Below are 57,671 nucleotides of genomic sequence, written 5' to 3'. Positions count from 1 at the left end.
CTTCTTTACGTAAACGGCCGCCATTACATTCAGGGCAGAGGGTGCGTCCGCGGTAGCGGGATTGTAAAACGCGGTATTGAACTTTGTAGAGGTTTTGTTCCACCATCTTAAAGAACTCATGCAGTCCGTAGAAGTGTTCGTTACCTGTCCACAACAGCTGATATTGTTCATCTGTAAAGTCAGAGATTGGCTTGTGTACCGGGTAGTTAAATTTACGGGCAACCTTGATCAGCGCGTCTTTGTATTCGCCCATCTTTTCACCTCTCCAGGGAGCAATGGCTCCTTCGAAAATACTTAAGCGTTTATCCGGAATCACCAGGTCTGCATCGATTCCCAATACTTGTCCGAAGCCTTCGCAGACAGGGCAGGCGCCGTATGGATTATTGAAGGAGAACAGGTTAGGCACCGGTTCTTCAAACTGAATACCATCCAGTTCAAAGCGGTTGGAGAAATGCTTCATTTCATTGCTGTCCACTTCTACCAGGCAATCGCCCTCACTTTCGTAAAAAGCGGTTTGTACGCTGTCTGCAATCCGGTGCAGGTCATCCTCATCAAATTCTTTTGCCACTACACGATCTACCAGCAGGTAAGCATCTTTGCTAACGGTGGGCTTTTTATCTTCCAGCAGCTCTTCTATACGTAATAGTTTCCCTCCGGTCTTATCCTTCACGTATAAACGGGTAAACCCTTTCTGCATCAGGATCTGAAGTTCTTCCTTAACCTCCCGTTTGGCATGGCGGCGAAAAGTTACCAGGAGCTGTACTTTGGCTCCAGCAGGGAGTTTCTTAATATAATCTACCACATCACTCACCTCATGCTTTTTCACCAGTTGTCCGGATACGGGGGAATATGTTTTACCAATACGGGCAAAGAGCAACCGCAGGTAATCGTAGATCTCTGTCATAGACCCCACAGTAGAACGCGGAGTACGTGTAATCACTTTCTGTTCAATAGCAATAGCGGGGCAGATTCCTTTGATATAATCTACATCTGGTTTATTCATACGCATCAGGAACTGGCGGGCATAAGAGCTGAGGCTCTCTGCGTACCTGCGTTGACCTTCCGCATATAGTGTATCCATTGTTAATGATGACTTACCCGAACCAGACACGCCTGTAACCACTACGAGTTTATTACGGGGGATGCCTACACTTACATTTTTCAGGTTATGTACCCGTGCGCCTTTAATGAATATCTGATCTTTGGTGCTAACTGACTGATCGTCAGTTATTGCTTCCGTTTTCTTCACTTTAGTAGCCATGATCCTACAAATTTCCTCAAAAGTTTAGAATTCTTCCGTTAAATATCGAAAGTAAGATATTCCGGGATAATTATATTCGCTCTGAATATGTTACGCAGCAAAGTGCCTGCCCTGCCGTGGTTGCCATTCTTAACCCTGTAAAAAATCATTAAGAAATAGGTATAAACTCATCTTGTTTTATTGAACTATTCCATTATATTTGCAATACATAGATTTTAACGATTCTCTAACATATCATAAAACTGCCACTTATAGCATAAACTCTACACAATACCTACAGACTGTTAAAAGTCCGTTTTTTTATTTTAAAACCCGCTATTGTAGATGTTTATGCAAGTAATGTACAAACTTAGTGACGAGCAATTAATTACCCTCTTTAAGAAGGGTCATGCCAATGCATTGGAAGAATTAGTGCACAGGCACAAAGACAAGATCTATACCTCCATCTTTTTACTGGTGAAAGATTCTTTTCTGGCAGAAGATATTTTCCAGGATACATTTATAAAAGTAATTGATACAATACGGGCAGAACGTTATACGGAGAAGGGCAAGTTTCTTCCCTGGGCTATACGTATAGCACATAACCTCTGTGTAGACCACTTCCGCAAAATTAAAAGGAATCCGATCATCAAGACAAGTGATGATAAGGATATCTTTAATGTATTGGGCTTCAGCGAAAGCAGTGCAGAAGAAAAGATGATCGCCCGGCAGAGCCATGACCGTGTGCGCAGGATGCTGGATATGCTACCTGAAGAACAGCGGGAGGTGATCATTCTACGTCATTACGCAGATCTTAGTTTCAAAGAAATTGCTGACCTCACACATGTGAGTATCAATACCGCATTAGGTCGTATGAGATATGGCCTGATAAATCTCCGTAAAATGATGACGGAGAAGCAAATTTGTTTGTAATCCGTTTTTTTGCTTGCCATCAGCGGGCGGCCGGTTTAATCTCCGACCGCCCGTTCTTTTGTGTATTATTAATCAGAAATATGCTTCCAGCTTAACACAGTATACTGGGTTCTTTTTTCATTTTCTGATCCTCCGTAAATAAGGGTTTTATTTACCTGAGCAGGTGCAGCGATTTCTTCAAAGCGATCCATCTCTTTAAACAAACCAGAATTAACTGTTTGTGTAGCCTTAATCTCGAAAATTGAAAAGCCCTGTCCCATTTTCATAAGTAAATCCACTTCATGAGCATTACTATCCTGCCAGAAATAATAATCCTGATGAAGATATAAATGATGATTCTTTTTTTGATATTCTGCAAGGATCATATTTTCAAACACATGTCCTTTTAATCTGTTTTCTTCTAACTCATCCGCTGATCTTATTCCCAATAAATAATTTAATAAACCGGTATCATAAAAATATAGTTTAGGGCTTTTTACTAATCGCTTATTAAAATTCTGATGATAAGGCTGCAAAAGAAAAATAATATAACTGCTTTCCAATATAGAAAGCCATGCTTTGGCTGTTATATTGGAAATATCGCATTCATTAGCCAGGGCGCTAATATTCATTAATTGTCCGGCACGGCCAGCACACAAACCTAAAAATGTTCGAAAAAGTTTTAAGTTACTTATATTCAATAGTTCTGTAACATCTTTCTCTATGTAGGTCTGAACATAATTAGCATAAAATATAACAGGATCAATATCCCGATCAAAAATGGCAGGATAAAAACCTTTAATACCTGCATTGGTGTATGAATCGGCCAGCAGACTATTTGTCTTTAATTCCGTAAAGTCCAAAGGAAGTAATTTAAACAACGCCACTCTACCAGCCAGGGTTTGAGTAATACTAGTAAGTAAATGAAAATTTTGTGACCCAGATAGTATATACTGTCCCATCATTTTAGATTCATCAACCCGGCCTTGAATATAGGAGAATAATGTGGGTACCCGCTGAACTTCATCAATTATAACTTTCTGATCATATTGATTTAAAAAACCGACAGGGTCCTCTTCTGCAAATGAGCGTGTGTTCGGATTTTCAAGTGAAACATAACGGTAATCGCTAAAAATTTCTCTTAATAAGGTTGTTTTACCAGACTGCCTGGGGCCAGTAACTGCAAGTACAGGAAATTTTGATTTTTGAGCCCTTATTATTGGTGTTAACTGCCGGGGAATGAATGCACTCATTAGCAATTGATTTATAAGCAAATATACACCAAACTTTCAATTTACATAGCCTACACTATATAATTTACATAACTCCTACTATATAAATTACATAGAGTTCACTTATCATTTTACATAATGGAGCACAATTAAAAGGGCTTTTATCTGGCTCTCTTGGTGCCAGATAAAACCCTTTTAATTGTGTAAAAAAGTTCCTCTTATATTTTCTCGTACACGATTGCTGCTCCCTGCCCTACTCCCACACACATAGTAGCTAAACCATACTTCACACCGGACCTCCGTTTCATTTCATGCATCAGTGTAGCCGTAATACGGGCGCCACTGCATCCCAACGGATGACCAATGGCGATAGCACCTCCGTTCACATTGATATTTTCTATATTCAGCTCCAGATCACGGATACAGGCGAGCGACTGCGCTGCAAAAGCCTCATTCAGCTCTATCAGATCCAGTTGCTGAGCAGTGATTCCCGCTCTGCGCAATGCTTTCCGGGTAGCCGGTACAGGACCTACACCCATTATTGAAGGATCAATACCGGCTACCGCCATCGCATTGATCTTCATGATGGGGGTAAGATTATATTGTTTCAGGGCCTGCTCAGATACGATCAGGACCATAGCAGCTCCGTCATTAATACCGGATGAGTTACCCGCAGTTACGCTCCCGTCTTTTGCAAAAGCAGGTTTTAGTCCTGCCAGTTTCTCGAAGGAAGTTTCTCTTGGAGGCTCATCAATAGAAAAGATTACCTGCCCCTGTTTGTTTGGGGTGACAGCAATAGGGATTATTTCGGCGTCCCATTTGCCGGCATCCAGCGCATGTTTATATTTCACCTGGCTCTGCAGCGCAAAATAATCCTGGTCTTCACGACCGATATTCCACTGGCGGGCCACATTTTCTGCGGTTTCGCCCATAGAATAGGGATGATACATGTCTGTCAGCGCTTTATTGGGGAAACGCCAGCCAATAGTAGAATCATAGATTTCCGTTTTACGGCTGAAGGCACCATCAGCTTTGGGCATCACCAATGGAGCGCGGGTCATGCTTTCCACGCCACCAGCCAGGTATATGTCGCCCTCACCGCACATTACAGCGCGGGCAGCATCCATAATAGCCTGCAGGCCGGAAGCACAGAGGCGATTCACGGTATTGCCGGGTACGGTTACCGGTAGTCCGGCCAATAAAGCGGCCATACGGGCCACATTCCGGTTATCTTCCCCTGCCTGATTGGCATCGCCCGCTATTACATCCTCAATCGCAGCCGGATCCAGGGTGGGATTGCGTTGTATCAGGGCTTTGATCACATGAGCCAGCATATCGTCTGGCCGGATGGTGCTCAGCGCCCCACCGTAACGGCCGATGGGTGTACGTACCGCGTCTACTATATAAGCAGCTTGCATTGTTTTGGGTGATTGCTTTTGGTTATAAAAGGCTGTAAATGTAGGTAAAAAGTCCATCGACTAAAAAATCCTTACCTTTGCTGCTACTTTCGACTGCCGTAAGGCAGACATTATCTCATTTAAAGGTCAATAAAATTGGGCAAAACAAACATCCGGCATCTTAATTTACCGGCATTACAGGAATACTTCGGGTCAATTGAAGAAAAGCCATTCCGCGCAAAGCAAGTATATGAATGGCTTTGGCTGAAACAAGCCAACAGCTTCGACGCGATGACCAATCTCTCCAAAGAACTCCGCAGCAAATTGGAAGAGCATTTCACACTGCCAGCAGTAAAAGTGGATGCAACACAACACAGTGCAGACGGCACCATCAAAAATCGCTTCCGGTTACATGACGGACACCTTGTGGAAGGGGTACTCATCCCCACAGATACCAGGCAAACAGCCTGCGTTTCTTCACAGGTAGGTTGCAGCCTGAGCTGTAAATTCTGTGCTACCGGCTACATGGACCGTAAACGTAACCTCGATTTCGACGAAATTTTCGATGAGGTTGCCCTGCTAAATAAACAGGCACTGGAGTCCAGCGGCAAGAAACTTACCAATATTGTATACATGGGAATGGGCGAGCCACTGCTCAACTACAGGAATGTTCTGCAATCTATTGAACGCATCACTTCTCCCGACGGGCTCGGCATGTCTCCAAAACGTATTACAGTATCCACTGCGGGCGTATCTAAAATGATCCGTCAACTGGGAGACGACCAGGTAAAATTCAATCTGGCCCTTTCATTACATGCAGCCAACGATGTAAAACGCAGTGAAATCATGCCTATCAACGATACCAACAATCTACAGGTATTGATTGAGGCATTGAACTACTTCTATAAATGCACGCAGAACCAGATCTCATTTGAATATATCCTGTTCAAGGACTTCAATGATTCCCTGAAAGATGCGGACGAACTCATAAAAGTTTACCGGCAGGTTCCTGCAGATCTCATTAATATTATTGAATATAATCCCATCTCCAACGCACGCTTCCAGAAACCGGAAGAAGATGTGGCAGATGCCTTTATGGAATATCTCGGCAAACACCGTGTAAATGCACGCCTGCGCCGTAGCCGTGGTAAAGACATTGATGCTGCCTGCGGACAACTGGCAAATAAAGGTTGATCCGTTTCCTGCGAATAATTAAAAATTTATCAGACAGATGAAAAAGAATGCTTCTGCAAAAAAGGGATTTTCCCCTTTTAAAGAAAATAAAAGCAGTTCAAATAAAAAAGCACCTAAGCCAAACAATGGTGCATACAGACCACGCAGAACAAAATCTGCAGATGATGACGCCCGTGGCGAGAAACGTGCAGAAGGCGACAAACCGGAAAGAGGCGAATGGAAACGTCCCGAACGCCCCGAGAGAGAGAAAACAGATCGTAAATTCGGAGAGAAAGCTCCCCGTAGTGAAGGAAATAAGTTCTGGGACAAATCAGAACCAAAGCGTACTGAAAGAAACGAGAGCAGTGAAAGACCTGAGAGAGGAGAAAGAACGGAACGGAAACGTGCTGATAGCGCAAGACCTGAAAGAGGTGACAGAAGAGAGAAAGTAGAACGTAAGTCACGCCCCGAAGGCAGAAATGAAAGACCTGAAAGAGCAGAAAGAAGCAAACGTCCGGATGGCGAACGCGAAGAACGCAAAGCCTTCCGTGAAAAAGGTGAAAGGTCTGAACCAAGAGCACGCATAGCAGGAAAACCAGCAGCGAAGAAAACCGCTAATGGCAGAACTCCGTTCAAGCCACGTGTACAAAATGATGACAGCGCTTTCCATAGTGGCTCCAGCAGCAAAGATACCCGTAGCGAAGAGCGCTCTACTCCAAGTGGTTTTAACCGCAAGAAATTCTTTGATACAGCCAACGAGCGTTTTGCAGATAAACAGGATCGTAAAACTGAAAGAAAGCCGCGTCGTGATGATGATTCCAGCTTTGCCGACAGAAAAGATCGCAGTAGTGATACAAGAAAGCCGCGTCGTGACGATGATTCCAGTTTTGCCGACAGGAAAGATCGCAGTAGTGATACGAGAAAACCACGTCGTGACGATGATTCCAGTTTTGCCGACAGGAAAGACCGCAGTAGTGATACGAGAAAACCACGCAGGGACGGCAATTCCAGCTTTGCTGACAGGAAAGACCGCAATAGCGATACAAGAAAACCACGCAGGGACGGCAATTCCAGCTTTGCTGACAGGAAAGATCGTGATAGCGATACAAGAAAACCACGCAGGGACAATGATTCCAGCAAGGAATTCGGAGCACACCGTACCCGTAAATGGGAAGAAGGTGAATCTACTGTGCCAGGGGAAATGCCGCTGAACAAATACATCGCGCATTCCGGCCTTTGCTCCCGTCGTAAAGCCGTAGATTTTGTGAAAGAAGGGAAAGTAACGGTGAATGGAATAGTGATTACAGAGCCTGCAACTAAAGTGACTGCCAAAGACGAAGTGGCTATCAGCAATAAACGAATCAATATCCAGAAAAACCTGGTATACATCCTGCTGAACAAACCAAAAGGATACATCACCACTACCGACGATCCTGAAGGCCGTAAAACAGTCATGGAACTGATAGAAGATGCTACCACTGAAGAAAGGGTATACCCTGTAGGCCGCCTGGACCGCAATACATCCGGTTTGCTGCTGCTGACCAATGATGGGGAACTGGCACAGAAACTGGCGCATCCCAAACACAACATTCGTAAAATATATCATGTAGGACTGGATAAGCCCCTTACCAAAGCAGACTTCGACCAGATAGTTGAAGGTGTGACATTAGAGGATGGTGTGGCTGCTGTAGATGCTCTGGGTTATGTGGAAACTAACGACAGGAAAGAAGTAGGTATCGAAATCCATAGTGGTAAAAACCGCATTGTACGCCGCATCTTTGAACACCTGGGTTATGAGGTGGAAAAACTGGATCGCGTTACTTATGCCGGCCTGACTAAAAAGAATGTCAATCGTGGTAAATGGCGTTTTCTCTCAGAAAAGGAAGTCATCCTACTGAAACATTTTAAATAACAGCCTATCTACTACAATTATGAGGATTAACGACATCATTATAAAAGAAACACCGGACTTTGTTATACTAAACAAACCAGCCGGCATGTTAACAATACCCGACAGGCATGATAACCAGTTATCATCTCTTCAGGGACTACTGAAGAAACATTACGGTGAGATCTTTACGGTACACCGCCTGGATAAGGATACGAGCGGGATCATCCTTTTTGCCAAAAATGAGGCAGCTCATAAATACTTTTCACAGTTATTCGAGTCCAGAAATGTGAAAAAATTCTATCAGGGACTGGTAAATGGCCAGCTTACCCCCTCCACTGGTACAGTGGAACAGGCTATTATAGAACATCCTGTTCAGAAAGGCAAAATGGCTATCAACAGCAAGGGTAAAGCTGCGGTTACAGATTACGAAGTACTGGAGTCTTTCGGCCTCTACAGTCTGGTTAAACTCCAGATCCATACCGGCCGTACACACCAGATCAGGGTACATATGAAATACCTGGGGCATCCGATAGCTGTGGATGAGCTATATGGAACTGAAACGCCTGTATTTCTTTCTGCAATCAAGAAGACCTATAAACTGGGAAAGAGAACTGAAGAAGAGCGTCCGTTGTTAAAGCGGTTAGGCCTGCATGCATGGCAGTTGCATTTTGCCGATCAAAAAGGAGAGCAACATATCATAGAAGCACCTTTGCCAAAAGATATCCAGGCAGTAGTAACCCAGTTAAGGAAGAATAGTGGAAGAAGCACTGAGTTGACACTCTAATCTGTTTTGAAAATAATAATACTTGAAAGGGCTCCTTATGGAGTCCTTTTGTATTTAATGAAGGTGCTAAGACCAGCGTAAAAGCTATTACTAAGTAAAATAAAGACATTGTCAATCACCTGAAAATAAGTTTCATTGAGAGAAAACCTATTAGGTCAGATTCAACAGTAAAAGAGTGTTGTTCACAACTGGTATAAAAAGAAAAACGGGGAAAAATCCCCGTTTCGTAAAAATCAAAAACCAACCATTAAAAACTCTTATGAATAAAAACCTGTCACCACGTGTGTGCAGGTTTTATACGGTTAAATTTTGTATGCTTTTCCAAGAAGATTGCCCACAGCTTACTTATTAGGCTGAGGTGTTGTTCTCAGGTAAGGCTTGATAATTTTGTGTCCTCTGGGGAAGCGTGCAGGAATATCCTCAGTTTTCACCGCAGCAGTAACGATCACATCTTCACCATCTACCCAGTTTGCCGGTGTAGCTACACTATAGTTAGCTGTCAGCTGCAGGGAATCAATTACACGTAATACCTCATGGAAGTTTCTTCCTGTAGAGGCAGGGTAAGTGATCATCAACTTTACCTTTTTATCTGGTCCAATTATAAACAGCGATCTTACCGTAAATGTTTCAGAAGCATTTGGATGAATCATATCGTACAGATCAGATACTTTTCTGTCCTCATCTGCGATAATAGGGAAATCAACATCCGCATTCTGTGTTTCGTTAATATCCTTGATCCAGCCCTGGTGTCTTTCAAGTCCATCCACACTCAATGCCAGTACCTTTACATTACGTTTTGCAAATTCACCTTTCAGTTGGGCTGTTTTACCCAGTTCTGTAGTACATACCGGTGTATAATCCGCGGGATGTGAAAACAGTACACCCCAGCTATCGCCCAGGTATTCGTAAAAATCTATATCTCCTATTGATGTCTTCGCCTGAAAGTTTGGCGCCGTGTCCCCTAGTCTTAAGCTCATAATTAGATCTTTTTACAGTTTCAAAAGTAGGATATTCCTACAATTATTATAGACTTTACTTTTCTTTTTTATAAAAAAATCCCTGTCTGAGGGGGACAGACAGGGATGGGATATAACAAACAACTCATACTAAACGCATTATGGATTATGCTTAATAATATAAGCGGTCCAATTCTGCTGGGGGTACAGGGTTTTCAAGGATAGGTTAGGGTTAAATGGATGTCATCACGCTTTCTTTTAAGGTTTTATTTACCAGTATTTGTTTGGGAGATCTGTGAGACTGGCTTTCACACAGAGCCCTTTCAGGGTTAAATGATTCCTTCTTCAAGACAGACTATAAGTGTGTTTTTGAGGTTAATGGTGAAATAGGTGTTTCAAACAGTTACAGTATATGGGTCAATGGATTACATCGTTCTTTCTTTCCAGGCATAATAGGCCAGTGTATATTTAAGATCATCAGCCAGATCAGCTTTTACCCGGGCAGCATCTTCCTCAAAATCAAGTTCCAGGTAACCCAGATAGAGATCATAGCTTTTATGCAGCATTTCCATGCAATGGTCAATCTTCTTTACATACTGCCTGGTTTTGGCAGGAATTAAAGGCGTCACCTCTTCAATATAATAGCATTCACCTTTGGTATATTCTATCCAGTTACCGTCTTCACGGCGTCCCGGGCGGGTAAACCGAAAATTCATGTTATCAAACACCACAGCCGAACCCAGTTCTGCTTCAAGGTCTATCATCTCAGGAATCTGGCGCATATTTTCCAGCTGGTGTACAATAGTCATCTGTACCGCATCACTCCTGTCTTTTACATGGCGCAACATGGTATTCAGTACTTCATAGCTGGTTACAAAATCGCAACGGTGCCATCCATCTGCCTTTTGCAGGTGCCCCCAGAATGTTAAATAATTGGAATCATCCAGAATGATCTGTCCTATTGATATAGCCTGAAAGATCTGTGCGGTTGCTGTATTTACCTTATTCATAACTATTAGGTGTTAATAACACTACAAATGTAGTTGGCCATTACGCAGCGAATATGCGTAGCGAATTTTACCTATTTTTATCTTCTAAATAAATACTGTCCATGCCGAAAAATAAGGATGCCGTATCGCGTTATCGCTGGATAGATGAGCGGCTCCGCAATAAACGCTTAAAGAAACCCACCCTGGATGACCTTATCGCATATGTATCCAAAAAAATGGATGCTTCTATTTCTGTACGTACTATCCAAAAAGACATACAGGACATGCGCCATGACCCCGAGCTCAATTATCAGGCACCCATCCTGTACGACCGGAGCACCGGTACATACCGCTATGATGACGATAACTACTCCATCAGTAGTATTCCTATTGATGAAGCAGATCTTCAGGGACTTGAAATAGCTATCAGTATACTGGAACAGTTTCGCAGTCTGCCTGTAATAGAACAGTTTGAGGATACTATCCTTAAAATAGCTGCCAGCTTAAAACAGAACCGTGAGGTGATGGAACATAAAGGGCTGATCAAATTCTCCCGCGCTACGCAGTATAAAGGGGCCTCTCATATCCCGGTGATTGTAGATGCGATCAAGAACCTGGAAGTAATCCGGATTGCCTACCAGAGCTTTGACAGAACGGAACCCAAAGAACACTGGGTAGAACCTTACCATGTACGTGAATATCAGTCCCGCTTCTATCTCATCGGTAAAAGTCAGAAAGCGAAAGGTGGTACCTTACTTACATTTTCACTGGACAGGATCATAGACCTCTGGCCTACAGATAAAAAATTTGACGAGAAGAATTTTGATGATGCGAGTTATTACCAGCATGCAATAGGTATTACAGTCCCACTGGGAGAACCTGAAAAAGTGTTGCTGGCATTCACTCCCCTGCAGGGAAAATATATCAAGTCACAACCCATCCATCCTTCTCAGGCAATAGAATCAGACAATGAAAAAGAATGTCGTGTATCACTCAACGTTGTAATCAATCATGAGTTGCAAATGCTCTTACTGAGTTACGGCGCCCATGTAAAAATATTACAGCCACAGTCGCTGGCAGACAAAATTGCGGCAGCGGCAAAGGCCATGCTTGAACTCTATTAATACCAGTTATATGAAAACATTTGAGGTATCAGGTAACCTTATAGACATATTACAGCAAAGCATCTACCCCGCTACCATACAGGTAACAGACGGACGGATCAGCAGTATTACACCAAATGAAAACGTATACGATCAGTACCTGCTGCCGGGATTCATTGATGCGCATGTACATGTGGAAAGTTCCATGCTCACCCCTTCACAGTTTGCAAGACTGGCGGTTGTACATGGTACCATAGCCACGGTATCAGACCCTCATGAAATAGCCAATGTACTGGGCGTGGAAGGTGTAGAATATATGCTGAAAAACGGAAAGGAAGTGCCATTCAAATTCTGCTTTGGTGCTCCCTCCTGTGTACCTGCTACAACTTTTGAAACAGCAGGAGCAACAGTGAGTGTGACAGATGTGGAAGCCCTGCTGCAAAAGCCCGAAGTGCTTTACCTTACAGAGATGATGAACTTCCCAGGAGTGCTGCATCAACAGCCGGATGTTATGGAAAAAATTGCAGCAGCAAAACGTGCAGGAAAACCGGTAGACGGCCATGCGCCGGGATTACGCGGTAAAGATGCACAACAATATATTGCTGCCGGTATCAGCACAGATCATGAATGTTTTACAGCTGAAGAAGCATTGGACAAATTGCAATATGGTATGCACATCCTGATAAGGGAAGGCAGTGCAGCCAGAAACTTTGATGCCCTCATTCCTCTGCTGCACGATTATCCTGAAATGATCATGTTCTGCAGTGATGATAAACATCCGGATAACCTGGTGGAAGGACATATTAATGTACTGGTGAAACGTGCACTCGCACTGAAAATAGACATGTTCAAAGTGTTGCGTGCCGCCTGTGTAAATCCTGTGTTGCATTATAAAATTCCTGCCGGCCTGCTGCGGGTGGGCGATCCTGCCGATTTTATTATAATTGATGATCTTCATTCCTTCAACATCCTGTCTACTTACATCAATGGAGAACAGGTAGCAGAAAATGGCCAAACACTGATCCCTTCTATCATTGCACCAGTGATCAATAATTTTGACTGTAGACCGGTGACTCCTTCCCACTTCCACATTCCTGCCAGTGGCAACACTGTGACTGTTAAAGTAATAGAAGCACTGGATGGGCAACTGATCACAAATAGTTTATTGAAAACATTACCTGTTAATGATGGTTTGGTTCATAGTAATGTTGAAAAGGATGTACTGAAACTTGCGGTTGTAAACCGCTACCATCCTGCTCCGGTGGCACTTGGGTTTATCAGGAACTTTGGATTTACACAGGGAGCTATTGCGTCTTCTGTAGCGCATGATAGTCATAATATTATTGTGGTAGGTGTTGATGACATAAGTATATCTCTTGCAGTAAATGCGGTGATTGAAGAGAGAGGTGGTGTGAGTGTAGTAAGTAATGGAGAGGTGAGCGTACTGGCGTTGCCGGTAGCAGGACTGATGAGTAACATCGATGGTTATGCCGTTGCTACAAGGTATAGTGAACTGGATGCAGCAGCGAAGGCGCTGGGAAGTCAGCTGGGAGCACCTTTTATGACGCTTTCCTTTATGGCATTACTGGTAATACCACATCTGAAGCTGAGTGACTTAGGGTTGTTTGATGGGGATAGTTTCAGCTTTACAAAAGTGATTTAATGTAGGGGTAACCCCGAAATAATACGTGTAGATGTGCTGATAGAGCGCGAATGCGATTGCTAATGATCATAAATACACTTTGTCTGCCGTGATGTTTAGGTGAAGCATAATAAAGATCTAATCTAAAATCTTATCCCAAAGCTAAATTAAGAAACAAAACAGGCAGACGCAGTGTATTTATGATCATTAGCAATCTATAACTATATCGCCCATAAAGCACCGCCCACACTATCCTTCTCAGCACCTGTAACAGATGCCAGCGCATTAGGTTCCTGCCTCCAGCGTAGCGTTCCAAGAAGCGCCATCATCAATGCATTTCTGAATGTAACGGTTTGTGCTTCAGGTGTGACGATTTCAATATTATATGACTGTAGTTGTTCACGGATGTTTTGCAGCAGAAAACTGTTAAACACCCCCCCACCCGTCAGTAATAACTTTTGTTCCTGTTCAGAACCACTTTGCAGCTGAGAGATAGCTTTTGCAATCTGTGTAGCGATATGATGAGTGTAAGTATTTAGTTTTCCCTGTGTGGAAAGCTGATGTCCCTGAATGAGCGGTAATACAGTACCTGTACCGAATTTGCCTGCCAGTGTTTTAGGGTAATCCTGTCCATAATAAGATAAGCCATTCAGGGATTCTAACAGCGCGCTGTCGGTAACTCCGCCTGCAGCCAGCTTACCATCTTCGTCGAAAGGCTTACCCAGCGTTTCTGCCAGGGCGTCTAATATATAGTTACAGGGACAGATATCGAATGCGATAAAGCGGTTATCTACTATGGAAGAGATGCTTGCGTTTCCGCCGAGGTTGAGGCGGTAGCGGTAATCCGGGAACAGGAGTTGTTCGGCGACAGGCATGAGTGGCGCCCCTTTCCCTCCCAGGGCTACGTCCATAGCACGCAGATCGCTGATTACCGGTAAACCTGTTACGGCGGCAATAGCAGCGCCTTCTCCTAACTGAGCCGTCATTTTCTGTGAAGGCATATGGAACACCGTATGACCGTGAGCAGCAATGAAATGCACCTGATGATCTAACTGATAAGTGGCAATAAAGTCCTTTACGGTATAACCGATATAATGACCGAATTCACTATTCAACAGCAGGTAATCCCTGGCGGAGGCATCTACAGCTCCTGCCAGTTTCTCTTTCCACTCTATAGTATAAGGTTGGCGTTCTGCTGCTTTAATCTCGTATGTCCATTTACCCCTTACCTCTGTCAATGCAGCAAAAACAAGATCTAATCCATTCAGCGAATTACCTGACGTTATCCCTATTACATTATATACCATCCACTAAAATTTGTGCAAAAGTAAATAATGTGGATTGAGTAGATATTTTTTTTCTGCCTTATGGAATCAAAGAATATTCTACATCATACTACCAGATTAAAACAATTCACCATGCAAAAATATCTTTTTCTCTTATTGGCAGGACTTATCAGCCTGACTGCACAGGCACAGCGCAATATTACCGGCATTGTTACGGATGCCAGTAACAAAGCTCCGCTACCAGGAGTTGCTATCAGGGTTCAGGGCAGTCCTAACGGCACTGTAAGCAATGCAAAAGGCGTTTTCCAGCTCAGGATACCAGCAGGAAAGGCGACTCTGGAAGTCACTTATATAGGATATCAAAAGGTCATTGTAGCTGTGAAGGCAAAGGATAGTGTGATAAAGATCCAGCTGAATCCAGACAATTCAGCGTTAAATGAAGTGGTAGTAGTAGGTTATGGGGAGGCTAAAAAAAAGTCAAGGATGGCAAGCAGTGTAACCAGCGTAAAGATTAACAGCGCAGACCAGGGTATGTCATATTATCCATCGCCGGTAGTTCAACAACCTAATACGGAAAGCTACAATGGTATCAATGAAAACAGCTTTCATGGTGTTAAAGATCAGCCACTCAGTACTTTCTCTATCGATGTAGACCGTGCTTCCTATACCAATGTCAGGCGCTTTCTGAATAGCGGGCAATTACCACCTGCTGATGCTGTAAGGGTGGAAGAAATGATCAACTACTTTGATTATCAGTATAAAAATCCTACAGGCAAAGATCCGGTAGCTATTTACACAGATATGTCGATCTGCCCTTGGGAGCCTACCCATCAACTGGTACGTGTTGCCCTGAAGGCAAAAGATGTATCGAAAGAAAACCTGCCACCTTCCAACCTGGTATTTCTGATAGATGTATCCGGCTCTATGGCTGAAGAAAATAAGCTCCCTCTGCTCAAACAGGCCATGAAAGCACTTGTACAGGAACTGCGTCCGTCAGACAGGGTATCCATTGTTGTATATGCAGGTGCAGCCGGCGTGGTATTACCATCCACTTCCGGCGGCGAAAAGAAAAAGATTCTGGATGCATTGGAAAATCTGCAGGCTGGTGGATCTACAGCAGGTGGAGAAGGAATTAAACTAGCCTACAGTACTGCTGCTGAACATCTCCTGGAGCATGGCAATAACAGGGTGATTATTGCGACTGATGGTGATTTTAACGTAGGCCCTTCCAGCGATAACGAACTACTTCATATCATTGAAAAAGAGCGTGAAAAGGGGATCTTTTTATCTGTACTGGGTTTTGGAATGGGCAACTATAAAGACAGTAAACTGGAACTGCTGTCTGATAAGGGCAATGGAAACTATGCTTACATCGATAATTTTGAAGAAGCCCGTCGCACTTTTGTTACAGAATTTGGTGGTACCCTGTTTACCGTGGCAAAAGATGTAAAACTACAGATAGAGTTTAATCCGAAATATGTACAGGCATACCGCCTGGTGGGATATGAAAACCGCATGTTACAGAATGAAGATTTCAACAACGATAAAAAAGACGCAGGTGAGATGGGGGCAGGCCACACCGTTACAGCCCTTTATGAGGTGATTCCTACCGGGAATAAAGAAGGAACGGCCAATTGGGTAGATCCGCTGAAATACCAGCAGCAAACCATCATAGGTGGTAATACTGCGGAAGTATTGACAGTAAAACTCCGGTATAAAGAACCTAAGGAAAACACCAGCCAGTTAATAAGTAAGGTGCTGCCCTGGAAAGACCAGCAGATCACCGCTCTGCCAGATGATTTTCAGATGGCCACTGCTGTAGCTGCCTTCGGCATGTTATTACGTAACTCTGAATATAAAGGAAATGCCACTTATGACCAGGTATTAACACTGGCCAATAAAGCAAAGGGAGAAGATCCTGAAGGATACAGAGCAGAATTCGTACAACTGGTTAAAAAAGCCATGATTATAAAAAATTAGCCGCAAGGCATTGTTAGCCTCTAAACCGTTAGCAATCAGAGCCGTATAAAAATTTCTTTATACGGCCTGATTCTAACCCCCAATCAGTTAACACTACAATGAAAAATGTGTACTTTGCATTTATGTTGATTAATCTAAGTAACACCAATTCGCTGGTAGGAGAATGGCTAAGTGAGATCAGGAGTATGGACATTCAGACAGACAGAATGCGTTTCAGACGTAACATGGAACGTGTAGGAGAAATAGCAGCCTACGAAATCAGCAAAACATTGGAATACGTAGAAAAAGAAGTCCAGACTCCCCTGGGCATTGCAAATTGCCGCGTATTAAAAGAACAACCGGTACTGGCTACTATTTTAAGAGCAGGACTGGCATTACACCAGGGATTACTTCATTATTTTGACAAGGCAGATCATGCCTTTATTTCAGCCTATCGTAAACACAAACATGATGGCTCTTTTGATATCAGCCTGGAATATGTATCCAGTCCTTCCATTGAAGGGCAGGTAGTGATCATATCAGATCCGATGCTGGCTACAGGGGCCTCCCTTGTAAAAACAATCGAATATCTCCAGGGGATCGGAAAACCCAAACATATTCACCTGGTGGTGGCAATTGCCTGTACCGTAGGAATTGAATATGTACAAAGACATGCAGGCAGTAACCTGAGCATCTGGGCAGGAGATATTGATGATGAACTGACAGCCAAAGGCTATATCGTTCCGGGGCTTGGAGATGCAGGTGATCTTGCCTTCGGGAACAAATTGCAGCAATAAAATAACTACCAGTATAAGTAAGACAGGACCATTTTCAACCAGAAAGGGCTAGTTAACCAATAAAAAATTATCATAAAATACTTGTTCATTATTAATTAGTTAGGGCGATCTCAACCTTACAATTATATATTTTTAATTTGCGATATGATGAGTTTTTAATACCTTCACATGGAACCATGAGAAAACCCTATACTTATAAGTATTGTTTTATGAAGAAAGTGTTGCTTTTTTTCACCATCACTCTTTACATGATGAACCCGGCCAGGGCGCAGGATCCGCATTTTTCGCAATTCTTCGCATCTCCCCTTACTTTGAATCCGGCCTTTACAGGTCTTTTTTCCGGTGATTACCGGGTTTCGGGTAACTACCGGTCCCAGTGGAGAAGTATCTCAACACCCTTCACTACAGGTACTGCGGCTATTGATTTCGGCATCCTGAAGAATGCAATTAATTATACTGACATATGGGGCGTTGGCGTAATGGCAATGTATGACAGAACAGGCGGAGGTGCATTGACTTCCACATACCTGAGCTTCAGTACTGCCTACCATAAAGGTCTGGACCCAGAAGGGAACCATACACTGGCAGTCGGTATACAGGCTACTTACGTGCAGAAACGCCTGGACCAAAGTAAATTGGTATTCGAAAACCAGATAGATAACAACGGTTATAACCCTGCTATTCCAAGTGGTGAAACCTTTGTGAATCCATCTATATCATATATAGATCCTAATATTGGGATCCTTTACAACGGATTGATAGGCGAATCTTCCAACATTTATCTTGGTACTTCCTTTTATCATATTACTCAGCCTACTGAAACATTCATGGCGCAGAATAATAACCGTCTCACCACAAGATGGACTGCTCACGGTGGAGGTTCATTCCCTGTAGGTGGTTCCAACCGTCTCCATGTAAGTACGCTGTATATGAAACAGAGCACAGCTTCTGAGTTTACTATCGGTGGTGCTTATGGATTTGATCTGAATGGTGATGAAGATAACCCAACTGTATTCTACCTGGGTAGCTGGTATCGTCTGAAAGATGCGATCAATCCATATGTAGGTATGCAGATCAATGGTTTTACAGTAGGTCTTAGCTACGATATGAACGTTTCTTCATTGAAACCCGCTTCCAACTACCGTGGAGGTATGGAGCTTTCAGTTATTTACATTCATAAGAAGAACGACGGTAACAAATACAGAACTCTCTGTCCGAGGTTCTGATCAGATAATTATACATAAGAAAACCTGCCGGTTGCATCAGCCTGGCAGGTTTTTTATTTCTGCCTTCCACATTTTTTTCTATTGTTCCACTGATTTTTAGTTACTTACAACCGGATTGATAATCAGTAAGGCTTACTAATCACTAAATACAAGCAATTGTTTTCATTCAGAGAAGTACTGGCAGCCGTGCAAGCTTATGGGAAAGCACATCAGTTTATCATGCAGCACAAATTATGGAAATGGATACTGGTGCCGGGTATCCTTTACTGCATCTTATTTATTACTGGGAGTTATTTTGTTTGGGGATATTCGGGAGAGTTCGTAGAATACCTGTTTAACCTGCTTCCTATCAGGGTATGGATTCAGGATCTGGCAAGCAGCTGGATCAGTTTCTTTTTTATCCTGCTGGCATTCTCCATCAGGATGGTGTTCCTCTTATTGTATTTTTCTTACTACAAATACTTGTTCCTGGTATTGGGTTCTCCGTTATTCGCTTATCTCTCAGAGAAGACAGAGGCGCTGCTGGAACGCCGGGAATTCCCTTTCAGCATGCAACAATTCCTGAAAGATATGATGCGGGGCATCCGGTTATCATTACGGAATATGCTGTACCAGACCATCTGTGTGCTGATGCTGATCATCCTGTCTTTCATTCCTGTAGTAGGATGGATCACTCCACTGATAGCCTTTTTCGTAGAATGCTATTTTTATGGCTTTTCTATGATGGATTATAGCTGTGAGCGTCATCAGCTGACAACAAAACAAAGTATTACTTTTATAAAAGAGCACCGGGGCATAGCACTGGGCAATGGGATGGTATTCTACCTGCTGATGTTCATTCCTGTACTGGGATGGGTAATGGCACCATCTTATGCTGTTATTGCCGCTACTATTCACTTATCAGATAAACGACTGTTGCATGGAGCCCGTTGGTAAAGTATACCTGATCCCTACCTTATTAAGTCCGGATACATTACATACCATTCCACCGTATGTAACTGCTGCGGTACAACGGATCAAGGTATTTTTTGTTGAGAATGAACGTACTGCACGCCGTTATATGAAAGCGTTGGACAGAACTGTCAATATTGATGAGATGCAGTTGCTGCTGATGGATTCGCATAATCCTCCGGATGTTGCGCTGGCAAAGAAAACGTTGCTGGCCGGACAGGATATTGGGGTTATCAGCGAGGCGGGATGTCCTGCGATAGCTGATCCAGGGCACCTGGTGGTGAAAGCGGCACATAGTATTGAGGCGCCTGTGATACCAATGGTTGGACCTAATTCTATTATACTGGCGCTTATGGCATCAGGCATGAACGGACAGAATTTCCAGTTTGTGGGATACCTGCCTGTAAAACCAGCAGAAAGAATGAAAGCTATAGTTGAACTGGAAACGCAGGCACACAAGAAGAAACAAACACAGATCTTCATTGAAACTCCTTATCGTAATAACTATATTCTGAAAGATATCCTGAGCAGTTGTAAAGATCATACACTACTCTGTGTGGCTGCAGATATTACCGGCGCAGAAGAATATATACATACAAAAACGATCAAGGCGTGGAAACAAACTACTTTACCTGAACTGAATAAAAAACCGGCCATATTCCTGCTATATGCAGGAGAACCGGAATAAGTATTACTTCCTGGTGGAGTCAATATCATAATATAAAAGCGCCTGTATCAGAAGTCCGATACAGGCGCTTTTATATTATGATTCCCAGTAGAGATATGACAGTTAATTGTAGTTAGGATCCTTCATTGAAATCACGCTATCTACTATAAAATTGCTGTATCCTCTCCAGGGAATAGCTCCCAGGTATTCTTTGTAATGCAGTTCCACCAGTTTACCACTGGCAGTCATCAGTTGCTGTGCAATACGTTCATCTGCTACTGAAAACTGGAATTCATTTGACTGTAATGCTCCTGGTTGTTTGGAACGGTATCCTGTCTGGATCAAACGACCTTCATATGTTTTAAAGATGTATCCTTTCTGTACAAAATAATTCAACTCCCCAGCCTTCACGCCCCGGCCAAATACAAAGTAATATTTATAACCTACAAAGCAGGCCAGTATCACAACGATACCCAGAACAAGAAACAGTAGAAATCTGCGCATAATATTATAAGGTTTTAAGAGCTCTATACTGGAGAGCGACTAAAAGGCCGGCCTCCAGTAAGAAATACTACAGTCCGTATTTGTCCACAAGATAAATCAATGCAGCCATGCTGAACGCACCCAATTCCAGTTCTCTTTTATTTACAGCTGAAAACACATCATTTACAGCATGATGCAGATCAAAATACCGCTGAGAATCCGGCAATAATTCTCCCATAGCGACTCCTGTTGCTTCATGCAGTTCACCTACATCTACACCACCACCTTCGGAACTAAAATCGTATACATCATATGGGAGGAACAATGGAGCCCATGACTTAATCTTTTCTCTCTTTTCCTGTGGCATAGTAAAAGAAAAACCACGTGGAGTGAACCCGCCGGCATCACTTTCCAGCGCAAAAATATGTTGCTCATTAGCTGCTTTCGCCACCTCTGCATACTTCTTACCACCACGGGAACCGTTTTCTTCATTGGCAAATAGTACGATGCGTAATGTATGTTTAGGACGGATCCCCAATGCTTTGAACGCTCTTAATATTTCGATAGACTGTACACAACCGGTACCATCATCATGTGCACCTTCATTCACATCCCAGGAATCCAGATGACCACCTACTGTAATGATCTGTTCCGGATGTTCAGTACCCTTTATTTCTGCTATCACATTATGTCCTATCGTATCTGGTAACATGCGGCAACTGGTGCGCAAGTATATTTTCAGATCTGATTCGTCTTTCAAACGGTTGCTCAGCAGATCAGCATCTTCCAGACCTAATGCTACTGCAGGGATTTTCGGGAAAGAGTCGTTGTACGCCATTGCTCCTGTGTGCGGGAAATTGTTGGCACCATGAGTCATAGATCTTATCATGATAGCTACTGCACCATATTTAGCTGCACGACTGGCTCCGCGTCCACGGTATCTTACTGCATCTCCGTAAGAATCGAACGTGTGAATAAACGCAGGGTTAAAAGGGTAGTTATAAAATACGATCTTCCCCTTCACCTGATCTTTTTTTGCTTCCAGTTCTTCAAACGAAGAAACTTCCAATACGGGAGCCGTTATACCAGCAGGAACGCTACCCACAGAATTACCCAGGGCCAGTACCTGCAAAGGCGGGATGAAATCACGACGGCGGGAAATAATCCGCACTTCTTCTTTTGCACCACGTACCCAGTGAGGTACCTGGCAGGCTTGCAGGTATACAGTGTCTGCACCGGACTCTTTTAATGCCTTTACCCCCCATTGTTCTGCTTTCGCCATTTGCGGAGACCCCGCCAGGCGACCGCCCACCTGTTTGGTTAATACTCTTAGCTGCTCATATGCTTTACTGTGAGTAAGCACTTCTGTTGCCAGCTGACGTAACTTTAATGAATCATTCTCTAATTGTTGTGCACTTGCCGTAATAGAACATACAAGTAAAACCGGCAGTAGGAATCTTCTCATAAACACAGGCTATTTAAGATTTAAAGCTAAATAATTACTGCTGTTATTTCAAATATGCAAGGATGGATGGAGGAAATTCCGTCACACACCGTTAATCATGTTTAACAGGTTTATCATGGCAAAATGTTATAATTTTGTAGTCTGTAATTGAGTAAATAGCGTTATGCACACAGTGTACCGCACAAAGCGTTAAGCATCAAATAAAAAAATATGCGTATAGGAATAGTATGTTATCCTACTTATGGGGGTAGCGGCGTGCTGGCAACTGAGCTGGGCAAAGCTCTCGCAGATAAGGGGCATATGGTACATTTTATTACATATCAGCAACCTGTGCGTCTGAATGCCTTCCATGCCAACATATATTACCATGAGGTACAGGTACCTACCTACCCTCTTTTTGATTTCCCTCCATATGAATCGGCTCTGAGCAGTACAATGGTAGATGTGATCATGAACCATCAGCTGGATCTGCTGCATGTGCATTATGCTATCCCGCATGCATCTACTGCTTACCTCGCCAAACAGATCGTAGGCAAACAGGGAAGAATTGTACCATTCATCACAACTCTGCATGGTACCGATATTACACTGGTGGGGAAAGATAAGACCTATGCACCGGTAGTTACTTTTTCTATTAATGAATCAGATGCTATTACCGCAGTATCCAATAATCTGCGGGAAGAAACCTATAAGTCATTCCCGATAGAAAAGGATATTGAGGTGATCTATAACTTCGTGGATGTGGAGCGTTTTAAACGAAGAGAACCTGAGTTACAAAACTTCCGCAATGCCATTGCTCCCAATGGAGAAAAGATCCTGCTTCATGTATCCAACTTCCGTAAAGTGAAAAGAGTGCCGGATGTAGTGAAGATTTTCCGTAAGGTGCGTGAAGTAATGCCCGCTAAGTTATTGCTGGTGGGAGATGGACCAGACAGGCCGGTAATTGAAAGCATGTGCCGTGAAATGAATCTCTGTGGCGATATCCGTTTTGTAGGGAAGCAGGAACAACTGGAAGATGTAATGTCTGTTTCAGATCTGTTTATCCTGCCTTCTGAGTATGAGAGTTTTGGACTGGCAGCGCTGGAAGCTATGGCAGCGCAGGTACCCGTAATATCCTCCAATGCCGGTGGTTTGCCAGAAGTGAACATCCACGGCCAAACCGGTTATTTAAGCAATGTGGGAGATGTAAACGATATGGCTAAACATGCAATCCAGTTGTTAAAAGATGAGAAGCTGATGGCTACTCTCAGACAAGGGGCGCTTGAACAGGCGCAGCGTTTTCATATCAGTAATATCATCCCCCTCTATGAAGCACTGTATGAGGAGGTCATCAATAAAGCATTAGTGATGTAATTGTATAAATGAAAAAAGCGCCTGATGGCGCTTTTTTCATTTATACAATTACATTTATTTTCTTCTTATCCAACTTTCCGGGTTCTGTTTGGAAATTCCTTTATAGATCTGCAATTCTACCTCTCCCTGGTTTTCCAGTTCATTAACACCTGCCGTTCCTATCACCTGTCCGGTATTTACTTTATCACCTGTTTTAACACTCACAGTCTGCAAACGTACATAGTTGGTAAAATACTGACCATGACGGATAATAACCAATGCTCCACCGCCCGGTATGATCACTACTTTCCTTACTTCTCCCTGGAAGATAGCCCTTACCGCTGCACCTTTTCCGGTGCCAATAATAATACCATCATTCTCTACCGTGATCCTTTCCATTACAGCATGTTGCTGTCTGCCAAAGTGACCAATAATATTACCGGAGGAAACAGGCCAGGGTAGTTTTCCACGGTTAGCCTCAAAACTTTCTGATAATGCCAGTGCTTCAGGAGTAGCTTCCAGAACATTCTCCGTACGCGTCGGCTTTTCAACTTCAGCAGGTGGTGGCGGTGGCGGAGGTGTAGGAGCAGGAGTTGGTTTAGCTGGTACTTCAGCCGGTTTGTCTGCTATGGCATCATTTGTATTGTTTTTTGCGGCCGCCGCTGCAGCTGCTGCTGCCTTACGGGCAGCCTCTTCCCGTTCACGTTCACGTTTTCTCTTTTCTTCCAATGCTTTCCGTTTTGCTGCTGCTTCCTCTTCGGCCTGTTTACGGGCTGCCTCTATTTCACGACGGATTACTACCTGTATAGCTATCTGCACTTTCTGTGCATCTTTCTTATTCTTATTAATATCTGCTACCAATTCCTTCTCTCGTCCTTTGAGCTGTGTTAACACCTCATCTTTTTCCTTTTTATCTGTTTCCAGGATATTACGTTGTTCCTGCTCTGTTTTTAACGTTCCTGCCCGTTTGTCTTTCTGAGTTTTCAAGTTCTCTATCTTCTGATTCAGCAACACCTGTGTTTGCAGAATATTTTCTGCCTGCCTCCGCCGGTAATCGCGGTATTGCTTCAGATACTGATATCGTTTGATAGCATCATTGAATGTTTGCGATGAGAAGATAAAGTTCAGCATGTCGTAAGTGCTGCGATTCTTGTAGGCGTATACTACAAGCTGGGCATATTGCGACTTTAGGGTATCCAGATCTTTTTCCAGCGTTTTTATATCGCGGTAGGCAGAATTAATATCCCCGTTTATAAAATTGATTTCTTCGTTAATATTATTGATCAGGCGTGTACGTAAAGTAATTTTATCGCGCAGCGCCCTGAGCTGACCAAGGCTTTCGCGGGTAGACTTCTTGGTTACCTTGAGTGCTTCATTTGCTTCATCAATCTCCTTTTGCAGCTCTCTTTTCCTGTGCTCCAGTTCTTCCCGCGAAGGTTGCGTCGCCTGTGCATTCAGCAGGGCAGGTAATAAACCCAGTACTATTATAAATGGGAAAAACTTCTTCAAATTAAGCATGATAGTTTTAAAGATAACTGCAAAACAGCAATTTACAAATTTGTGTTCAACAGAGGGGTACTATTCTTTGGAATAACCAGATGGTATCGTGAAGGGGAAACTAACCGGCTGGTCAAAATCCACCTTATTAAAATCCATATTTACCTTGGTAAAACTTTTTTCTTCCACGAAGATGCGACGCCGTGTAGCAAACTTATGTCCGTTCTCAGATTTGTACTCTCCATATGTCAGTTCGCAGGAACGTTTACGAGCACTGTCCTTATCCATCACTTTGCTTTGCTGCAACACATAATCATCTGCAAAAACATTAAATAAACTTGTAAAGAGAGTGCTGTCGCAGCTAAAAGATATGACGGAAGGTGTTTTTATCACCTGGTAAATTGAATCTGTGAGGTATACAGGATTTCCTACAATAAGATCCTGTAATGTTTTAAAATCGAAAGGAATATTCAGTACATCATTCGCGTCTTTTATAGCGCGGAGATATTGTTTTTTATGAAACTTATCGATTGCCTTAAGACTATCCGGTGTAATAATAGCACGCGCCACTTCTCCTATCACGGGAAGAGATGCAGAGATCCAGATAACACTGTCTTTCTGCATGCGGATCACCGCATTGATGCCTGCCATTTGTTTTGATTCACTTTCAAAATCAACTTTCAGCTTAGCAGAAAAGGTGCTAAAAGAAATAATATTACTACGAATGCTGGATAACATATTCTTATTGTAAGCTACAGCCTCTGCCACGGCAGCGCTGTCCAAACTGTTGTTACTGTGCTGTGAAGTATCAGCTACAGGAAAAGGTGATCTTGCTATCTGACGTGCATGCCGACATGAAAACATTCCAGTGCTGATGATACCCAGTGTTATTAGTGCTAATGTTTGCTTCATCATGATCTTTAATTCAATACCTTCTGTTATTCTCGTTCTGTAGCAAGGATGTACCTTTTTTCTGCTATTTTACGAGCCAGTCCCACAGAAGTTGCTCCTTTTTCTTTGGCCAGCCGCCAATATTCCATTGCTTTATCCACTTCATGCAGGTTAAAGAGAATATCTCCGTAATGTTCCAGCATGTTTGGATTCTGCAAAGCATCTTTAGACTGCAATGCCTTTTCCATCCATTGTTTTGCCTGCTCATACTTTCCCAGACGGAATAGTACCCAGGCGTAAGTATCCATATAATTGGTACTTGCAGGTTCCAGTTCCAGAGAACGGTGTGACATACTCTCTGCTTTATCCAGCTGTTCACCGCGTAAAGAGAGATAGTAACTATAATTGTTCAGTACAGATGCATCATTCGGTGTTATTAAAAGCGCCCGGTCATAACTACTGTCGGACAATGTATGCTGTCCCGTAGCATGATAAGCATCTCCTAACAGGGAATATACATCTGCTTTCATTCCTTTTTCTGCATTGTTTATCTGCAAAGCATTATTCAGTGCGTCTATAGCAGCCGGATAATTTTGTAGCAAAAAGTCAGCCACGCCCTTAAAATAGTGGCCCATAAATTCCTTCGGGAACTTAGTGGAAACTATTGTGCTCACTCTCAATAAGTTATTAGGATCTTCCCTGCGTGAATAAATCCACATCAACTGGTACCACACGGAAAAACGCGTGGAATCCAGTGTCACGGCTTTATTGTAATCAACCAGCGCGCTATCAAGCTGTCCTGACTGGGAATACATATCTGCCTGTAAAGCGTACGCTTTGGCTTCCTCAGGATGTGCCTGAATTACAAGTTGTGCCAGTTCCAGTCCCTCCTTCAATTTGGAACTATCTATTTCCTGCATTTGCAGGTAAGGATAAACATAGGCTACTTTTTCATCTATGCTGTAATCCGGGTTGGCAAAAGCACGGGTAAGGTATGCCCAGTATCCTGCATGATCTCCCTCTTTCTTAGCATAACCGGCCAGTGCTATCAATGCTCTTGGATTGGTGGAATCCAGTGCCAGCGCCGTATGATAGATGGCTATTGCTTCCTCCTTGCGGTCATTGGCATTATAAATATCTCCAAGCACCAGGTAAAACCTTGTTTCACCGGGGTTCTGGTTAATTAGTTTCTGTATTTCCGCGGCAGCATCGTCTACCCGGTCCAGTTTCAGCAATAATCGTTGCTTCTGGAAGGCAAGTTCTTCTACGATGCCTGTTTTCTGTTCCAGCTTGTCAAACACCTCCAGAGCAGCGGTATTTTTTTCTGCTTTGGCCAGAAACATTCCTTTATTGTAGAGGTATTCGTCGCTATCTGGATACTGGCGGGCAAGGTGGTCATACACATTGGCAGCACTATCGTACATGCTGTTTACGCCAAATGCATCTGCCAGTGTGATCTGGAACCATTTATTCGTGGTGTCCATAATTGCAGCCCTGCGGGCAAACCCCAGCGCATATCCGGGATTGTGCACTTCCACAAAGAGACGGGATAACTCGTAATAAGCTGTTGGATTGTTCTTTTTAAGACGCAGGTAATCTGAGAACTGGGTGATAGCTGTGCGGTAATCCCCCAGGATTTTGGAGCGTTCAGCTGCAAAAAACAAGCTGTCTGCCCGTTGATCAATGAATGCCGGATCTCCAATAATATGTGTCCGTACAGATGTTGTTGCAGATTTGGGTGTACGGCAGGCGGTTGAAAAGAGAATAGAAAAGAGCAGCAGAGGCACGGATACACGTATCACGCAACTTAAGTATGACATAGTATTGTATCTGCATATTCGCTCCCTTTCTTCAGTTCTCTGTTCCATTATTTAAGATTTTCCTGTGTGTCCAAAACCGCCGGCGCCACGTGCTGTATCTGTTAGCAGCTCTACTGTTTCCAGGTGAGCCTGTACAAACGGAGCAATGATCATCTGGGCGATCCTTTCTCCCGGCGCAATGGCCTGGGGTTCGTTAGACAAATTGACCATAATAATTTTGATCTCTCCCCTATAATCCGCATCAATAGTGCCCGGCGTATTTAACAGGGTAAGTCCCTGCTTGATAGCCAGTCCGCTACGGGGTCTGATCTGTGCTTCATACCCTGAGGGTAATTCTATATATAAACCTGTTGGTACCAGTACCCGTTCAAGTGGTTGCAGCGAAATAGCTGTTTCCAGGCTGGCCCGGAGGTCCATTCCGGCCGCATCTGCCGTGGCATAAGCCGGCAGCGGATTAGCGGATTTGTTAATGATTTTTACTGAAATAGCTGCCATTGGACAAAGATATTCTAATTAGTTAATAGTGGACGAGCAGGGATATCCTGCACTTTTGTTCCTTTTATTTTTCCAGCAGTACGTTCGCGTACGCAACCACCCCCTCTTCCCGGCCCACAAAGCCCAGTTGTTCTGTAGTAGTAGCCTTAATAGAAACATCCTCAACCGGAATATTCAGTATACGGGCGATCGTTTCCTGCATCTGTGGCACATAAGGTTTTATTTTAGGCGCCTGCAGGCAAAGGGTGCTGTCAATATTCACCACCTGGTATCCTTTAGCGGCTACCAGTTCCATAGTCCGTTGTAACAAAATCTTGCTGTCTATGTTTTTGTAAGTATTATCCGTATCTGGAAAATGTACTCCTATATCTCCGAGACTGGCAGCACCCAGCATAGCATCACAGATGGCGTGGAGCAGTACATCTGCATCACTGTGACCCAGTGCTCCTTTATGATGTGGTACCAATACACCACCCAGCCAAAAATCCCGACCTTCTACCAACTGATGGAAATCCACTCCCAACCCGATACGCAGTTTGCTCATAATTGAAGTATAAACGATAAAATATAATCTATCAAAATTGAAGATAAGACGATCAAATTACCCGCAAATTAAAAATCCTCCGGAATTATCCGGAGGATTTATATATTTTAAAATAATATTAACTATTTAAAGGTCAGGTTACATTACCATGTTCTGCCTTCATCACCCTCTTCCTGAGCACCCAGATCAAATACAAGGGTAAACCGGAGTGTATTGGATAGTGGGTTACGCTGAATCCCGTTTCCTGAAGGTACGAGGTAAGAAAAGTTCAGTCCAAACATATTGTACTTAACCCCCATACCTGCGGTAACATATTTACGGTTGCCTTTGTTTTTGTCCTCATAGAAGTAACCGAGGCGCACAGCAAACATATCATTGTAGGTATATTCACCACCAGCAGAAACCGTAAATTCCTGTAATTCTTCTTTAAAACCGCCCGGAGCATCACCAAAAGAGGAGAACATACCCTGTAAAGTTCCTTTTTCGCGGTATTTACCTTCCGCATCAGGTGTAGGTACCATCAGTTTATTCACGTCTGCAGTCAGCATTACCTTATTGGTAGGATCCAGACTCCAGGTGTAGGCAGTACCTAAACCGAAGTTAGTAGGGATAAAATCTTTATTAGCGGCGGAAGAAGTGTAGGAAATCTTAGTACCCATGTTGGTCAGTGCAAGACCTACATTCCAGGTATTGAAGGTTCCATCAGACTTTTCGTAATCTTTTGTATAGAAAAAGGACACATCTGCAGCAAAGGCTTTACCTGGTTTTATTACACGACCATTGATATCTCCGCTGGCAAGGTTGGAGTAAATATAACGGCCCGCCAATGCAATAGAGAAATTATCTGATAATTTACGTGCATAACCGGCATCCAGTGCAAACTCACGTGGATGATAGTCGTATGTAGGAGTTCCTGTAACATCGGTAAAGTTGATGGTACCTAAGGAGAAATAGCGTAATGAGCCAGATACGGTTTGTAATTCATCCATCTGGTAGTAACCCGCTATTGTGGCCAGGAATACATCATTTACCAGCTCTTTCAGCCAGGGAGTATAGGTAACGGATACCGCAGAACGGGTTTTTGCGAAAGATACCTTAGCCAGATTCCAGTAAATAGAGTTGGCATCCGGAGAAGTGGCTACTCCCGCATCTCCCATTGCACCAGCCCTGGCATCAGGAGAGATACGCAGAAAGGGTACAGCGGTATTAATAGTGTTGGTTCGGCCATCAAGATTGCCAGTTCCCAGGGTATCCTGTGCTACAGCAGAAAAACCGGTAACGAGAGAACAAATAATAACAAGGTTTACAGTTACCTTTCGGATCATGCAATTGTACATGCAGTTGTATTTAGAACGAGTTGTAAAAATAGTTCGAATTTTAATATGTTCAAGATCTGGGGCCTGATAAGGGACGTGCGAATCTAATTTTTTCTTTTGATTCATAGGTTATAATAAAATTACTTTTCCACATAAGCTCTCTGTTTTTCCGTTCGCTCTTACCATTATGCTATAAATATAGATTCCGGGTGGTACTATTGAACCAGCATCATTAGATCCATCCCAGTTAGCCCCTACATAACGGCTCCCTGAAACATTTATTGTATGACGGATCGTTTTTACCCGACGCCCTTCTATTGTATAAATGCTAATCGTCAGATCCAGTTCCCGACCCTGTTGATTGTGCTCAAAAGTGAAATTTGTCTGATTATGAAAGGGGTTAGGGTAGCAGCTAACATCCCGGATCACCATTTCATCTCCTTTTATTACTTTAAAATGAAGGGTGGCAGTACCTGAATTATTATAGGTATCCCAGGCCTTTATTGAAAGTGTATGCGTTCCCGCGGATAATGAATAAAATGGAAACTTCACCGTTCCTTCCTGGTAGCTGTCTATTCCTGTCTCAAAAAAGTTATTCAGAATATAATACTTATCCGGATCGTTATCAAGGGTAGCTACAAGATCGTGTCCAATCCCGTAACCGGTAGTATTAATGCCATGTTCGTCCTGCAAATGTAAGAACAGTACGGGGTTTTCCCCAGTAATACCTCCATCCCGGAAAAATTCATTGTCAAGGTATGCCTTTATAGCGGGTCCCTGATCATCTGCAGGGGCATTAATTGCGGTACCTCCTACTCTGAAACCAGAAAATACGCCTCCGGCAGGAGTAACCCCGTTTGTAGCATAATAGCTGATATTACCGGGCTCACCCGCCTGGTAATTGATATCTGCAGGAACTATAAATGTACAGGTAAATTTACCTGTTTTTATGGTTTGCGGACCACGGTACAATATATTCTGCTGCTGGTAGAATCCTGTTTTATCACTTCCAGCATCATTGGCCCTTGTATATTGCAATGCCGGGGCATCATATACCGTCGTGTATAAAGTGCCATTATATGTATCCAGGGGCGTACCCTGTTCATCTTCAAGATGCCCTGTAATAGTATATTGTGCCAGCGCCTTCAACGTGTCAGGAACGCTCCCGGAGGGGGCACCATTCACAGAATCAGTCACCACATGATACCGGGGAAATGCCAGAGTGAGCGCCGGATCTCCCAGCAATTGGAACTTCCGGTTATTGGGTATATCACTATAGGTGGCGTAGGTCAGGTTTTTGGATAACATGGTTGCTTCCCCCAGGGTAGGCATCTGCCCGCCGGCACCGGGAGTAAGCAAAAGCTGCAGGTAATTGGCATTCAGAACCTTATTCGATGCCGCAAATACGGCACGGGTGGTCGTCATTAAGGCAATTCCTCCCCCGTTCTTCTGTAAAAGGATTTGTTCTCCCAGAGAGCTGTAAGCAGGATTATCAAAGGGCGCAAAATCGCAGGTAGCTGTAATAAAAAGGGGCAGTTTGCCACTATTCTTCCAGGTGTCCAGTGAACTTTGATCTACCACTACTTCTTCTGCCAACCGGGAATAATTACCATGCCCAGTATAGTTCCAGATTAGCGAACCATTATAAATATCTTCTGCAATAGCCGTATTTACCGCAGGATAACGGCTTCCTCCAGCATCAGCTATTTTGGGGAAAGCATCCAGGTAAATCTTATTGATCCTCCCGGCAGGCCATTGTTGTTGTACAATATCGCTCATACTTTCTGCATCCTGAAGATGCAGATTATCGTCGCCATCGTCTGCCACAAAAGTGATGTGCTGTTGCCAGCGGCCAAAATTAGCCGTGTCATGGTAGTGAATGATCTTATCTACGAGGACCTCTGCCTGAGAGGCCAGCTGGGCGGGAAGGCGCCCAATACCCACATCCAGCAGGTTTTGCCTGCTGTTATCGTTAATATCATCTGCATCATCCAGAAAACCGAAAAAGTCATCTGAGGGATATGCATTAATAGGATCTGTGGAGATAAAACTTTGCCAGGTGGGCACCATATTGGTATTGGACGGTATCCTGTGTTTATAGTCGTAAGAAGCATCTCCAAATAACAATAAGTACCGGAGCCCCCCTTTGTCGTAACACATTTTTACAAAATCCCTTACAGCCGAAGGATCTGGTGATCCTGATGCAAACTCATTATAGATATCACTCACTGAAACCACCTTTATAGTTAATCCATCATGCGCGCTATGCCATGCAGCCAGACGGCCGGCTGCAGCTATTAAATCCGGCGTGGTAACGATCAGCATATTCACACCATTAATGTCGTGCAGATCCTGATTTAGTACCATCCCACTGAAATGTGGCTGTAAAAATCCCTTATCCGAATAGGCCACATATTCATGCAGGGAGGCACTGCTACGGGAAAATGATAATGAGCTTCCGTTAAGGCTGGTTTTTACGGCTACAGGCTGTAAAGGATCAGTAAGATCCAAGATCTTCGTTTGTTCAGTTGCATTAGTCAGGACGAATTGTGCTGTTTGCCCGGTACCAACGGAACTCCCATCTCTGAAAAAGAGCGGCTCCTGTGCCGGGAGCTGTAAGGGACAGCGGCCCTGCAGTGTAATATAATCCAGCCATCCCTTTCCGTCACTGCTACCGGAACTGAAACGCAGTGTTACTGGTATATCAGAACCTGATGCTATAGCAGAATAATTACCTGTTGCAACAGTTGCAAAAGCTTCAAAGATATTTCCGGTGATAGCTCCCAGTGACATGTTGCCAGCCACAGTTCCATTCACTTCTACAGAAAAGCTGCTGGTACTTAGACTTCTGCCTGCTACACGGGCGCCAACTTTTAAAGTAGTGGGAGTTACGGGTAAGACAAAAGGAATCTTTAATACAGGCGTTACATTACTAAACTGGGTACCCCACCATTGTTTACCACTGTTTAGAAAATTAAGACTATCATTTTCATAAAAAGAATGGTAATCAAATGAGGTGACGGAAGTAGTAGCAGCTGGTTCGCCGGCATCCTTACTTACACGTTTTCCTGTAGTAGTCCCTATGTTCAGGTAATAGTAAGCCGTATCGCTGTAAAGGTTGGCTGTATGGGTATAATTACCTCCCTGATATGACCAGCTATGTGGTCCCGGGGCATAAAAAAGCAGGTAATCAGTTCCGTTCAATACTCCATCTCCTCCATCTTCCACCATTAAAGCTACTTCCGGGATATCGTCGTAACGGGAAATGGCATTGCTCTCAGGAAGCATCTGCCCTCCTGACCCGAATAACCGGATTCCGGCAGACTGTAATGCAGAGGTGTTGATGCCCATCCCCGCCAGTTGGGACAGATCTATTTTATATATCCCCTGTTGCGCTACCGATAATTTATACCAGTTCCCTGAAGCCAGTACAGAATGTGGTGCATAAATTCTATTTCCTCCACCGTCTGTTGCTAATGCCGGAACAATCCGGCAGCAGAACAAAAACAAACAGCTAAGGCAATAAAATTTCATATAGGGAATTTAAACAAACATAATAAATATAAAGTATATTTATCAGCTGAAATCGACCAATCACGAGTTTAACTGTTTGATTATTCGGGAGTCTGCCAATAAGATAAAGAGCCAGATTAAGTGACAGGTAATATTAACTTAATATGTAGAATGCCAAAATCTTTCAGGGGTAAAACATTGATTCAAAATACAATACGTTCAATTAACGCGCAAACGCTTACAGATTAATTATTTTTACTATAAAATAAAATATCCTACATTTGCGTTTACCATAAACATCAAATACTAAAGCTAATTCGCATGCATAGATTAACCTCTGTCTCGATGCTCATAGGCGCCAGTGTCATCTTGTCGATGACTGCCTGCAATAAAAGTGGCAGTGGTGGTAAAAAGGCCAAATCTACCGCCACTGGCTGGAATTATAATGACCCTAAGATGGGTGGTTTCAGCGTAGCCAAGAGCAAAGACCAACAAACTGGTCCTGGTCTGGTTTTCGTGCAAGGTGGTACCTTTGCTATGGGAGCGACCGAACAGGACGTAATGGCCGACTGGAATAACATTCCAAGACGTATTACGGTTTCCTCATTTTACATCGATGAATCGGAGGTGGCAAACGTACACTACCGTGAGTACCTTTACTGGCTCCGTAAAATGTACATGGAATCCTTTCCTGATGTTTTCCGCAAAGCTTTACCGGATACCCTGGTATGGCGTAGCGAGCTGGCTTACAATGAGCCACTGGTAGAATACTACTTCCGTCACCCTGCCTACAATGATTATCCGGTAGTAGGTGTGAACTGGAAACAGGCTGTAGACTATTGTAAATGGCGTTCTAACCGTGTAAATGAAAAGATGCTGATCGACAAAGGTCTACTCGGCAAAACAGACATTAACAATCAGGCAGACGATAACACATTCGACACCAAGTCATATACTGCCGGTTTATACGAAGGTATTCCCGGTAATATGTCGAAGAGCACCAAAGCTCAGTTTAAAAATGCTGATGGTTCTCCCCGTACTGCTCAATTCGAAGATGGTGTAATGTTACCTAACTACCGCCTCCCAACTGAAGCTGAATGGGAATATGCGGCACTGGGTTACATTGGCCAGAACCCCGGTCCTTCCAAGAAAGAAGGTAAACGTGGTGAAGAGTTGATCATGAACAAACAGGTTTATTCCTGGGGTACTAACACCAGCGGTCTGAGAGATATCCGTCGCGGAGCATGGCAGGGACAGTTCCTGGCCAACTTCAAACGTGGTTCCGGTGATAACATGGGTATGGCTGGTGGTCTGAATGACCGTGCTTCCATTCCTGGTCCAATCGTTTCTTACTTCCCGAATACTTTTGGTATCTACAATATGTCAGGTAACGTAAGTGAGTGGGTACTTGATGTATACCGTCCGCTGAACCCGATAGATGGTGATGACTTTAACTACTTCCGTGGTAACAAGTTCCAGACTACCTATATGAACGGTGAAAACGAACCTGAAAAGGATAGCCTGGGTCATCTGAAAATGCGTGATGTAACAGATGAAGAAAGTGCTAACCGTTTGAACTACCAGAAAGGTGATGTTATCAACTACCTGGATGGTGATACCCTTTCAATGGTTGAATATGGTTACGGTGTAACTTCACTGGTTAACGATAAGTCACACGTTGTTAAAGGTGGTAGCTGGAATGACCGCGCTTATTGGCTGTCTCCAGGTGCACGTCGCTACATGCAGGAAGATATGGCAACCAACACTGTAGGTTTCCGTTGTGCAATGGACCGTGTGGGTAGTCCTGAAGGTAACAAGTTCAAAACTGGTAACCTGTTCAAGAAACAACGTCAGAAGAGATAATCTCTATCATATTAATAAAAAAGCCCCGGGTGAATCACCCGGGGCTTTTTTTATGTTTGAATGTTTCTGAGGATTGTTAATGATCAATAAATACACTACATCTGCCTGTTTAGTGTCTTAATTTAGCTTTAGGATAAGATTTTAGATTAGATCTTTATTATACATCACCTAATCATCACGGCAGATAGGGTATATTTATTGATCATTAACAATCGCGGGGCATCAGCACATCTACTTATATTGATTTCAGAACAAATTAATTGTGTCTTCGCGGGAAATTAAGGACAAGTTGATAGTGAGTCTATAGTTGCTCAATACGTAAAACATACATTGGACAATCTTTGAGCACCTATATGCGATCTAAGCCTGTCCAACGTATGTCCAATGTATGTCCAATGTATGTTCAATGCATAGACTCACTATTATGTTTCCTTCATCAGTATAAGACACTATGCCCACACCTTCAGGATCTCTTCTGTGTGATTCTTGGTATCAGGTTTTGCAATAATCTTATCGATCACACCATTCTCATTGATCAGGAAAGTAGTGCGAAACACGCCATCATATGTACGTCCCATCATCGTCTTTTCTCCAAACACACCATACTGTGTAACGATTGTTTTACTATCATCTGCCAGTAAAGGAAATGGAAGATCATATTTCTCTGCAAACTTCTGGTGGCTCTTTTCACCATCTGTACTCACACCTACTACCGCGTATCCTTTCTTCAGCAAAGCATCATAATTATCCCGCAGGTTACATGCCTGAGCAGTACAACCCGGTGTCATATCTTTCGGATAAAAATAAAGGATCACCTTCTTCCCTTTCAGATCTGACAGGGATAATGATTTACCGTCCTGATCTGTTCCTTTGAAAATGGGTGCTTTATCTCCTTCTTTTAAATGTGTCATAACGTTATAATTATCTGGTGAAACTAAATGTTTTCGTACTCACGTTACCTGCAATATCTGTCACAGTTAATTTAAGATTATGCGCGCCAGGGGGGCAATGTTCGTCAAAGGTGTAGGTGATCACATTACTTTTGCGTGAAAACATCAGCCAATGGCCATCCAGCTCTGCGCGATAGCTTTTGATTCCACTCCCATCATTGATAGAAAAGATCAGCTTTGTAGCCTTTGACAAATTACTACCCTTTTTCACAGCATTCAGCATCGCAATTCTAGGTGCTATTGTATCTGCTTCCAGATGGAAGTTTCCAAAATCACGGAACTTACCTGTATACCAGCCATTCTCGTATGTAGTGGCTGAAACATCTTCTCCAAGTCCCTGACGGACCATCACCATCTTATTCTGCAATGCTGCTGGTATTGGCTTGTTGGCCTTTATACGGAGGGTGAAATACGTATGAACAGGTATTACCGGAGTATTCAGATGATATGTAGAGGAATATGCTTTTGCGATAGCCGGCAGTTCAGTATAGCTGAAACAGATCTGATCATACAAGGAAGTTTCTTCCAGGAAGAACTCTACCAGGTTATTCTCAAAAATATTGCGGGACTCTGCATACATGGTATTTGCACACTTTGGCAGTGCAGACGGTTCTCCACTTTGTTTCAATGATAATTTCACAGTACTGGAATTGCCATAAGCATCTTTTACCAACAGTTTTACGGGGTGCGGTTTTCCATCGGAGAGGTCGAGCGCACCATCTCCCTGTACATCTTTATAGATGTCCAGTTTATTACCTGGCAGCGAAAATAGAAGTTGCAGGTAAGGTCCGCCACTTTTTTTCACTTTATAGTCTATGTGTGCATTGATATAACGGGAATCTTCAAAAGCGATATTATCCAGCTGGAAGCCACTGTTAGGAACGTCCCTGTCAAACAGTACCACTTCATAGATACCATAAGAGTTAGGAGCAGTTCCCATACGGTCTACCGCATTAATTCCCAGTCCGGCCTGTGAAGCTCTTACAGGTATAACAGCCTGTGTGGTCACATATTCACCATTCACCTTTTTAAGAGGCAAGATTACCGGGGTTTGGTCATAAATGCTCTTATCCATATCATAGATGGCTATACGGTATACATCAGGAGCACGGCTGTCAGGAATATCGAAGCCAAACAATAATGGGTTCAAAGGCTTTTCAGATTGCGTACCCCTGATTTCAAAATGCACATGCGGACCGGCAGAACCACCGGTATTTCCACTCCAGGCAACAAAATCACCCTTCTTTACCGGAAACTTGTTTGCAGGGATTTTCATATCTGTAGCCCAGCTTTCCTGCGCATACTCCTGCTGTTTCACATACTGCTCCAGGGCAGGAAAAAAGCGGTTCAGGTGGCCGTAGACAGTAGTATAACCATTGGGATGTGTGATATACAACACATTACCATAACCGGTATGGGACACACCTATACGACTAACATAACCATCTGCGGCAGCATATACCGGCAGGTTTTCCCGTTGTTGTGTTTTAATATCTATTCCTGCATGAAAATGGTTGGGGCGAAGTTCCCCGAAATTACCGGCCAGCTGTATAGGTATGTTCAGTGGATTCCGGAAATATCCCTGTGGATAGTTCTTTCCTGGCAATTGAGCATGTAACAGCTGAGGTAATAAACAGCATAACCCGAATATTCGCTTCATCATGCTGCAAATGTAAGAAGGAGAAAGGAAAAGTTTACCTGGTACAAGAAGCCGATTTTGCAGTTACATTTGTAACAAATGATGAAGGGTAAAATAAGCCAGGTACTGATACACATTGCAGGGTGCATTACGTTCCTTGCGCTCCCCATTGTTTTTTCGCCAGATGCGAATAGCATAGTCGATCTCTGGAGGTATGCCCCTGCTCTGAAAGATTTCCTGCTATACCTGGCATTAATCCCCTTTTTTTATTTTAATTTTTTCTGGCTAATCCCCACCTTTTACTTTAAAAGAAAATATGCCGCGTTTTTCCTCATCTCTTTTTTATGTTTTATTATCATCGTATTTCTGCCCAATTCAATAATCAATGAGAGGCAGGAACTTCCAGACGGACGGCCTCTTGAACACTCTGCCTACCGGCCGGAGCCAATGCCCGACGGACCTCCCCCAGGGGGAGAATTCCGGAAGCCGCCTCCACCCATTCCCGGACAGCGGCAGGAAAATGCCTCGCATTCTCTCCTTCTGGATGTTAGTCACCAGGTATTTCTTTTCCTGGCAGTGTTCTTCTTTTCCCTGATCTTAAGGATCAGCAACCGCTGGAAACAAACCGAGAAGGAAAAGCTGAATGCAGAACTCTCTTATCTTAAAGCACAGATCAATCCTCATTTCTTATTCAATACCCTTAACACTATCTATTCCCTTGCTATTGACAAGTCGGACCAGACACCGGCGGCAGTAATAAAACTGTCCGGCATGATGCGTTATGTGATCAGCGATGCAGGGCATCATCTTGTTTCGCTGTCGAAAGAAATAGAATACCTCCAAAACTATATCGAATTACAGAAAATCCGGTTTGGGGATTCGGTACCTTTATCTTTCAAGGTAAACGGAATACTGGCAGGGGAACAGATTGCACCTCTGATTCTTATCTCTTTTGTTGAGAATGCATTCAAACATGGGATCAATGCTTCAGAAGATTCTGACATCCGGATAACCATCGACATCACAGCACATCAACTAAATTTCACTGCATTCAATAATAAGGTGACTGTAAAGGAAATGCCTGAGGACAGAGGAGGCCTGGGTATTGAGAATACGAAACAACGCCTGCAGTTGTTATACCCTGGCAGGCATACACTGGAGATCACCGATAATCCTCATTATTTCTCTGTTTCACTGTTACTGAAATTAATAGGATGATCCAAGCTATTGCCATAGATGATGAATTACCGGCATTAAAAGTCATTGAGAACTTTTGCAGTCGTGTTGATTTTATCCAGTTACAGCAAACCTTCAACCAACCTGAAAAAGCATTGAAATATATCAGCAAGTCGCCGGTAGATCTGCTGTTTCTGGATATAAATATGCCTTCAATATTGGGTACTGACTTATACAAGTCTGTACAGCAGAAGACAATGGTTATTTTTACAACTGCACATAGCGAGTATGCTGTAGAAGGGTTTAATCTGAACGCACTGGATTATCTGCTGAAGCCTTTTACTTTTGAACGATTCTTACAGGCTGTGCAGAAAGCACAGGAGCAGTTCAAACATCAACCCCCTACTCCACCGCTCATATTCCGGATCGATTACGGACTTACAAAAGTGAATATTCCGGATATCCTGTTTATTGAAGGATTAGATGATTATCTCAAAATACATCTGCATCAGCAGCCCCCATTGGTAGTACGTATGACAATGAAGGCAATACTGGAGAAGCTACCTGCCAATGCATTTATACGGGTACACAGATCTTTTATTGTCCCCTTTAACCGTATCGAGCAGGTACGTAATAAAACGATTCTGATTGCTGGGCATGAGATCCCTGTGGGGGTCAGTTATGAAGCTGCTTTCTTTGAACAGTTCAGGCAGGGATAAAGCGAGGGAATTTTATTGGAACAGGCTTTCAGAAAAAAGGGCTGTATCGTAGTTCCGATACAGCCCCAGGAAGTTTATTTGCTTTCTGCTTCTAATTTATGTTTCTTGGGATAATTAAATAACCAGCTCGTTATCAACGGAATAAGGAAGATGGAAACCGTAATGATAGAAGTAGCCCAATCTGCTTCATGACTTTCCAGGAATTTAGTAGCCACCGTTTCAGGATTAAAATGCTCGTATAATGACAGCATCAGTTTAATACCTAAAACACCAATTACCAGGAAGGCAGCTGTTTCAAGGAAAGGAAACCGCTCCATGAGCTTCACAAAACCCTGCGCTACAAAACGCATAGCCAGGATACCAATGAATACACCTAACCATATCAACAGGATATTATCACTGAAAGCTACTGCAGCAAAAACGTTATCAATAGAAAACGCAAGGTCCATCAGTTCTACAAGTGCCACAGTTGCCCAGAACTGACCCATCCAGCCTATAGTAGCCTTATACAGCCAGTTACTGTTCTTATCTACAGCTTCCTCTTCACCACCAGCTTCAGCAGCTTTGGCTTTAGCAGCTCTGCCCTTAAAAAAGTCGAAGGTCAGATAAAGGAGGTATAAACCGCCCAATGGCTTTAACCACCACACTTTTATCAGGAATGATGCGAACAATAAACAGATACCACGGAAAAAATAAGCACCGATGATACCATATTTCAATGCCTTGTTGCGCTTCTCTTTGGGTAAATCCATTACCATTGTAGCCAATACTGCTGCATTATCCACAGACAACAGGCTTTCAATAATGATCAGGTTCCCCACAATCAATAAAGAGGGAATCGGGTTATCAAGGATCTGTTGAATTAATTCGTTCATTTGCTGGGAGATTTTTTAATGTTTGCTGTTTATTTAAAAGAAATCTAATTCGTTACAAGTTGTACAACTACCAATCGCCCACCCTCTTCTTTAGAAAATAACAGTTGTTTATTATCTGTCAATTCCACCATAGTATTCACCGGAATATCTTTCCCTTCTGTAATGTCCCTCAGAGAGGTAAGCGTTTGATTGACCAGCTGCCATTTGTTGTTATGAAAAACAAAATAGCCTACCGGCGTCTTCTGTTCTTCTGTGAGCCGCTCATTCGGATAAATGTTCCTGTTCACATGCCAGGGATATAAATACTGGTTATGATAAACCATCAACCGGTGATTTTCGGGTGTAAAGCTACCCTCTTTCCTTGACCAATACAAGTTAAGCACAGGTAATTGTCCTTTATAGGGGGTATTGCAGAAAGGGCAGCAGGGGCTGGTAGTATTATCGAACACGAACCATTTCTGGTTACAATGACTGTTCTGGCAGGGCTGTAACAGATCTACCGTTTTAATAAGGGCCTGTTCCCACTCATCGGCGGTGGGACGTAAAGCAGGGTTATGCAGCCCGGCAATAAACGCTTTATCGAATAATTCCTTCAGATAAGGACCACATACCGTATATGGAATCTGATTCACGTCTGCCCAGGGCAGATGAGTAGGTTTTACCTGATTCAGGCGGGGCCTGTTGGAAAGATCCGTCGGATGTTCTATGAATAACGCATTGGCTCCCATAGATAATTCCTCATCCTTCTGCGGATCGGTATCATGGATTTTTCCACCGCGCAGCGGATGCCGGTACAATAAATACATATAGATCATGACGGCCAGCGCATGCCTGTCTGTAGCAATACTAGGCAGTTTACGCGCAGGATCATCCTTAGCCAGGGATTTGGTTGCCATTACCTCCGGGGCTATAAAATCCGGTGTGCCAATCACGTCTGGCGGGAACTTACCCGGCACTACAAGACCGTCAATATCAATAATGGTGGCGCTGCCGGTGCGGGGATCAATGAGTACATTCTTGTAGGAAAGATCAGAATGTGCCAGTCCGGCAGCATGCATCCTTCTTACGGCACGGGCAATTTTAACACAGATCAGGAAATACTTGAACCAGTCGCCCAGTTCACTTTTATCCAGGTGTAATTTAAACTGCGGACTTCTGAACTGTGGGGAAGCAAACCATTTGCCCTCTTTTTCTTTTCCTGCAATAGACGCAATCTGTGCCGCTTCGGGACTATATCCCTGCGTAAAAAAGAACTGTTTCTGATATACAGGCACAATAATGCCAGTTTTACCATTATGCTCCACAATATTATTAGGCCAGCAGAAAAGGTCTTTCCAGTATTCCCCTCCAGGCTGATTGAAGATCCTTTCCCGGAAAGTGTTAACGATATTATTAAGCCGCTCTTTAGAATTAAAGTCCTGCTTATCTCTAAAAAAAGCTACTACGTATGATTTATCCGGTGAAAAATATACATCTTTCATTCCACCCTGCATGGGGTTTCCATCATCTGTATACTGGTATGTTTTCCCGTCCTGTGCTTTTACTGTTATAGTCTTACTGTTCATGTATTCATATTCAGTATAAAATAGCGATGGTACGATCGTCGTGATTGCCGGGCGACCAGAAATCAAGCCAATTCAACAATTCTTCCTTCGCCTTTTCCGGAGTTCCATTAAAATCCACTTTACAGCCATCCTCATTATTGCCTTCCAGATCCTGCCAGAGTTTCTGCCAGATGGCCACGTTACGCAAATTTGCATCTGTCTGGAACTTAGGGTCTGTAATCCCGTCCGTCATCAGGATCAGGGCGGTAAAGTCAGGCACTACTTTAAAGCGGATCCGGTTTATATAGGCATTATCTGCGAAGATGTCCTGCATGGTCAGGAATCTTGTTTGTCCTGCGAACTCGCCGCTATCCGGTGTTCCCAGTACAATGGCATCTGTGTTATTATAAATGCCGATACCACCATCCCCTACCCAGAAGGAGCTGATCACATACCCTGAAGCGTATTTTTTAACCAATGTAAAAATAAGCGTAGTGGCATAATCTTTTATCTCTGCCTGCTTGCTCAGAGCCTCCTGCCGGATTTTTTGCTGTGCGGAGAAAGCGATTTTACCCAATTGTTCAATGAACTGGCCGCTTACTTTCACCTGGCTTTCTTCACTCTGTGTTTCCATATATGCAGCGATAGCCGTTTCCAGGGAAATCATTTTTTCACTCGCCAGCAACGCACTGAAACTTTCCACTACCGCATTACAGGCTAATACAGCCCCCCGGCGACTGTACTTCGCGGAGCCTGCACCATCTGCTACTGCAATAATCCCCCATCCTGTTGCCTGATCAAAAGAACTGGCGAAGCTATCATCCCTGAACTTCCCTTCATGAGCATGGCTGCGGCCTCTTTTGGAAGCGATCAGTAAGGTACGGTCACCAAAAGATGCCGTCATTGCTTCGCTATCAGGCTGCCAATACGGATCCTGTTCATCTGAAGGCAGATCCTTCCATAATGACTTGGGATCCGGGTTGATGATCAGTCTGATTTTCTTTTCGGAAAAGGGTTTATCTGCAGGGCTCATGCGCAGCCTGAACAGCAATGTAAGGATAAACTCCCCCTGTTGCTGTGGTATGCCTGTAAATAATGCTTTCTCTTTCTCAAAAGTGATACCTAGTCCTTCAGGAATCTCCCACTTATAATCGCCCATTTCATGCAGGCCCAGAGCTTCTGCATCAAATGGGAAATGATAGGGTTTATTCACCTTAGCATTAGGTATCGCCACATGCTTCTGCACGATATCGTCTGTGAGTGATTTTTCTTTCCAGGATTCCACTATAAAATTTTGCGCGTTCAGCATTTGTTCTGCCGCCTGTTGAATATCTGCTGTTGCCAGAAAACCATCAAAGAATAATTGCTGTTTTTCTTTTACAGGCAACTGGTGTTCTCTTAATAGTTTTTCGATCAGTTTTCTCATTATCCCTGCGTTCTGCCTACATCCATATTACCACCACCAAAGCCATATTTAGCAGAGGTATTGCAATTGGGACAAGTACTAATTTCTTCATTACCTACACAATGTACTTTACCACATGCGCATACACTGAATCCATACTGATTACCACAGCAAGGACAGGTAGGGAATCCCTCCAGTTCTTCTGTACCTATCGTATTGTTAAGGTGCACACCCTCTGCAGACATTTCTGCATATGTATGATCTACAGGGAAAGCACCTACCAGCCGGTAACCCATGGTATGCATATCAATACCACTGATATTTACCGGCCGCGGATCTCTTTTATATTTAATCAGATAAGGCTTTTTCGTTTGTTGGCATTGTGCAGAAAAGATAGCAAAGTTGGTATCTACAGCCCCCTGTTGTACAGGTGGCATTTTATCAGGATCTATCTTTGTCAGGATGGTATCATCTGTCAGTTTAGCCAGTTCAATACCGGTTCCATTATTACTGACACTAAGACTGCTTGATTTAATAGAAGCTGTTACCCAACGGAAAAATTCTTTATAAGAATGTGCTGATGTATTTTTAAACAGCAGTACTGTTTCTGTTATTTCATTCAATACACCCAGGTTTGTTTCCGCACCAAAAGAGATTCCGATCATATTGGTTTGCCGTTGCCAGTTTCTTTTCCATTCACCAATGGCAGCAGTGCTGTTATCTGTAGGTACCCCATCTGTAAACAGGAATACGATCGGTTTCCAATCGCCCTTTTGGGTAGCCGTAGTATGGATCGTATTTTTACGTAACTCATACATCAGATGTCCCAATCCGTTAGACAGTGAAGTACCACCACCTATAGGAAATTTAGGAGGATAGAAGCTGATGATCTCCTGTAGCGGAACAAGTGTTTTGGCTTGTCCTGCAAATACAATGATGGAGATCCAAACGGTTTCGAGCGCGTAAGGATCGGATTTCAGTTCTTTGACAATGGTAGCCAATCCTTCTTCTACATATTGGATCTGCTCACCGATCATCGATTCTGAAACATCTATGAGGAAATAAATTGGGAGTCTTCTCATCAATAGAAATAATTAAGTACTAACAAAATGATCAGTAAAAGAATCTGTGTCATATCTACTGCCAGTCCGGTACCTACCTGGAATGGTTTTATGCCTTTGAAGATGCTTAATACAGGAGTAAATATGCCGCTGAAAAAATTAAATACCTGTTTGTATTGTCCCGTCAGTCGATCTTTATAAGGCAGCAATTTAGAATACAGAAAAAGACCAATGATCAGGATATTAATAATAAGATGAAGGATAAAATACATTATAAGTTGGTTTATATAATCACATGAACTTCTTCAGGAGGCGGAGGCAGTTGAATGCTCTCTGCCGTACCTACGCTTTTATTGCCAGTACCAATAGATGCGGATACCCATTTGAAAAAAGCCATCAGCGTAGAGCTGTCTGCTGTATCCAGGTGTACCACTGTATCTGTTAATTCTTTAAGATAGCTGTCATTTGCTTCTGCGCCGGCGGCACAGGCAATAATACCAGCCAGGTTCTGTGCTTTAATTTTTGGAACTACCGCCCGGAAAGCTGCCAGATCAGAGGGTTTACCATCCGTCATCAGGAATAATAAAGGGCGCCAGTCGCCCTTCTCTGTATCACTTCCTTTGTGTACTTCTGTATCCAGTTTTAAACTCAGCAGTTCCAGAGCTGCTCCCATATGAGTAGGCCCGGATTCCGGAGGAATAATATCGGGCAGCTGTAATACTTCGAGAGCTGTTAATGGCAGCAACTGTTTCACTTCCCTGTCGAAAGTAATGATGCTGATCCATACAGATTCCAGAGCAAAAGGATCCTGCCTTAGTTTTGACACCAATACCTGGAGACCATTTTTCACGGCTTCGATGCGTTCCCCTCTCATAGAGCCGGATGTATCCAGCAACAGGTATACCGGTAGTCTTCTCATATCAATTGCATTTCTTTCTTTAGAATCATTTGCCATGACGGTACCATCTTTTGCAGGTGATTGAATAAGTATGTTGCATTAGAGCGGTATTCTTCCATCTGGTGATAGTTATTACTGATGCATAAATCGCCCAGTTCCTGCAGGAAGGTAGTTGATTGCTGTGAAATCAGGTTTCTAAACTCCTGTTCCGGCGCATTCAGAATATACTTTACTACCCGCGTATTAAATCTGAATGATGGCATAGACAGCACAGCAGCCAGGCTTTGCAAGGAGTTTACTGTATAGTAGTTCAACTTATTTTCAATGCTGGGATGAATATTTGTATTATGCAATTGAGCATAATACAGAAAATAAGCATCGTTGTCCAGTTTATAACCCTCCAGCAGATTACGGATAATCAGTTCATGACTGCCTGTTATGCGGATATCATCTGTAAAGATCAATGTTTTATCACCTAGAAATTCTTTGTCCAGGTGATACTTATCATTAATGATAAGTGCTTCCCGGCTTTGCATATCCAATGCACCATAATCGATACTGTATGTTTTGTACCGGTGGATTTTTGAATATTCTGCCGGTTTACGGTCATTCATACACAGAAAGCGGTTTAACACTTTCGCAAACGTAAGCGTCAGAAAATATGAGGCAGTGGGTATTGAAGTGTAAGGACTTGGCAATATCACCAGCTGTTCACACTGCAACAATGCGGTACCATGTGTTGTAATAAATCCGTTGGCAAGGGCCGTCCCAAAAGCATCTGCAGCAGTACTGTCGCCAAATTTAAAGCGACTGTAGGCAGCAGGATCGAACGAAAACTCGTTGGCATCTACAATGCGATGTAAGGCAAATACATCTTTCATAAAAGGACATATTTAAAGGGTTAATGCCATTGCTAAACAACAATATTCACTTCCGGAGGCGGAGGAGGCAGTTCATTCAGTCCTGCTACCTCTTTTCCTCCACTTTCTATTTTCTGGCTACCAGTACTTACAGAAGCAGACACCCATTTAAAGAAGGCTTTGATCGCAGCAGCATCTGCTGTATCAAGAGACACCACTGTATCTGTTATTTGTTTCAGAAGATTTACATCTGCTCCGTTACCGGCAGCACAGGCAACTGTGATACCGGTTTTACTATTTTTAAAAGCGTTTAATCCCTGCTGCCACTGATCCGTAGGAATTCCGTCTGTCATCAGGAAGATTAATGGTTTCCAGTCTCCTTTCACATCCTGTGTAGAGGTGATTACTTCTCTTCTGATGCAATCTGCCAGCAATTGCAGCACAGCTCCCAGGGAGGTACCGCCTGATGCTTTTATTTCCTGCATCTGAAAGGAAGACAAATCGGTTAACGGGATCAACTGGCGTGCCTCACTATTAAAAGTGAGGACGCTGATAAAAGCAGTTTCCAGTGCATAAGGGTCCTGCCTTAAAGTTGATATTAATACCTGCACACCATTCTTAACAGCTTCTATGGGCTCTCCGCTCATAGATCCTGATGTATCCAACACTAAGTAAACCGGTAATCTTCTCATGAACGACGAATAGTAAACGTGAATTAATAAACATAACTTTTCAGGATATCCACAAAGCTGTCTGCAGGCTGAGGATCGCCTATTGCCCTGAATTTCCAGGTGCCATCTTTACGATACACTTCTGCAAATACCATTGAACACATATTATTATAAGCGGCTTCGCCGGAGAGATTAAATTTTGCAATTTCTTTTCCTTTGCTGTCTACTGCACGGATAAATGCATTTTCTACGCCTCCGAAATGTTGGTTACGCTGACGGCCCTGGTATATAGATACAACGAAAAGGATCTTATCGTATTTAGGATCAAGATTATCCAGTTTTACAATGATCTGCTCATCATCTCCATCTCCTGCACCCGTGCGGTTATCGCCTGTGAGCCAGATATTACCGGAAGGATGTTTCATACTGTTAAAGAAGATCACATCACCCTGGTATAAACTGAGGTTGCGGCCATCATTTGTTTTTACGGTTTTACCCAGGTCAGCTACTTTACCATTTTTATCCAGCAGAAATGCAATTGCGTCAAGGTCAAATTCTTCTTCTTTTCCACCTAATAATTTCCCTAAAAAACCGCCGCTTTTTTTACGGATATCCCATCCTAATCCGATGGTTACAGTTGTCAGATCGAAGCTCTCACCTTTATCGTTTTTACGAAGGTCTATCGTTTGCCCTTTTACAAGATTTATTGCCATGTTTTTTTTGTTTTTTTTATACTACTTAATGATCTGTCCTTTGTAATATTTAGCCAGGAAGTAGGCCAGGTCTTCTTTGTATCCGATACCGGAGGCCTCAAAGCGCCATTTACCTTCACGGTTATAGAGTCGTCCGAATTCAACACCTGTTTCTATTGAGAAATCTTCACCCAATTCGTACTTGGCTATTTCTTCGCCATTTGCCTCATTAACGATACGTATATACGAATTACGTACCTGTCCGAAGTTTTGTCTTCTGCCAACTGCATCATGGATCGTTACCACGAACAGGATTTCTTTGATATCGGGATTTACTTTAGAGAGGTCTATCTTAATAATTTCATCATCTCCTTCAGCACTGTTGCCCCCTGTAGGATCATCACCTGTATGATGCAGCGCGTCATCGGGAGAAGTGGTATTGCCATAGAAAACGAAATACCCTTCTGTTGGTATTACCCGGTTGGCATCTATCATAAACGCTGATGCGTCAAGATCAAAAGCCCCACCTGTACCCTCATTGGGATTCCATCCCAAACCCACGCTGATGTTGGAAAGTCCTATGTCAATCTTTTGTCCCTTTTGTAAGTTAATAGGCATTAAATGTATATTTATCTGGGTTTAATAATCATGAATTTAGTTGATTAACAAAGCAGTATCATTAAGCGGTAGTACCTTAAAGTCCCATCAGGTTTATTATCACGCATTAGCAATTTATATTTTTCGCATATATAGGCCGTGAATATATTTTAAATTTAAGTATTCGGAGCCTAATTTGGTAAAAGATTTTGTTATATTTTAATGCTTTACTCCACCCGTTGTAAAGAAACCAGCCACTAAATTTTATTTTTTTAAATGAGCTAACAGGAAATGTATTATCCCGATAAGCGCAAAAATACATTTATACTATGCTGTTCCTATTATGAAATCCAACACTTTACAGCAATACAAATATCTTCTAAAATGATAGTTAATAATCATCTGTTATCATTTTAAACTCATTTACCTGGATCGTAATTAATAACAATTATCCGCTTACAGGGAACAATTAAATTCCGTACTTTAGCCGCGCCAAAGCGGAAAACCTTATGTCAATCACAGTTACACAGTTAAGCAAGGTATACGGGGAACAGCGGGCGGTGGACGATATCTCCTTCACTCTCAATAAAGGAGAAGTGGTAGGCTTTCTGGGACCTAATGGTGCCGGCAAAAGCACGACCATGAAAATGATCACCGGCTATTTGCCACCCAGTGGAGGTCAGGCCAGCGTTTGCGGTTATGATGTGACTACCCATCCCATAGAAGTAAGGCAACGTGTCGGTTATCTGCCGGAAGCGAACCCTCTGTATTTTGATATGTATATAAAGGAGTTCCTGGGTTTTATTGCTCAGGTACATAAACTTGGTAAGAAAAGTGATCAACGCATTGCCGATATCATTGCACTGACAGGTTTGCTCCCTGAAAGCAAGAAAAAGATAGGTGCTCTTTCAAAAGGTTATAAACAGCGGGTGGGATTGGCCCAGGCATTGCTACATGATCCGGAAGTGCTGATCCTGGATGAACCTACATCAGGACTGGACCCTAATCAATTGGCAGACATCCGCCAGGTGATTAAGGAACTGGGGCAGAATAAGACGGTGGTGCTGAGCACGCATATTATGCAGGAAGTAGAGGCAATGTGCAGCAGAGTGATCATTATTAACAAAGGAAAAATCATTGCGGATGATTCTTTGCAGCAATTGCAACAAGGAGGCTCCGAAAATGGTTATATACAGGTATCCTTTGGGGAACCATTACCTTCGGCAGCTGATCTGGAGCAACTGGGAGGAGTAACCCGCATCAAACAGCAGGATAACCAGACATGGCAGCTATTTGCAGCCAATATAGAAGAGGTGCAGAAAAACCTCTTACAATTTGCTTTGATAAATAACCGGAACATCCTTTCTTTGCAGAGCAATTCGCAAAGCCTGGAAGCGATATTCAGGCAACTAACGGCCGACAAGCCTCAAGCTACAATATAGCAGCGACGCTTGCATATTGCAACTTGAAGCTTTTTTAAAATAATAAAACAACTTTACAAAGATGAGTACCATTTCAGAAATCCATGCCAGGCAAATCCTTGACAGCCGTGGAAATCCAACAGTAGAAGTAGATGTAACCACAGAAGACGGTCATTTTGGCCGTGCTGCCGTACCTTCCGGCGCTTCTACAGGCAAGCATGAGGCTGTTGAACTCCGCGATAACGACAAATCCGTATACATGGGTAAAGGCGTTTTGCAAGCTGTAAACAATATCAACGATATTATTGCTGAGGAACTTATTGGATGGGATATTAAGGACCAGGCCGGTATTGACAAGTTTCTGATTGAGCTGGATGGCACAGAAAACAAAGGCAAACTGGGCGCTAACGCAACCCTGGCAGTGAGCATGGCTGTTGCAAAAGCTGCTGCTGACGAAGCTAACCTGCCCCTGTACCGTTACCTGGGTGGTGTAAACGGTTTCACCCTTCCTGTTCCTTTGATGAATATCATCAACGGCGGTGCACATGCTGATAACAAAATCGACTTCCAGGAATTTATGATCGTTCCTTTTGGTGCTCCTTCTTTCTCTGAAGGTCTGCGCTGGGGCGTTGAAATATTCCATCACCTGAAATCCGTTCTGAAAAAGAAAGGTTACAGTACCAACGTAGGTGATGAAGGTGGTTTTGCTCCTGAAATCCAGAGCAATGAGGAAGCTATCGAAACAGTACTGCTGGCTATCGAAGCAGCTGGTTACAAACCAGGTGAGCAGGTAGGTATTGCACTGGATGCTGCAAGCAGCGAAATGTACGATGAGGCTACCAAAACTTACAAATTCTACAAAAGCTCTCAGAAAGTGATCAGCAGCGATGAAATGGTTGCTTATTGGGCTGAGTGGTGCAATAAATACCCTATTGTTTCTATCGAAGACGGTATGGCTGAAGATGATTGGGCTGGCTGGAAAAAAATGACCGAAGTTTTAGGTACCAAAATACAGCTGGTAGGTGATGACCTGTTCGTAACCAACGTTAAACGTCTGAAACAAGGTATCGACCAGAACATTGCTAACAGCATCCTGGTTAAGGTAAACCAGATCGGTACTGTTACTGAAACGATCGAAGCAGTAAACATGGCCCACAAAGCTGGTTATACTTCAATCATGAGTCACCGTTCCGGCGAAACTGAAGATACCACTATTGCTGACCTGGCAGTAGCACTGAACTGTGGTCAGATCAAGACTGGTTCTGCTTCCCGTACAGACCGTATGGCTAAATACAACCAGTTACTCCGTATTGAAGAGGAATTGGACGAGGTAGCTTTTTATCCGGGAAAATCCATTAAATTTGGTAAGAAGTAAACTATAGATTGGATTTCGCGCATCAATTTTAGAGTTTTGTGATCTTTGATTGCCGATATTTTAGCTAGTGGTCGATATTTCCGGGTTTTGAGTTACTTCAAAACCCGGACTTTTTTTAAAACTCATTCCTCTTATATTATTATGTCCTGGCTTAAATCCATAAAAATACCCGCTTACATGAAAAACAAGTTTTTCATTGCTGCCGTGGCTTTCGTGGTATGGCTGTCTTCAATGGACCGTAATAATTTCCTGTCTCAGTACGAGTTACGGTCTGAAGTAAACAAACTTGAAGATCAGAAGGCCTTCTTCCAGAATGAAATAGACCAGACGAGGAAAGAGCAGGAGGAACTATTATCCAGTCCGGAGAAGCTGGAAAAGTTTGCCAGAGAAAAATACCTGATGAAGAAAGATGATGAAGATCTGTTCATCATTACCGAGAAAAAATAAGCCCAAAAGAACGTTATCCCCACTGTAGCCCGTTTCCCCTCTTTCCACCTATCCCTGTTATTTTTAGTTTCGAAATATTTCGTTTAATTTGACAATACATTCTGCACAATCTCCGTTATACTGTTATGAATTAATCTTTTACATTAAAATATATTTGCATGGGGAATTCTACACACCTTTTTTCTACTTTATATCCTGTAACTGATAGCGCCAATAAACTACACAACAAAATGACAAATCAAGACCCGGAACTATCACGTGAAGAACAAATTTGTTTTAATCAAACACGTAAAGCACTTGATACAATTAGTTTTTCACCAAGACCTGAGACATTGCAGGCAATCTCCGATTACGCTAAGAAAACGCAACCGGTAAAATAAGTGGCCGTATAACAGCTATGTTTGCTCCCAATTTGCCCTACCTTTGCGAGGTATGACAAAGAAAGAACGCTTTGCCTTTGTACTCAGTTACTTCAAAGAACATGCTCCCAATGCTGAAACGGAGCTGATCTACGACAATCCTTACCAATTACTGGTAGCGGTGATCCTGTCTGCACAATGTACAGATAAGCGCGTCAACATGACTACGCCCGCTATCTTCAAGAATTATCCGGATGTTGAAGCATTAAGCCATGCTACATTCGACGACCTTTTCCCTCTTATACGCAGTATCAGTTATCCCAACAATAAGACCAAACACCTGATAGGTATGGCTCAGCTGGTTGTGGAAAATTTTCATGGTGAGATCCCCTCTACTGTGGAAGAACTCGTTACCCTGCCCGGCGTTGGCCGTAAAACTGCAAACGTGATCACCTCTGTTGTGCATCATCAGCCCAATATGGCGGTAGATACTCACGTATTCCGGGTATCGGCCCGGATTGGTCTTACCACGAATGCTACCACTCCGCTTCAAACAGAAAAACAACTTCTGAAATATATACCCGAAGAGCAAGTACATATTGCCCATCACTGGCTAATATTACATGGCCGTTATGTTTGTGTGGCACGTACACCCAAATGCGGTGAATGCGGATTAAGGCCGGTATGTAAGTACTACCACTCACTTGTACGGGGGAACTAATAATACTACCATGGCTAAACCCTTTCTCACTGCTGAGTGGCGTAACCTGCTCATGATCAATTTTGAAGCAGATCCTGCTGTATTACAACAATATGTACCCCATCATACAGAACTGGATACATGGAACAACACTCACTATGCCAGCCTGGTTGGTTTCCTGTTTACCAATACCCGGGTAATGGGATTATCTCTTCCCTTTCACCGTCATTTTGAAGAAGTAAACCTCCGCTTTTATGTACGGTATAAGGAAGCCGGTATTTGGAAACGGGGGGTTGTATTTATAAAGGAACTGGTACCGAAAAGGATGATCACCTTCGTAGCAAATACTGTGTATAAGGAAAAGTATGCCACCCATGTTATGCGTCATTCCTGGAAACATACTGACAGTCAACTGGAAGTCGCCTATGAATGGAAGACAGGCCCGCACTGGAATCATTTGAAAGCCATTGCTGGCAAAGAGGCATTGCCTATTTCCGAAGGCAGTGAAGCCTCCTTTATTACCGATCATTACTGGGGATATACTCATATGGGTACGGCACATACCGGCGAGTACCAGGTAACCCATCCTCAATGGAGAGTACATCCTGTTAGGGAGTACAGCTATGACTGTGATACGGAGACATTATATGGGTCTGCCTTTGTTCCAATGCTGCAGCAAACACCCATTTCTGCCTTGCTGGCTGAAGGTTCTGCTATAACTGTTATGCCTAAAAAAATATTATAACAACCGCCACTGATACCTAATAATTGGAAATTCGATAATATTTTACTTATCTTTTAGCGCTAAAGTTTTATCAAGCTATAAAGACTAAAATCGTTATGAAATCAGGTACGCGTATTCAGTTATCATTTATGATGTTCCTTGAGTTCTTCATCTGGGGCTCATGGTTCGTTACATTAGGGACGTTTCTTGGAGCAAATCTTCATGCTAATGGAAAGGAAACAGCCAATGTATTTTCCACTCAGTCTTACGGCGCCATTATTGCCCCGTTTATTATAGGACTGATAGCTGACAAATACTTTAATGCAGAAAAGATTCTGGGAGTGCTGCACCTTATCGGTGCTGGCCTGATGTACCTGATGTTCCGTGCAGATGATATCAGTACGTTCTTCCCTTATGTGTTTGGCTATATGGTAGGTTATATGCCTACATTAGCTCTGGTGAACTCTGTTTCCTTCCGTCAGATGACAAACCCTGAAAAAGAGTTTTCCTCTATACGTATATGGGGTACAATCGGTTGGATCGTAGCAGGTCTTTTGATCAGTTATGTCTTCCATTGGGATGGGAAAGATGGCATGGAAGCAGGACAATTAAAAAATACTTTTGCAATGGGCGGTGTAGCTTCCCTCATTCTTGGCCTGTACAGCTTTACACTACCTAAAACCCCTCCTGTAAAAAGTAAAAATGAAAAAGACAGCATCGGATCTCTCCTTGGACTGGATGCTATTAAATTACTGAAGAATCCGAACTTCCTTGTGTTCTTCATCTCTTCCATACTCATTTGTATACCGCTGGCATTCTACTATCAGAATGCGCATAAATTCATAGAGCAGACAGGGATAGAAAATGTTACAGCTAAAATGGCTATTGGCCAGGTTTCTGAGACATTATTCCTGTTGCTGATACCTGTATTTTTCAGCAAATTCGGTTTTAAGAAAACCATTTTGGTGGGTATGCTGGCATGGGCTGTTCGTTATACACTCTTTGCTTATGGTAATGGAACCGACCTGTCCTTTATGCTGCTGATTGGTATTGCATTACATGGTATCTGTTACGACTTCTTCTTTGTATCCGGACAAATCTATACCGATGCACAGGCTGGAGAAAAATACAAAAGTGCAGCACAGGGTTTAATAACACTGGCAACTTATGGTGTCGGTATGCTGATCGGTTTCTGGGTAGCCGGATTAATTACTGATTACTACACAAGTAATCCTGTTGAGAACTTCTGGCGTCAGATCTGGCTGATACCTGCAGGTATTGCCCTGGTAGTGTTCCTACTGTTCATGGTATTATTCCGTGACAACAAAAAACAAGCAGCGTAATAAACCGTTATGTTTAATATATCACTCCGCAGCAAAACTCCCTCTTAAAGAAGTTCTGCTGCGGAGTTTTCTTTTCATCACCTTTATCCAATCAGATAATTATGCAACGTATTTCAATGTTGGGCTCCGGCTTCATTGGTCGTTTCTATGCAGATTCACTGCAGGGACAAAGAAGCAAGGATAAGATTGTCAGTATTTATTCCCGTCGGGAAGAGAGTGCAAAGAAATTTGCAGCAGATTATAATGTTGCACACTGGACACTCGATATGGAGGAATCCATTGCTCACCCCGATGTAGATGTTGTTTGTATTTCATTACCTAATAATTTGCATGAAGCAGCAGTAATGCTCTGTTGTAAACACAAAAAGGGTGTAATCTGTACCAAACCCCTGGGGCGCAATGCCGCAGAGGCCAAACGTATGCTGGAAGCAGTTGAAAAAGCGGGTATCTTTAATGGCTACCTGGAAGATCTTGTATACACTCCCAAATTTTCAAAGGCGCTGGAGAGTGTAAAAAACGGCGCTCTTGGACGCATCCTGTGGGCCAAATCCCGTGAAACACATCCTGGCCCTCACAGCGAATGGTTCTGGGATAAAGAACAGGCAGGTGGCGGATGTATCCTTGACCTGGGCTGCCATTGTGTAGAGATTGCACGCAGTTTTATTGGCAAGGATATTAAACCGGTAGAAGTAATGTGCTGGGCAGATACACAGGTGAAACCCATTGATGCAGAAGATCATGCCATCGGTCTTGTGAAATATGAGAACGGTGCGATCGGACAATTTGAAGTGAGCTGGACCTTCCGCGGCGGTCTTGATCTGCGTGATGAAGTAATGGGTACAGAGGGTACTATCTGGCTCAATAGTTTTTTACGCACCGGCTTTGATATGTTCACCACGGGCAAAGGCGCTGATTACGTGGCAGAAAAAGCGGAAAGCAACAGTGGCTGGTTATTTCCTGTAGGAGATGAACTGAATGAGCTGGGATATAATCACATGTTTGCAGATATGTTTCATGCTATAGAAGGTAACCGTCCGGCAAGAGAAACATTCTATGACGGCTATGTAGTGAATGCTATATTGGATGCGGCTTACCGTAGTGCGGCTTCAAAATTGTGGGAACCTGTACAACTGGAAATATGGCGTGGTCAGGTAGGAGTGGAAAAACATAAAACACTCGTTGAATATGACGCGCAATATTATCTCGTGAAAGAGGAAATGACACACTTTGGCGCAAAGAAACTCATTCTGAAAGATAAGGCGAGTGGACTGATTATTGAGAAAGTAATTGAATAGAATTGTCGAATAAAAATGGAGGAATTAAGAATCGCATAAAAGCGAATTCGTCTCCATCATCATCTACCCGGAAGGATAGGTTTTTTAGTCGACTTTAATCAATAGATTTTTTTTAAAAGGGGTTGTATCAAGCATGGTACAACCTCTTTCCATTCGGGAACATGATGGTTGTTTAAGCGATTCTCAGGGCCTTCCTTTTTTGAATTCATTGGTTTTTCTAATGGAGACAATGCTCTATTTAAACGATCCTTTATTTTGACCCATTGTTTTTTAGGTTACCCTTACAATAAATGCCTTACCAAAGGGCTGGCTCACTTCTACCTGCACCAATACACCTTTTTCATATTTATATACATTCTTTTTCCCTTCTGGAAGGTTTAGCTCATATAATCCATTACCCAATGTTTTGAGGGTTAAGAATGCTCCTAAGGTTTCGGAATAAATGCGGGAGATCTGGTGAGGTTCCATAAAGTACAATTCTGATACAGAATGTACGATTTCAGTATTATTCAGCATGGACTTCTCTCCATTATGAATGATGGAATAGTTCTTCCCATCCCGCTGGGTTATAATGGACTTATTATCGCCCTCTTTACCTGTGCGGATCACTTTTGACCTGATCATAATGCTGTTATCAAATTCACAGGAAATATCCAGGTTAAACCGGGTAAGTGGTCGCATGTCTACTTTACTCTGAATCGAAATATTCTTTGCAGTACCATTTAGTTTGCAATGAGCACTCACATTGCCTATAACATGATTTGCATAACGAACTTCATACTCGTGGTTCTGGCCATATAACAAGCCGCTGGTGAAAGTAAACAGTGTAATAAATATGCAGGTCAGGGTAAAGCCTCTCATAATAAGGAATTTGGCTAAGTAAATGCTACTATATAGCTAACGTACAGTTGTCCCTTTTGTTATACTGACAGACGGATATAATACCCATATCAACATATAAGGTTATTAAAAATACAAAATATAAATTTTATGGGGGTTAACGATTTATGCTTTCGGTGTAAACCCTATATAATAAAAGGAGGGTGATACCCTCCTTTTATTATATAGTTATAAAGATTTTATATTGCTATTATTGGAGCATTTCACGGATCTTGATCACAAGCTCACTCTTTGTGATAGGTACCCCCATGATCTTGTGATAACCCTGGGCATCGATCAGGAACTGGTCACGGATAATTTTGATCAGCTGGCCATTATTGATTTCTGGAATCAGAATCTTGTCATAGCTATGCAGGATCTCTTCCAGATTTTTAGGGAAAGGACGAAGATACCTGATATGTGCATGTGCCACCTGATGACCTTCTGCCAATAGTTCCAGCACGGCACTCTTGATAGCACCGTAAGTGGATCCCCAGCCCAGCACCAGGACCTTACCCTTTTCAGGACCTAATTCTATTTGCTGCGGTGGAATATGATCTGCGATCTTATCAATTTTCTCCTGACGGATTCTTACCATCAGCTGATGATTTTCCGGA

The 57,671-nt window shown here is 43.0% G+C and carries 52 protein-coding genes (2 of these 52 running past the window's edge); 23 read left to right on the top strand and 29 right to left on the bottom strand.

What is annotated here, in order from left to right; all coding sequences use genetic code 11:
• Positions 1–1,261 carry the 5' end (the start) of an excinuclease ABC subunit UvrA gene (uvrA, locus tag BM176_RS21235; protein ID WP_090106337.1) on the bottom strand. 1,556 nt of this gene lie to the left of the window's left edge, so 1,261 of the gene's 2,817 nt are visible here — the first part of the coding sequence; it begins with the start codon at positions 1,259–1,261; its stop codon lies off the left edge, out of view.
• 330 nt (positions 1,262–1,591) lie between these two features.
• On the opposite strand from uvrA, the gene BM176_RS21230 reads away from it, so the two are divergent.
• The gene (locus BM176_RS21230) at positions 1,592–2,173 is read left to right on the top strand and encodes an RNA polymerase sigma factor (RefSeq protein ID WP_177230485.1); all 582 of its coding nucleotides are present in this window, start codon (positions 1,592–1,594) and stop codon (positions 2,171–2,173) included.
• Positions 2,174–2,241: 68 nt separating this feature from the next.
• On the opposite strand, the gene BM176_RS21225 is transcribed toward BM176_RS21230, so the two are convergent.
• Positions 2,242–3,405: an ATP-binding protein gene (locus tag BM176_RS21225; RefSeq protein WP_090106336.1), complete on the bottom strand. Its 1,164-nt coding sequence runs from the start codon at positions 3,403–3,405 to the stop codon at positions 2,242–2,244.
• 197 nt (positions 3,406–3,602) lie between these two features.
• Entirely contained in the window at positions 3,603–4,802 is a 1,200-nt protein-coding gene (locus BM176_RS21220; RefSeq protein ID WP_090106527.1) for a thiolase family protein, read from the bottom strand.
• Positions 4,803–4,937: 135 nt separating this feature from the next.
• Between BM176_RS21220 and rlmN the strand changes: the two genes are divergently transcribed.
• From rlmN to BM176_RS21205, 3 genes are read left to right on the top strand one after another with little or no spacing between them, the layout of a single operon-like run.
• A complete protein-coding gene (gene rlmN / locus BM176_RS21215; protein ID WP_255373561.1) occupies positions 4,938–5,975 on the top strand; it encodes a dual-specificity RNA methyltransferase RlmN in 1,038 nt (345 codons plus the stop codon).
• 37 nt (positions 5,976–6,012) lie between these two features.
• Positions 6,013–7,866 (top strand): pseudouridine synthase, encoded by a 1,854-nt coding sequence (locus BM176_RS32970; protein ID WP_255373560.1) that lies wholly within the window; start codon positions 6,013–6,015, stop codon positions 7,864–7,866.
• Between the two features lie 19 nt (positions 7,867–7,885).
• A complete protein-coding gene (locus BM176_RS21205) occupies positions 7,886–8,629 on the top strand; it encodes an RluA family pseudouridine synthase (protein ID WP_090106334.1) in 744 nt (247 codons plus the stop codon).
• Positions 8,630–8,970: 341 nt separating this feature from the next.
• Here BM176_RS21205 and BM176_RS21200 read toward each other — a convergent pair whose 3' ends face one another.
• Entirely contained in the window at positions 8,971–9,606 is a 636-nt protein-coding gene (locus tag BM176_RS21200; protein ID WP_090106333.1) for a peroxiredoxin, read from the bottom strand.
• Between the two features lie 404 nt (positions 9,607–10,010).
• The gene (locus BM176_RS21195) at positions 10,011–10,595 is read right to left on the bottom strand and encodes a hypothetical protein (RefSeq protein ID WP_090106332.1); all 585 of its coding nucleotides are present in this window, start codon (positions 10,593–10,595) and stop codon (positions 10,011–10,013) included.
• A 101-nt stretch (positions 10,596–10,696) separates the two neighbouring features.
• On the opposite strand from BM176_RS21195, the gene BM176_RS21190 reads away from it, so the two are divergent.
• Positions 10,697–11,698 (top strand): helix-turn-helix transcriptional regulator, encoded by a 1,002-nt coding sequence (locus tag BM176_RS21190; RefSeq protein WP_090106331.1) that lies wholly within the window; start codon positions 10,697–10,699, stop codon positions 11,696–11,698.
• Positions 11,699–11,708: 10 nt separating this feature from the next.
• Entirely contained in the window at positions 11,709–13,340 is a 1,632-nt protein-coding gene (gene ade, locus BM176_RS21185; protein ID WP_090106525.1) for an adenine deaminase, read from the top strand.
• A gap of 200 nt (positions 13,341–13,540) precedes the next feature.
• Here the strand turns inward: ade and BM176_RS21180 are convergent, their stop codons facing one another.
• On the bottom strand, positions 13,541–14,626 hold the full coding sequence (locus BM176_RS21180; protein ID WP_090106330.1) for an anhydro-N-acetylmuramic acid kinase: 1,086 nt from the start codon (positions 14,624–14,626) through the stop codon (positions 13,541–13,543).
• 111 nt (positions 14,627–14,737) lie between these two features.
• Here BM176_RS21180 and BM176_RS21175 point away from each other — a divergent pair, with 111 nt between their 5' ends.
• The 5 genes from BM176_RS21175 to BM176_RS21155 all read left to right on the top strand — a co-directional run bounded on the left by BM176_RS21175 (position 14,738) and on the right by BM176_RS21155 (position 20,226).
• Positions 14,738–16,585: a vWA domain-containing protein gene (locus tag BM176_RS21175; RefSeq protein ID WP_090106524.1), complete on the top strand. Its 1,848-nt coding sequence runs from the start codon at positions 14,738–14,740 to the stop codon at positions 16,583–16,585.
• Between the two features lie 122 nt (positions 16,586–16,707).
• Complete coding sequence (upp, locus tag BM176_RS21170; protein ID WP_090106329.1) at positions 16,708–17,361, top strand: uracil phosphoribosyltransferase; 654 nt, start codon at positions 16,708–16,710, stop codon at positions 17,359–17,361.
• Between the two features lie 209 nt (positions 17,362–17,570).
• Positions 17,571–18,587 carry a PorP/SprF family type IX secretion system membrane protein gene (locus BM176_RS21165; protein ID WP_090106328.1) on the top strand — a complete coding sequence of 339 codons (1,017 nt, stop codon included), beginning with the start codon at positions 17,571–17,573 and terminating at the stop codon, positions 18,585–18,587.
• A 156-nt stretch (positions 18,588–18,743) separates the two neighbouring features.
• Positions 18,744–19,523 (top strand): EI24 domain-containing protein, encoded by a 780-nt coding sequence (locus tag BM176_RS21160; protein WP_090106327.1) that lies wholly within the window; start codon positions 18,744–18,746, stop codon positions 19,521–19,523.
• Positions 19,507–20,226 carry an SAM-dependent methyltransferase gene (locus BM176_RS21155; protein WP_090106326.1) on the top strand — a complete coding sequence of 240 codons (720 nt, stop codon included), beginning with the start codon at positions 19,507–19,509 and terminating at the stop codon, positions 20,224–20,226. Before BM176_RS21160 ends, BM176_RS21155 begins: the two co-directional genes overlap by 17 nt.
• A gap of 102 nt (positions 20,227–20,328) precedes the next feature.
• Here BM176_RS21155 and BM176_RS21150 read toward each other — a convergent pair whose 3' ends face one another.
• Positions 20,329–20,709: a hypothetical protein gene (locus BM176_RS21150; protein ID WP_090106325.1), complete on the bottom strand. Its 381-nt coding sequence runs from the start codon at positions 20,707–20,709 to the stop codon at positions 20,329–20,331.
• A 67-nt stretch (positions 20,710–20,776) separates the two neighbouring features.
• Positions 20,777–22,153: a M20/M25/M40 family metallo-hydrolase gene (locus tag BM176_RS21145; protein ID WP_090106324.1), complete on the bottom strand. Its 1,377-nt coding sequence runs from the start codon at positions 22,151–22,153 to the stop codon at positions 20,777–20,779.
• A gap of 210 nt (positions 22,154–22,363) precedes the next feature.
• Here BM176_RS21145 and bshA point away from each other — a divergent pair, with 210 nt between their 5' ends.
• A complete protein-coding gene (bshA, locus tag BM176_RS21140; RefSeq protein ID WP_090106323.1) occupies positions 22,364–23,506 on the top strand; it encodes an N-acetyl-alpha-D-glucosaminyl L-malate synthase BshA in 1,143 nt (380 codons plus the stop codon).
• A gap of 54 nt (positions 23,507–23,560) precedes the next feature.
• On the opposite strand, the gene BM176_RS21135 is transcribed toward bshA, so the two are convergent.
• From BM176_RS21135 to porU, 7 genes are all read right to left on the bottom strand, one after another.
• Positions 23,561–25,003 (bottom strand): murein hydrolase activator EnvC family protein, encoded by a 1,443-nt coding sequence (locus BM176_RS21135; RefSeq protein WP_090106322.1) that lies wholly within the window; start codon positions 25,001–25,003, stop codon positions 23,561–23,563.
• 60 nt (positions 25,004–25,063) lie between these two features.
• Positions 25,064–25,897, bottom strand: a complete 834-nt coding sequence (locus tag BM176_RS21130; protein WP_090106321.1) for a lipoprotein insertase outer membrane protein LolB1 — start codon at positions 25,895–25,897, stop codon at positions 25,064–25,066.
• Positions 25,898–25,920: 23 nt separating this feature from the next.
• Entirely contained in the window at positions 25,921–27,675 is a 1,755-nt protein-coding gene (locus BM176_RS21125) for a tetratricopeptide repeat protein (protein ID WP_177230476.1), read from the bottom strand.
• Positions 27,676–27,744: 69 nt separating this feature from the next.
• Positions 27,745–28,188 carry a dUTP diphosphatase gene (dut, locus tag BM176_RS21120; protein WP_090106319.1) on the bottom strand — a complete coding sequence of 148 codons (444 nt, stop codon included), beginning with the start codon at positions 28,186–28,188 and terminating at the stop codon, positions 27,745–27,747.
• Positions 28,189–28,252: 64 nt separating this feature from the next.
• Positions 28,253–28,732, bottom strand: coding sequence for a 2-C-methyl-D-erythritol 2,4-cyclodiphosphate synthase (ispF, locus tag BM176_RS21115; RefSeq protein WP_090106318.1), 480 nt, complete (start codon positions 28,730–28,732; stop codon positions 28,253–28,255).
• Between the two features lie 143 nt (positions 28,733–28,875).
• A complete protein-coding gene (porV, locus tag BM176_RS21110) occupies positions 28,876–30,069 on the bottom strand; it encodes a type IX secretion system outer membrane channel protein PorV (protein ID WP_090106317.1) in 1,194 nt (397 codons plus the stop codon).
• A 108-nt stretch (positions 30,070–30,177) separates the two neighbouring features.
• Positions 30,178–33,582 (bottom strand): type IX secretion system sortase PorU, encoded by a 3,405-nt coding sequence (gene porU, locus BM176_RS21105; RefSeq protein WP_090106316.1) that lies wholly within the window; start codon positions 33,580–33,582, stop codon positions 30,178–30,180.
• Positions 33,583–33,882: 300 nt separating this feature from the next.
• Here porU and BM176_RS21100 point away from each other — a divergent pair, with 300 nt between their 5' ends.
• Positions 33,883–35,424: an SUMF1/EgtB/PvdO family nonheme iron enzyme gene (locus tag BM176_RS21100; RefSeq protein ID WP_090106315.1), complete on the top strand. Its 1,542-nt coding sequence runs from the start codon at positions 33,883–33,885 to the stop codon at positions 35,422–35,424.
• 449 nt (positions 35,425–35,873) lie between these two features.
• Here the strand turns inward: BM176_RS21100 and bcp are convergent, their stop codons facing one another.
• Positions 35,874–36,335 (bottom strand): thioredoxin-dependent thiol peroxidase, encoded by a 462-nt coding sequence (gene bcp, locus BM176_RS21095; protein ID WP_090106314.1) that lies wholly within the window; start codon positions 36,333–36,335, stop codon positions 35,874–35,876.
• A 10-nt stretch (positions 36,336–36,345) separates the two neighbouring features.
• A complete protein-coding gene (locus tag BM176_RS21090; protein WP_090106313.1) occupies positions 36,346–38,037 on the bottom strand; it encodes a peptidoglycan DD-metalloendopeptidase family protein in 1,692 nt (563 codons plus the stop codon).
• A 75-nt stretch (positions 38,038–38,112) separates the two neighbouring features.
• Between BM176_RS21090 and BM176_RS21085 the strand changes: the two genes are divergently transcribed.
• Together BM176_RS21085 and BM176_RS21080 are read left to right on the top strand one after the other, a co-directional pair.
• The gene (locus BM176_RS21085) at positions 38,113–39,231 is read left to right on the top strand and encodes a sensor histidine kinase (protein WP_090106312.1); all 1,119 of its coding nucleotides are present in this window, start codon (positions 38,113–38,115) and stop codon (positions 39,229–39,231) included.
• Complete coding sequence (locus tag BM176_RS21080; RefSeq protein WP_090106311.1) at positions 39,228–39,908, top strand: LytR/AlgR family response regulator transcription factor; 681 nt, start codon at positions 39,228–39,230, stop codon at positions 39,906–39,908. The genes BM176_RS21085 and BM176_RS21080 overlap by 4 nt, the downstream gene beginning before the upstream one ends.
• 74 nt (positions 39,909–39,982) lie before the next feature.
• Here BM176_RS21080 and BM176_RS21075 read toward each other — a convergent pair whose 3' ends face one another.
• The 10 genes from BM176_RS21075 to BM176_RS21030 are packed head-to-tail and all read right to left on the bottom strand — an operon-like array spanning position 39,983 to position 48,532.
• Positions 39,983–40,783 carry a DUF475 domain-containing protein gene (locus tag BM176_RS21075; protein WP_090106310.1) on the bottom strand — a complete coding sequence of 267 codons (801 nt, stop codon included), beginning with the start codon at positions 40,781–40,783 and terminating at the stop codon, positions 39,983–39,985.
• Between the two features lie 44 nt (positions 40,784–40,827).
• Entirely contained in the window at positions 40,828–42,348 is a 1,521-nt protein-coding gene (locus tag BM176_RS21070) for a helix-hairpin-helix domain-containing protein (protein ID WP_090106309.1), read from the bottom strand.
• Between the two features lie 10 nt (positions 42,349–42,358).
• Complete coding sequence (locus tag BM176_RS21065; RefSeq protein WP_090106308.1) at positions 42,359–43,753, bottom strand: PP2C family serine/threonine-protein phosphatase; 1,395 nt, start codon at positions 43,751–43,753, stop codon at positions 42,359–42,361.
• Positions 43,753–44,814 (bottom strand): TerY-C metal binding domain-containing protein, encoded by a 1,062-nt coding sequence (locus tag BM176_RS21060; protein ID WP_090106307.1) that lies wholly within the window; start codon positions 44,812–44,814, stop codon positions 43,753–43,755. The genes BM176_RS21065 and BM176_RS21060 overlap by 1 nt, the downstream gene beginning before the upstream one ends.
• Complete coding sequence (locus BM176_RS21055) at positions 44,814–45,065, bottom strand: YggT family protein (protein WP_090106306.1); 252 nt, start codon at positions 45,063–45,065, stop codon at positions 44,814–44,816. The genes BM176_RS21060 and BM176_RS21055 overlap by 1 nt, the downstream gene beginning before the upstream one ends.
• Positions 45,066–45,076: 11 nt before the next feature.
• The gene (locus tag BM176_RS21050; RefSeq protein WP_090106523.1) at positions 45,077–45,712 is read right to left on the bottom strand and encodes a vWA domain-containing protein; all 636 of its coding nucleotides are present in this window, start codon (positions 45,710–45,712) and stop codon (positions 45,077–45,079) included.
• Entirely contained in the window at positions 45,709–46,572 is an 864-nt protein-coding gene (locus tag BM176_RS21045) for a phosphoribosyltransferase family protein (protein ID WP_090106305.1), read from the bottom strand. Before BM176_RS21045 ends, BM176_RS21050 begins: the two co-directional genes overlap by 4 nt.
• Positions 46,573–46,604: 32 nt before the next feature.
• Positions 46,605–47,243, bottom strand: coding sequence for a vWA domain-containing protein (locus BM176_RS21040; RefSeq protein WP_090106304.1), 639 nt, complete (start codon positions 47,241–47,243; stop codon positions 46,605–46,607).
• Between the two features lie 23 nt (positions 47,244–47,266).
• Positions 47,267–47,935, bottom strand: a complete 669-nt coding sequence (locus BM176_RS21035; RefSeq protein ID WP_090106303.1) for a TerD family protein — start codon at positions 47,933–47,935, stop codon at positions 47,267–47,269.
• Positions 47,936–47,956: 21 nt separating this feature from the next.
• Complete coding sequence (locus BM176_RS21030; RefSeq protein ID WP_090106302.1) at positions 47,957–48,532, bottom strand: TerD family protein; 576 nt, start codon at positions 48,530–48,532, stop codon at positions 47,957–47,959.
• Between the two features lie 488 nt (positions 48,533–49,020).
• Here BM176_RS21030 and gldA point away from each other — a divergent pair, with 488 nt between their 5' ends.
• The 8 genes from gldA (at position 49,021) to BM176_RS20990 (ending at position 56,175) form a co-directional block, all read left to right on the top strand.
• The gene (gldA, locus tag BM176_RS21025) at positions 49,021–49,953 is read left to right on the top strand and encodes a gliding motility-associated ABC transporter ATP-binding subunit GldA (RefSeq protein ID WP_090106301.1); all 933 of its coding nucleotides are present in this window, start codon (positions 49,021–49,023) and stop codon (positions 49,951–49,953) included.
• A gap of 61 nt (positions 49,954–50,014) precedes the next feature.
• A complete protein-coding gene (gene eno, locus BM176_RS21020) occupies positions 50,015–51,307 on the top strand; it encodes a phosphopyruvate hydratase (RefSeq protein ID WP_090106300.1) in 1,293 nt (430 codons plus the stop codon).
• Between the two features lie 177 nt (positions 51,308–51,484).
• Positions 51,485–51,754 carry an FtsB family cell division protein gene (locus BM176_RS21015; protein ID WP_255373559.1) on the top strand — a complete coding sequence of 90 codons (270 nt, stop codon included), beginning with the start codon at positions 51,485–51,487 and terminating at the stop codon, positions 51,752–51,754.
• 158 nt (positions 51,755–51,912) lie between these two features.
• Positions 51,913–52,134, top strand: coding sequence for a hypothetical protein (locus BM176_RS21010; protein WP_090106298.1), 222 nt, complete (start codon positions 51,913–51,915; stop codon positions 52,132–52,134).
• A 52-nt stretch (positions 52,135–52,186) separates the two neighbouring features.
• Positions 52,187–52,834: an endonuclease III gene (nth, locus tag BM176_RS21005; RefSeq protein WP_090106297.1), complete on the top strand. Its 648-nt coding sequence runs from the start codon at positions 52,187–52,189 to the stop codon at positions 52,832–52,834.
• A 10-nt stretch (positions 52,835–52,844) separates the two neighbouring features.
• Positions 52,845–53,558, top strand: coding sequence for a YqjF family protein (locus BM176_RS21000; RefSeq protein ID WP_090106296.1), 714 nt, complete (start codon positions 52,845–52,847; stop codon positions 53,556–53,558).
• Between the two features lie 95 nt (positions 53,559–53,653).
• Positions 53,654–54,880 carry a nucleoside permease gene (locus tag BM176_RS20995; RefSeq protein ID WP_090106295.1) on the top strand — a complete coding sequence of 409 codons (1,227 nt, stop codon included), beginning with the start codon at positions 53,654–53,656 and terminating at the stop codon, positions 54,878–54,880.
• A 101-nt stretch (positions 54,881–54,981) separates the two neighbouring features.
• Positions 54,982–56,175, top strand: coding sequence for a Gfo/Idh/MocA family protein (locus tag BM176_RS20990; protein ID WP_090106294.1), 1,194 nt, complete (start codon positions 54,982–54,984; stop codon positions 56,173–56,175).
• Between the two features lie 270 nt (positions 56,176–56,445).
• Here BM176_RS20990 and BM176_RS20985 read toward each other — a convergent pair whose 3' ends face one another.
• Both BM176_RS20985 and BM176_RS20980 read right to left on the bottom strand, forming a co-directional pair.
• Entirely contained in the window at positions 56,446–57,036 is a 591-nt protein-coding gene (locus BM176_RS20985) for a DUF6134 family protein (RefSeq protein ID WP_090106293.1), read from the bottom strand.
• A 229-nt stretch (positions 57,037–57,265) separates the two neighbouring features.
• A protein-coding gene (locus BM176_RS20980; protein ID WP_090106292.1) for a 2-oxoacid:acceptor oxidoreductase subunit alpha crosses the window boundary here: on the bottom strand, positions 57,266–57,671 show its end. 1,445 nt of this gene lie beyond the right edge of the window; 406 of the gene's 1,851 nt are visible here — the last part of the coding sequence; its start codon lies off the right edge, out of view — the gene reads right to left on this strand; it ends in the stop codon at positions 57,266–57,268.

The sequence above is a fragment of the Chitinophaga sp. CF118 genome (genome assembly GCF_900112615.1).
In the GTDB taxonomy this organism is placed as follows: Bacteria; Bacteroidota; Bacteroidia; order Chitinophagales; family Chitinophagaceae; genus Chitinophaga.
The sequence above is the reverse complement of the archived record's forward strand: the minus strand, read 5'-3'. Positions and strand labels throughout refer to the sequence as shown.

What these genes read in the sequence shown, in the direction of transcription:
- BM176_RS21230 (WP_177230485.1), top strand. Translation starts at nt 1,592, where the DNA reads ATGCAAGTAATGTACAAACTTAGTGACGAGCAATTAATTACCCTCTTT.
- BM176_RS21225 (WP_090106336.1), bottom strand. Translation starts at nt 3,405, where the DNA reads ATGAGTGCATTCATTCCCCGGCAGTTAACACCAATAATAAGGGCTCAA.
- BM176_RS21220 (WP_090106527.1), bottom strand. Translation starts at nt 4,802, where the DNA reads ATGCAAGCTGCTTATATAGTAGACGCGGTACGTACACCCATCGGCCGT.
- BM176_RS32970 (WP_255373560.1), top strand. Translation starts at nt 6,013, where the DNA reads ATGAAAAAGAATGCTTCTGCAAAAAAGGGATTTTCCCCTTTTAAAGAA.
- BM176_RS21205 (WP_090106334.1), top strand. Translation starts at nt 7,886, where the DNA reads ATGAGGATTAACGACATCATTATAAAAGAAACACCGGACTTTGTTATA.
- BM176_RS21200 (WP_090106333.1), bottom strand. Translation starts at nt 9,606, where the DNA reads ATGAGCTTAAGACTAGGGGACACGGCGCCAAACTTTCAGGCGAAGACA.
- BM176_RS21195 (WP_090106332.1), bottom strand. Translation starts at nt 10,595, where the DNA reads ATGAATAAGGTAAATACAGCAACCGCACAGATCTTTCAGGCTATATCA.
- BM176_RS21190 (WP_090106331.1), top strand. Translation starts at nt 10,697, where the DNA reads ATGCCGAAAAATAAGGATGCCGTATCGCGTTATCGCTGGATAGATGAG.
- ade (WP_090106525.1), top strand. Translation starts at nt 11,709, where the DNA reads ATGAAAACATTTGAGGTATCAGGTAACCTTATAGACATATTACAGCAA.
- BM176_RS21180 (WP_090106330.1), bottom strand. Translation starts at nt 14,626, where the DNA reads ATGGTATATAATGTAATAGGGATAACGTCAGGTAATTCGCTGAATGGA.
- BM176_RS21175 (WP_090106524.1), top strand. Translation starts at nt 14,738, where the DNA reads ATGCAAAAATATCTTTTTCTCTTATTGGCAGGACTTATCAGCCTGACT.
- upp (WP_090106329.1), top strand. Translation starts at nt 16,708, where the DNA reads ATGTTGATTAATCTAAGTAACACCAATTCGCTGGTAGGAGAATGGCTA.
- BM176_RS21165 (WP_090106328.1), top strand. Translation starts at nt 17,571, where the DNA reads ATGAAGAAAGTGTTGCTTTTTTTCACCATCACTCTTTACATGATGAAC.
- BM176_RS21155 (WP_090106326.1), top strand. Translation starts at nt 19,507, where the DNA reads ATGGAGCCCGTTGGTAAAGTATACCTGATCCCTACCTTATTAAGTCCG.
- BM176_RS21150 (WP_090106325.1), bottom strand. Translation starts at nt 20,709, where the DNA reads ATGCGCAGATTTCTACTGTTTCTTGTTCTGGGTATCGTTGTGATACTG.
- BM176_RS21145 (WP_090106324.1), bottom strand. Translation starts at nt 22,153, where the DNA reads ATGAGAAGATTCCTACTGCCGGTTTTACTTGTATGTTCTATTACGGCA.
- bshA (WP_090106323.1), top strand. Translation starts at nt 22,364, where the DNA reads ATGCGTATAGGAATAGTATGTTATCCTACTTATGGGGGTAGCGGCGTG.
- BM176_RS21135 (WP_090106322.1), bottom strand. Translation starts at nt 25,003, where the DNA reads ATGCTTAATTTGAAGAAGTTTTTCCCATTTATAATAGTACTGGGTTTA.
- BM176_RS21130 (WP_090106321.1), bottom strand. Translation starts at nt 25,897, where the DNA reads ATGATGAAGCAAACATTAGCACTAATAACACTGGGTATCATCAGCACT.
- dut (WP_090106319.1), bottom strand. Translation starts at nt 28,188, where the DNA reads ATGGCAGCTATTTCAGTAAAAATCATTAACAAATCCGCTAATCCGCTG.
- ispF (WP_090106318.1), bottom strand. Translation starts at nt 28,732, where the DNA reads ATGAGCAAACTGCGTATCGGGTTGGGAGTGGATTTCCATCAGTTGGTA.
- porV (WP_090106317.1), bottom strand. Translation starts at nt 30,069, where the DNA reads ATGTACAATTGCATGATCCGAAAGGTAACTGTAAACCTTGTTATTATT.
- porU (WP_090106316.1), bottom strand. Translation starts at nt 33,582, where the DNA reads ATGAAATTTTATTGCCTTAGCTGTTTGTTTTTGTTCTGCTGCCGGATT.
- BM176_RS21100 (WP_090106315.1), top strand. Translation starts at nt 33,883, where the DNA reads ATGCATAGATTAACCTCTGTCTCGATGCTCATAGGCGCCAGTGTCATC.
- bcp (WP_090106314.1), bottom strand. Translation starts at nt 36,335, where the DNA reads ATGACACATTTAAAAGAAGGAGATAAAGCACCCATTTTCAAAGGAACA.
- BM176_RS21090 (WP_090106313.1), bottom strand. Translation starts at nt 38,037, where the DNA reads ATGATGAAGCGAATATTCGGGTTATGCTGTTTATTACCTCAGCTGTTA.
- BM176_RS21085 (WP_090106312.1), top strand. Translation starts at nt 38,113, where the DNA reads ATGATGAAGGGTAAAATAAGCCAGGTACTGATACACATTGCAGGGTGC.
- BM176_RS21080 (WP_090106311.1), top strand. Translation starts at nt 39,228, where the DNA reads ATGATCCAAGCTATTGCCATAGATGATGAATTACCGGCATTAAAAGTC.
- BM176_RS21075 (WP_090106310.1), bottom strand. Translation starts at nt 40,783, where the DNA reads ATGAACGAATTAATTCAACAGATCCTTGATAACCCGATTCCCTCTTTA.
- BM176_RS21070 (WP_090106309.1), bottom strand. Translation starts at nt 42,348, where the DNA reads ATGAACAGTAAGACTATAACAGTAAAAGCACAGGACGGGAAAACATAC.
- BM176_RS21065 (WP_090106308.1), bottom strand. Translation starts at nt 43,753, where the DNA reads ATGAGAAAACTGATCGAAAAACTATTAAGAGAACACCAGTTGCCTGTA.
- BM176_RS21060 (WP_090106307.1), bottom strand. Translation starts at nt 44,814, where the DNA reads ATGAGAAGACTCCCAATTTATTTCCTCATAGATGTTTCAGAATCGATG.
- BM176_RS21055 (WP_090106306.1), bottom strand. Translation starts at nt 45,065, where the DNA reads ATGTATTTTATCCTTCATCTTATTATTAATATCCTGATCATTGGTCTT.
- BM176_RS21050 (WP_090106523.1), bottom strand. Translation starts at nt 45,712, where the DNA reads ATGAGAAGACTACCGGTATACCTGTTGCTGGATACATCCGGCTCTATG.
- BM176_RS21045 (WP_090106305.1), bottom strand. Translation starts at nt 46,572, where the DNA reads ATGAAAGATGTATTTGCCTTACATCGCATTGTAGATGCCAACGAGTTT.
- BM176_RS21040 (WP_090106304.1), bottom strand. Translation starts at nt 47,243, where the DNA reads ATGAGAAGATTACCGGTTTACTTAGTGTTGGATACATCAGGATCTATG.
- BM176_RS21035 (WP_090106303.1), bottom strand. Translation starts at nt 47,935, where the DNA reads ATGGCAATAAATCTTGTAAAAGGGCAAACGATAGACCTTCGTAAAAAC.
- BM176_RS21030 (WP_090106302.1), bottom strand. Translation starts at nt 48,532, where the DNA reads ATGCCTATTAACTTACAAAAGGGACAAAAGATTGACATAGGACTTTCC.
- gldA (WP_090106301.1), top strand. Translation starts at nt 49,021, where the DNA reads ATGTCAATCACAGTTACACAGTTAAGCAAGGTATACGGGGAACAGCGG.
- eno (WP_090106300.1), top strand. Translation starts at nt 50,015, where the DNA reads ATGAGTACCATTTCAGAAATCCATGCCAGGCAAATCCTTGACAGCCGT.
- BM176_RS21015 (WP_255373559.1), top strand. Translation starts at nt 51,485, where the DNA reads ATGAAAAACAAGTTTTTCATTGCTGCCGTGGCTTTCGTGGTATGGCTG.
- BM176_RS21010 (WP_090106298.1), top strand. Translation starts at nt 51,913, where the DNA reads ATGGGGAATTCTACACACCTTTTTTCTACTTTATATCCTGTAACTGAT.
- nth (WP_090106297.1), top strand. Translation starts at nt 52,187, where the DNA reads ATGACAAAGAAAGAACGCTTTGCCTTTGTACTCAGTTACTTCAAAGAA.
- BM176_RS21000 (WP_090106296.1), top strand. Translation starts at nt 52,845, where the DNA reads ATGGCTAAACCCTTTCTCACTGCTGAGTGGCGTAACCTGCTCATGATC.
- BM176_RS20995 (WP_090106295.1), top strand. Translation starts at nt 53,654, where the DNA reads ATGAAATCAGGTACGCGTATTCAGTTATCATTTATGATGTTCCTTGAG.
- BM176_RS20990 (WP_090106294.1), top strand. Translation starts at nt 54,982, where the DNA reads ATGCAACGTATTTCAATGTTGGGCTCCGGCTTCATTGGTCGTTTCTAT.
- BM176_RS20985 (WP_090106293.1), bottom strand. Translation starts at nt 57,036, where the DNA reads ATGAGAGGCTTTACCCTGACCTGCATATTTATTACACTGTTTACTTTC.